Genomic DNA, 57,671 nt, shown 5'->3' with positions numbered 1-57,671 from the left:
GAGGATCTGAACCTGACACCCGAGGAGCGGGCGGAGCTGGAGGCCTGGGGCGAACAGATGGCAGCCAAGGCTGCTTCCGAGGAGTACACCGAGCGGTTGCAGCCAACGCCCCCGGCGTTACTGGGGCTACAGCGAGCCGCAGCCAGGCGGATCTACCTGACCGGCCAGGCCGAGAAGGCGGTTCGTGACGCGGTTGCCCAGGCTCGGGCCCAGGGACTGTCCTGGAACGTCGTAGGTCAGGCGCTGGGGACGACGGGTGAGGCCGCTCGCCAGCGCTATTCCGCAGCCTGACCGCGCGTCGCCGGCGTCATCGCGGCTGCGACGGCCGGATTTCGGTGTGAGTGTGACCATCAATTCGTCCTGCTGTCCATATGCGCAGCGGGAGGCGTGGAACGGTTACTGACGGGCGCCGGGCCACGCGGCCATCGCCACGGCGACGGCGCCCTCCAGGTCCTCGCGTCCGTACCCGTCTCTCGCGAGCTGTGCGAGCCCCTGCCAGACGGTGGCCGCGAACGCGGCGAGCGCACGGACGTCGGTGTCGGCAGGCAGCTCCCCTGACTCGATGTCTGCGCGGACCTTGCGATGGATCAGGGTTGCCGTGTCGGTGCGGCGCGCGCGCAGCCCTGCCGCGACGTTCTCCGAGGCGACGGTGTGGTTGGTGGCGCCGTTCAGGATGAGGCAGCCGCTCGGAAGTCCCGGCAGGGTCTGCTGGACGGCCGCCCCCGCCAGCAGGTTCCGTACGGCCCGGTACGCCGTCGGCTGGGTCTCGAACGCCTCTCGGATGTAGCCGCCGTACCGGTGGGCGTAGGCCTCGACCGCTTCCTCGAACAGGGTCTGCTTGTCGGTGAAGGCCGCGTACAGGCTCGGCGGCGTGATCTCCATCGCCTCGGTGAGGTCGCGGACCGACACCGTGTCGTAGCCGCGCTCCCAGAAGAGCAGCATCGCCCGTTCCAGAGCGGCGTCCCGGTCGAAGCCCCTCGGGCGTCCTGTCCTCGTACCCATGACCCAATTCTATAGCGATCGCTCCGAAACCTGCTAGCGTCCACTTCCGTAGCGACCACTACGGAACTAGAACTGGAACTGGAGCGGCACATGAACCTCAGCGGAAAGACGGCACTGGTGACCGGCGGCGGGCGTGGCATCGGCCACGAGATCTCCCGACGGCTCGGAGCGGCGGGCGCCCACGTGGTCGTCCACTACGGCGTCAACAAGGAGGCGGCGCGCGCGACCGCCACGGCGATCCAGGAGTCGGGCGGGCGTGCCGATGTGCTCGGGGCTGCGCTGGGCGGACCCGACGTCGAGCAGGACGCCGCCGCGCTCTGGGAGGGCTTCGACGCCATCACCGACCGGCTGGACATCCTCGTCAACAACGCGGGCATCGCCGACGGACGCGGCACGATCGACACGGTCGACGCCGACAGCCTGACGCGCCTGATCGCGGTCAACACCCTCGCCCCGTTCTTCGTCACCAAGCTCGCCCTCCCGCGCCTGCGCGACGGCGGCCGCATCATCAACGTCTCCACGCACCTCACCCGCGGCGCCGCGCAGCCGGACCTGATCGGCTACGCCATGACCAAGGGCGCCATCGACGTGTTCACAGCGGTCCTCGGCAAGCAGCTCGGGGAACGCGGCATCACGGTCAACGCCGTGGCGCCCGGAGTGGTCGACACCGACATGAATGCCGCATGGCTCGACCACGCGCGCGAGCTGGTTGCCGGGCTGTCCCCGCTGGGCCGCGTCGCAGAACCGTCGGACGTCGCCGACATCGTCGGCTTCCTGGCCTCCGACGACAGCCGCTGGATCACCGGGCAGCGCATCGACGCCTCCGGCGGGGCGCTGCTGTGACGGCGCCAGCCGCTCTCGCGCGACGAGCACGGTGGCCGAGCTGGGTGCCGTTCGGCGCGCTGGTCAGCATCGAGTTCCTCACCGTCATGGACGCCGCGGTCGTCAACATCGCGCTCCCCGGCATCAAGGACGACCTCGGCTACGGCCACACGGAGATCTCGTGGGTGGTGAACTGCTACCTCATCGCCTTCGCAGGGCTGCTCCTGGCGGCCGGGCGTCTTTCCGACGCCGTCGGACGCCGGCGCCTCTTCGTCGCGGGGACGATCGTGTTCACCGCTGCCTCGGCCGGGTGCGGGCTCGCCGCCGAGCCGTGGCAGCTCCTGACCGGCCGCGCCCTGCAGGGCGTCGGCGCTGCGCTGGTGGTTCCTGCTGCGCTCGCTCTGATCACCGACATCTATCCCGAGGGCCCGGGCCGGGTCCGCGCGCTGGGGATCTTCAGCAGCATGGGAGCCGTCGCAGCGCCCTTCGGGCTCGCCCTCGGCGGACTCCTCACCGAGATCGACTGGCATCTCATCTTCTGGATCAACGTCCCGCTCGGCGTCATCATCACCGCCGTGGCGCTGACGGCCTTGCCCACGTCGTCGAGGACGCAGGCCCCGGTCGACCTCATCGGTGCCGTCGCCGCCTCCGGCACCCTGAGCCTGCTCGCTCTGGCCGCGGTCTCGCTGGAAGCGAGCGGACCTGCCGCGAGCAGCACCATCGCTGCGGCCGTCGGAGCTGCCGTCTCCGGGCTGCTGCTCGTACTCCGGCAGCGGTACGCGGCCCACCCGCTCATCCCCCCGGCCCTGCTGCGGATCCGGTCCGTGGTCGTCGGCAACGGCATCTTCGCGCTCGTCGGGACCGTGATGCTGGGGACCTTCTTCTTCGTCACGCTATATCTCCAGGAGACACGCGGCCTCGCGCCCCTCCAGGCGACGCTCGCCTACCTGCCCATCCCGGTGGCGACGCTCGCCGGAACCCGGCTGGCCCCGTGGATCATCGGAAGGATCGGCCTGTACGACGCTCTCGGCGCGGGGCTGCTCGTCCAGGCCGCGGCGCTCGCGGCCTGGGCCGTCGTCGGCAGCGCCGGCGGACCTCTCGCCGTCACGCTGATCGCGCCGACAGTCCCCTGGGCTCTCGGGATGGGCGTCTCGATCGTCAGCTCCTTCGTGATCTGTACCAGCGGGGTCCCCGGTCAGATCGCCGGTGCTGCGTCGGGGCTGGCCACGACGGCACACCAGGGTGGTGGCGCGGTCGGGCTCGCGCTGGTGGCTGCCCTCGCCGCCGCGGCCGGCGGCCTCGGCGGCGGGCCTCCGGCCATGACCGCGGCCGCGGAGCTGACCGGCTATCACTGGGGTATCTGGGCTCTGGCCGGTACCGCGCTCCTCGGAGCGGCCCTCACCAGGGCGCTGCGTGACCCCGCCGAAACGAGTGATCCGGGAGGCCGCGTGGCCAGCATCACAACATCGTGACCAGTCACGCGGGGCGTGACGGAATACGGTGACGGAACCCCTGGGTTGGCACCACCAGTGGATCCCGTCCAGCACCCCGAGCGACCGCGCTCCGTTCCCTGCAAGGAAGCACATGACCATGCCATCGCGCCGGACTCCCCGTTCGCGTGCAGTCCTCGCAGCTGTCGCGGCTGCCGCCACCCTCTTCCTGGTCGCCGCCTGCTCCACCGGTGGCGGGTCGACCAGCGAGCCGACCGGCGAACCCGTCACCGGGGGAACGCTCACCTACGCGTCGGGTGACGCCGAACCCTCGTGCCTCGACCCGCACGTCGGCGGCAACTACCCGCAGGCGCTCATCGCGACCCAGTACCTCGAGTCGCTCGTCTCGCTGAACGAGGACGGCGAGGTCATCCCGTGGCTCGCCACCGAGTGGCAGGAGAGCGACGACGGGATGGCGTGGGAGTTCACCCTCCGCGAGGACGTGACGTTCACGGACGGCACGCCGTTCGACGCCGAGGCGGTCGCCGCCAACATCGCGCACGTGCAGGACCCCGCGACGGCGTCGTCCACCGGTTATCTCGCGCTGGCGAAGGTCGAGGACGTCGTGGTCGTCGACGACCACACGGTCCGCCTGGAGCTGAGCGCGCCGGACAGCGCGCTGCTGGAGTCGCTCTCGCAGGTCTGGGTGGCCATGGAGTCGCCGAAGGCCCTGGAGCGCAGCCAGGACGAGAACTGCGCGGCACCGGTCGGCACCGGCCCGTTCGTCGTCGACGAGTGGGAGCGCCAGGACTCGGTGACGCTCGTCCGGAACGAGGACTACAACTCTCCGCCCGCCGATGTGCCCGTGGACGCCGAGGGCACCGGCCTCCCGTACCTCGACTCGATCGTGTGGCGGTTCATCCCCGACTCCGCGAGCCGCTACGCCGCGCTCCAGTCCGGTGAGGTGCAGGTCATCGACAACGCGCAGCCCGACACCATCCAGTCGGCCGAGTCCGACGAGGCGATCGAGGAGCTGGACGCGCCCCGCCCCGGCGCCGCCAACCGGATCGAGCTCAACTCCAGCAAGGCGCCGTTCGACGACGAGCGCGTCCGCGAGGCGTTCATCCGTTCGGTGAACGTGGACGACGGCATCGAGGGCCTGTTCTTCGGGACCGCCGAGCGGTCGTACTCACCGCTGTCCAGCGTCGAGCCGCTGGGGCTGAGCCTGCCCGAGCTCTTCACCGTCGACACCGACGCCGCGGCGAGCCTGCTGGACGAGGCAGGCTGGGCCGAGCGCGACGCCGAGGGCTACCGCGTCAAGGACGGCGAGCGCCTCACCCTCGACTTCCCGGTGAGCACCAACCAGTCCATCCCGGCCGAGCAGTCCCTGTTCGAGCAGATCCAGGCGGACGCCAAGACGGCGGGCTTCGAGATCAAGCTCCACCCGCTCGACCTGTCGAGCTGGTACGGCGCGCTCGCCGAGAACGACTACGACCTCGTGAGCGCCCCGTACACGAAGGTCGGCCCGGACGTGCTGCGGATCCTGTACCACTCGGCCAGCATCGAGCCGGCGCCGAGCGGCTACTTCGCGAACCTCGCCCAGGTGGACGACCCAGCGGTCGACGACCTGCTCACCCGGGCCTCCACGACGAGCAACCCGGACGACCGCGAGAGCCTCTACGAGCAGGCCCAGCGGATCATCCTCGAGGGGTACTACATCCTGCCCCTGTACGACCAGCAGAACCACTTCCTCTACTCGTCGACCGTGCAGGGTCTGCGGGCGATGCCGACGGTGTCGACGCCGACGTTCGCCGAGGCCTGGCTGACGCCTTGACGCTTCCCGTCCCCACCACCGGGGCGCGCAGCAGGCCGGCGCCGGGCAACCGGCGCTGGCTGCTCCTGCGCGCGGGCGGCGTGGTGTTCGTGCTCTGGGCCGCCGCGACCATCACGTTCTTCGCGCTCCGGCTTATCCCCGGCGACCCGGCCCAGGCGATCCTCGGGGGCCCCGGCTCGCAGGCGGGTCCGGAGGCGCTGGAGCAGGTCCGCCGCGAGTACGGTCTCGACCAGCCGCTCGCGGTGCAGTACCTCACCTACCTCGGCCGGCTGCTGACCGGCGACCTCGGGCAGTCGTACTCGCTGCACAAGCCAGTGGCGACGGCGATCGGTGAGCAGTTCGGGGCCACGCTCACCCTCGCGCTGTGCTCCCTCGCGCTCGCCTGGGCGCTCGCGTGCGCGCTCGCTGCCTGGAGCGTGCGGGGCGGTCGGGTCGCCTGGGCCATCGGCTCAGGGCTCGAGCTGGTGGCGGCCGCCGTGCCGCACTTCTGGCTCGCGACCGTCCTGATCCTCTTCTTCAGCCTGACCCTCGGCGTCCTGCCGCCGGTCAGCGTGCCCGGACCGCTCGGCATCGTGCTGCCCGCGCTCACCCTGGCGATCCCGCTGGCCGGGTTCCTCGGCCAGGTCATGCGCGAGTCCCTGCTGACCGCCATGGAGTCGCCGTTCGTCACCACCGCCCGGGCTCGCGGCGAGAGCGAGGTCCGGATCTTCTGGCGGCACACCCTGCGGCACGCGGCGATCCCCGCCGTCGGGCTCTCCGGCTGGGCGTTCGGGTCGCTGATCAGCGGCGCCGTCGTCGTCGAGGCGGTCTTCGCCCGCCAGGGCCTCGGCCGCAGCCTCCTGTCGGCGGTCCAGCTGCGCGACGTCACGCTGGTCACCGGCATCGTGCTCGTGGTCGCGCTCGCCTACACGGTCATGACGCTCGTGACCGACCTCGCCGACCGGGCCATCGACCCGCGCACCCGGGCGGTGACGGCATGAGCGGACCGCGCTCCGCCGTCGTCGGCGCCCCCACCTTCCGGCCGACCGCCGGCGAGGTGCTCGCCGGCGTGGTCCTGGTCCTCCTCCTCGTCGCCGCGCTCTGGCCGAACCTGCTCGCCCCTGGTGACCCGCTCGCCACCGCGCCCGCCGACGCCTTCCAGGGCCCGTCGACCGCGCACCTGTTCGGGACCGACGAGTCCGGCCGCGACATCTACACCCGCGTGGTCCACGGCGCGTCCGAGTCGCTCCTGATCGGCGTCCTGGCGACGGCGATCGGCATCGGCCTCGCGATAGTCCTCGGCTTCGTCGCGGGCCTCGGCCCACGCTGGCTCGACTTCGGAACCACCCGGGTGGTCGAGGTGCTCTTCGCCTTCCCCGGACTGCTGCTCGCGCTGCTCTTCATCGTCGTCACGGGGCCGGGCGTGCTGAGCTCGACCATCGCCGTCGGCCTGGCCACCGCCCCCGGGTACGCGCGCATCATCCGGTCCCAGGTGCGCCGGACGGCGTCCGCCGAGTTCGTCGAGGCGGCGCGCGTGCTGGGGCGCGGCCGGCTGTGGATCGTGGCCCGCCACATCCTGCCGAACGTCACCGCCGCGCTGTTCGTGCTCGCGACCCTCGGGCTCGGGCAGGCGATCATCTGGGTGTCGTCCCTGAGCTACCTCGGCCTGGGCGCAGTACCGCCCGCCGCGGAGTGGGGCGCGATGCTCGCCGCCGGTCGCACCTACATCGCGAACTTCTGGTGGATGACGTTCTTCCCCGGCCTCGCGATCGTCGCCAGCGCGGCTGCCGCCACCGTCATCGGGCGCGGCATCCAGAAGCGGAACAGGAGTGCCGTATGACGGAGCCGGAACTGACGGAGCCGACGGCGCCGGTGCCGGCCGACCCCGTGCTGAACGTGCGGGACCTGGTCGTCGCCTTCCCGGACCGCCGCGGGGCGGGCCGCCGGGGTGAGCGGCGCGTCGTCGACGGCATCAGCTTCCACGTTGCGGCCGGCGAGTGCGTGGCGATCGTCGGCGAGTCCGGCTCGGGCAAGAGCGTCACGGCGCGCAGCATCGTCGGCCTTGCGGGGGAGAGCGCACGGGTCTCGGCCGCGGAGCTGACCGTCGCCGGGCAGGACGTGCTCACGCTGTCCGGACGAGCCCTGCGCCGCCTGCGCGGCGGCACCGTCGGCCTGATCGCGCAGGACGCGCTCGTCTCCCTTGACCCGCTGCGCCCCGTCGGCCGGGAGATCGGGGACACGCTCGCCCTGCACACGAACCTCGGCGCCGCCGCGCGCCACGCCCGCACCGTCGAGCTCCTGGACCGGGTGGGCCTGCCCGACGCCGCGCTGCGCGCCCGCCAGCGCCCCGGCCAGCTCTCCGGTGGGCAGCGCCAGCGGGCCCTCATCGCCTCCGGCATCGCGGGCGAACCAGAGCTCGTCATCGCCGACGAGCCGACCACAGCCCTCGACCAGCCGGTCCAGGCCGGGGTGCTCCGGCTGCTGGGTCAGCTGCGCGACGACGGCACCGCGGTGCTGCTCATCAGCCACGATCTGTCCGTCGTGCGGGGTATCGCCGACCGGGTGCTCGTCATGACCGACGGCGTCGTGGTCGAGGAGGGGACCCCGGCCGAGGTGTTCGAGCGGCCCCGGCACGCCTACACCCGCAAGCTCGTCGCCGCCGTCCCCGCGGGCCACCCCCGCGGCACGCCCCTCTCGGGAGACGTCCCGGCCGCCGTCGACCCCGCCGTCGGCCCCACAGCCGGTGCCGAACGTAGGGGTGGTCGCGGCATGACCGCTGATGAAGCGACCAGGCCTACGTTCGACGACGTGGGCACTCAGGGGGACGTGCTGCTTGAAGCCGCAGGGCTCGCGCGGACCTTTCACGTGGGCGGGCGGGAGATCGTCGCGGCCGACGACGTCTCCTTCACCCTCCGCGCCGGACGGACCCTCGGCCTGATCGGCGAGTCCGGCTCCGGCAAGTCCACCACCGCCCGGCTCCTCCTCGGGCTCGAACGGCCCGACGCCGGCGAGGTCACCCTGCTCGGCCAGCCGTGGAGCCAGCTCCCGGAGGCCCGCCGACGCCCCCGCCGGTCGCTCGTCAGCGCGGTGTTCCAGGACGCCCTCAGCTCGTTCGACCCGCGCTGGAGCGTCGGCGCCGTCCTCGCGGACGCGCTCACCCACGGCCGGACGGTCCGGCCGGCGCCGGTACGCGCCCAGATCGCGGAGCTGCTGGACACCGTCGGTCTCGACCCTGCCCTGGCCACCCGCCGGCCGCTGCACCTGTCCGGCGGGCAGCGTCAGCGCGTCTCGGTCGCGCGGGCGCTCGCGGCCGATCCCCGGGTCCTGATCCTCGACGAGCCCGTCTCGGCGCTCGACGTGTCGGTCCAGGCACAGGTGCTCGATCTGCTCGACCGGCTCCAGCGCGAGCGGAACCTCGCCTACCTCCTCATCACCCACGACCTCGGGGTGGCGCTGCACATGAGCGACGACCTCGCGGTGCTGCAGGAGGGCCGCATCGTCGCGTCGGGCCCGGCCGCGACCGTCTTCGACGACCCGCAGCACCCCTACGCGCGGCTGCTGCGGGACGCTGCCCCGGCCACCTTCCGGTGAGCAGCCCCGCCCCACGTCATCGCGCCGGCAGGCGTCACATCTCCGCCCTGGGCTCCGCGTCCAGCACGTCGAACGTGTTCAGCAGGCGCGGGTCGCGCGGCGTCCGCGAGGTTCAGGGAGCGGACGGCGGGGCGTGGTGCTCGGGGCGGAAGACGACCGGAAGCGCCTCCAGCAGGCGAAAACGGAAGTCCGGTACCCACCGGAGCTCGTCCGCGGGCATCGCGAGCGCGGGGCTGAGGCGGCGATGCAGAGTCTCGGCCGCGGTCCGGACGATCAGCCGGGCCAGGTGCGGCGCGGGGCACGCGTGGGCGCCCACCCCGAACGTGAGGTGGGCCCGGCGGCCGGAACCGTCCCACGGGTCGTCGCCGCGGATGCTCGGGTCCGAGCCGACCGCGCCGACAGCGAGCAGCATCGCGTCCCCGCGCTGTACGAGCTTGCCGTCGAGCAGGAAGTCCTCGGCGGCGATCCGCGGCGCCAGCGTGCTCACCGGCGACGCGGTCCACAGCACCTCGTCGAGCGCTTCGTCGGTCCCGAGCCGCCCGCCCGCGAGCCGCCTGGCGAACCGCTCGTCGGTCAGGGAGAGGTAGAGCGTCTGTGCCAGCCAGGCCCGCAGGCCGAGGGCCGCGGTCGCCGTGAGCGACAGGAGGCCGAGCGCCGCCTCCGCGGTGCTCTCGTACGAGGCATGCCGCGCGAGCCGGCCGGCGGGGGTGGGCGTGCCGTCGGGTCGGCGGGCCGCCGTCTGCCCGGAGAGCAGGAAGCTCACCTCCTGCACGGCGGATGCGGTATCCCGGTCCGCCGCTCGGCGTGCCGCGGCCTCGAACACCTGCTCGGCGGTCCCCGCGTCGAACCCGAGGACGGCACCGAGCGTCAGGTGCGGCATCGGCGCCACGTACTCGCGTACCAGGTCGGCCACACCGGTCGCGGCGAACCGGTCGATGAGCTCCTCGCACCTCTCGCGCGTGGTCCTGGCGACCTCCGCGTCGTCGATCACGCCGAGCACCTCGTCGAGCGGCGTGCGGAGCCTGCTGTGCAGGGTTCCGTCCGCCTGCTCCACCGTCTGCCGGTGGGCTGTCGCGAAGGGCCGTAGCAAGGGAGAGCCCGCGGAGGGCGCGTCGTGACCGCTCCAGGTCCCGGTCGCCGTCGTGAGGGGAAACTGGTCGCGGGCCATCGCGACGATGGTCCGGTACTCCGTCACGAGCCAGGCGCGGGCGCCGGGCTCCAGCTCGACGGGAGCGAGGTCGCCCCACTCCTCGCGAAGCCGCGCGTGGACGGCGCCCGCGTCCTGCGACGCGATCAGGTCGGCGACGGCGGTGACCGTCGCAGGGTCGTCGAGCTTCAAGGGGCGGTGGGCGGCAGCACCGCCGACGGCGTCGCCGGTGTCGGCGATGCCGTCGATCGTGGTTGAGCTCATCGTGTGCCCGTCTGGGTCGGGTACAGGTTGGTCTGCTCGAACAATGCCGGATATGTAACTATCTGTCGAGATATGTCTCGGATGAAATTCGGGTTCTGCTGCGCTCCCGCGCGGCGACGCGGTGCGCGCGAACCACCGCGACTCCGACCACGATGAGGAACACCACGAGCCCCGCCCACACCATGGCCTGGGTGACGTTGAGCCCGGCGCCGTCGACGCCGGGAGTCCGGCCGCCGTCCCGCCCCGACCCCGCTACGGCCAGCAGGACGACGACGGTGGTCGCCACGGCAGTGCGGGCGGCCCAGCGGCCCAGGGCGTCCAGGACGCCACTCCGCGGCCGGTATGCCGGCGCCAGGAGACGGATCAACAGCAACGCGGCGACGGGCAGCTGCAGCAGCCACATCGTGGTGCGGAACCAGCCGTCGAACCAGACGTTCGTGCCGTACAGGAGCGTGTGCCAGACGCTCAGCACGTAGACGACGATGATCGAGGAGTGCAGCACGCGCCAGGTCCGGGCGCCGATCCGCCGCCGGGCGTAGTAGGCCAGACCGAGCGGGACCGACAGGTACAGGGCCAGCAGGCCGATGAGGATCGCGATCACGCCGGTGCCGCTGGGGTAGACGCCGGGAACGAAGACGTTCAGGAAGGCGGACCAGACACGGCTGACGGGGCCGAGCCCCTCCGCGTTGCCCCGTACCTCCTCGGCGAAGAACCAGAACGCGTGCGCGAACATCAGCACGATCGTCGTCAGGCTGGTGGTGCGGTGCAGCTTCTCGACGGTCGCGGGCGTCAGCGGGAACCACGGCTGCGGGCGGCTGGAGCGCACCAGGCCGAGCAGCACGGTGATCCACGCCCACAGCAGCCCCGACCAGCCGAACGCCTGGCACATCCAGTACATCCAGTACGCACCGGCGCCGCCGGCAAAGGTCGGTATGACGTCGATCGTCGGCGACGTCCCCGCGTGGATGCGCCAGGTGAGCCAGGCGAAGATCGCCAGGGTGATGAGGAGCGCGATCGAGGCGTCGAGCCACGCCGCCCGGAGATCCTGTCGGAACGCCGCGCCGTCGAACCACCTGCGGGCCTGCCGGATGTCACTCATGCGTTCCCCTCGCTCGTCGTCGGGCGGATCGCCACCCCGGGCTGACCACAATCTAGGGATAAGTCAGATATCTGCCAACGACCGTCCAGCGGGCCGCAAAGTGACCATGTAGCTGCTGCCAGTTCTGGCCGGAAAATGGCAGCAGCTACATGGTCAGGCCGAGCCACCCGCCAGGGACCGCACCGCCTCGATCGTGTCCGCCTCCGTCGCGCTCTTGTCGTCGCGGTAGCGCAGCACCCGCGCGAAACGCAGGGCCAGCCCGCCCGGGTAGCGGGTGGAGCGCTGCAGCCCGTCGAACGCGATCTCCACGACCTGCTCGGGACGAACGGTCACGACCCAGCCGTCGTCGTCCGTCGCGAGGTCGGTGAACCGCGCCGTCTGCCACTCCAGCATCTCGTCCGTCATCCCCTTGAAGGTCTTGCCCAGCATCACGAACCCACCCTCCGGATCGCGCGCACCGAGGTGGATGTTCGACAGCCAGCCCTGCCGACGGCCCGAACCCCGCTCGACCGCCAGCACCACGAGATCGAGGGTCTGGCGCGGCTTGACCTTGACCCAGCCGGCCCCTCGCCGTCCGGCCGCATACGGCGCGTCGAGCGACTTCACCACCACACCTTCCTGGCCCTCACGCAGCGCGCCCACGAAGAACTCGGCGGCGGCAGCAGGGTCCGAGGTGAGCAGACGGCGCACCGTGTGCGACCCCGCCACCTCGTCGAGGACCGCGAGGCGCTCGCGGAGCGGGGCGTCGACCAGGTCACGCCCGTCGGCGTGCAGCACGTCGAAGAAGAACGGGGAGAGCTGGAGCTGGGCTGCCAGCTCCGCCTCCGGCGTCGCCTCCCGGGTCGCTGACCGTGCGGCGGTCTCCTGGAAGGGCCGCGGTACGCCGTCCGGGCCGACGGCGAGCGCCTCGCCGTCGAGCACGAGCCGGTCGGACGGGAGCGCGCGCACGGCCTCGACGATCTCGGGCACGCGCTCGGTGATGTCGTCCAGCGACCGCGTGACGACGCGGACCTCGTCGCCGAGCCGGTGTACCTGGACGCGGATGCCGTCGAGCTTGACGTCGACGCACAGCTCGGTGGGCTCGCCGGTGGAGCCGAGCTTCTCGAAGGCGGCGTCGATGTCCGGTGCGGACTGGGCGAGCATGGGCCGGACCGGCCGGCCGACCTCGAGGGTGAACGTCGCGAGCGTCGCTGCCGGGTCGTCGGCGAGGAGCACGGCGCTCGCGACCGGGCCGGTCGCGCCACGCATCATGACGGCGCGGCGGACGGCGTCCGCCGGCGTGCCCGCGGCCTCGGCGACGGCGTCGACGACCACCGAGTCCAGTGCGCCCTGCCGCAGCTCGCCCGCGACGAGGCCGCGCAGGAACGCCTGCTCGCGCTCGGTCGCCGTGCCGAAGAGTGCGGTGGCCGCGGACGTACGTGCCTGTGCGGACCCGGTGCCTTCGAGGGCCGCCATCTCGGCGAACGCCGCGTCGACGTCCTGCACCGTGAGCGTCGCCTCGGTCGCCGGTGGCGGGAGGTCGCGCAGCGCTGCCCAGCCGAGCCCGGTGCGACGTTGCCGCAGCGCGCCGGCGAGGTAGGCGACGACGATCTCGATGTCGGCGGCGATCTCGTCGTCCGTGGCGTCGGTGGTGCTCCGGGCTCCGGCGGCCGGGTCGCCTGTCGCCTGGTCACGCGTGGCCGTGCGGCGCAGCAGGGCGGCGATCGCCGCCCGTTTGGCGAGGCGCGAGCGCGTGGCGGCGACGGCATCGGACGTGGCGGCGACCTCAGCGAGCAGCATGTTCCATCTTGACGCGCTTTCGGGCGGAGCGCGTCGGACGCCGCCGGCGGTCAGCCCAGGTGCCAGGCCGTCACTGCCGCCTCGACGTCCGCCGTGGCAGGGGCGCCTACGCCCGGGACGAGCTCGAAGGGCGCCTCGTCCGACTTCGGCACACGGCGCCACGTCCCGATCAGGCGTCCGTCCAGGAGCACCGCCGGGCGGAAGATCCCGTTGGTGAACGGGACGACGGTCCGCATGGCCTCGGCGTCGGCGATCAGGCCGCGATCCTGGTAGCCCAGGACCATCTCGTCGAACCCGGGCACGAGCACGACGCCGGAGGGCTCCGTGAGCCACGAGCTGAGCCCAGCCGCGGCGCCGCCCCCGAGGCAGCGCGGATCGGGCTCCCGCCCGACGAGCATCGCGGTGCCATCCACGATCACCTCGACAAGGATGTCCGGTTCCGCCTCGCGCAGCGCGGACACCGCGGCCCGCACGGGCGTCTTGGGCAGGCCGAGCCACCAGGCGAGGTCGTCGACGGTCGCGGGCCCGCGGCTGGTGAAGTACGACCGTGCGATGCGGCGCAGGGCACGGCCGGGTTCCTCGATAGGGAGCCCGGAGTGCCCGGCGGCGGGCGTTGCGACCATCAGCTGCTGCGTTCCGGCGAACGGACCCCAGTGCAGTACCCCGCGGAGCGCCAGGGAGACGATCAGGTGGTAGCCGCGCTGGCCTTCGACGGCCACGCCGGCCTGCCGCCACAGGTCGAGCATCTCGGCACGCGTGATCCCGCCGACGTTGCCGGGCGCCGCGAGCGCCTCGCGGGTGACGGCCTCCGCTCGGGCCATGACGACGTCGTCCAGCCCCTCGGTCTCGCGGGTGCGCCGGCCCAGCTGGGTCACCCGCTCGCCCGTCAGCGAGACGAGGGCGGTGAGGTCGGCCGGTGTGGTCGCGAACAGGGTGCCGCGCTGGGTCCAGCCACGCACCAGGTCGCCGGCGTCGAACGCAGCCCGCACGTCCTCGACCGTGGTGCCCGTGCGGGACCGGATCGCGATCGCCCGGAGCACGGCGGGCAGGTCCTGGCCCTGGAGCGCGACCATCCGCCGGACGACGTCGACGGGTGACGGCTCCGGGGCGACCGCCCCGCCGTCGTGCCGCCACAGCCCTTGCGTGCGCAGGCGCAGCCGACGCGCGACGTCGGGGGCGATCTCTGTGGTTCCGGAGGGCATGCGGGAAGGCTACGTGGCGCGTCTGACACTCGTCCGGCTCGGCGATCGGTCCGGCGGCCGCGCCGACTCACTCCTCGATGGCCCCGCCGATGGCGCGGAGGTGCTGGCGGAAGGTCGTGCCGTCGCGGTCACGTGCGGCGAGGTAGGCGGTGAACCTGGTCTGCTCGCGGAGGCTGGTGCCGAGGTTCATGCGTATGGCCTGGCGGCGTTCGGTGTCGCGGATCGTGACCGCGAGCTCCGCGATGTCGGCCGCGCGGTCGAGGGGGAGGAACAGCACGCCGTCATCATCGCCGAGCACGAAGTCGTCGGCCGTGACCGTATGGTCGCCGAACCGCGCGGCGGTGAGCGCGTCGACCTGCTGGGGATCGAGGCGCTGCGGGCCGGCGGGGACGGTGCCCTGGCTGAACACAGGGAGGCGGATGGTGCGCAGCTCGCGCGAGTCGCGGTGCAGCCCCCAGATCACGATCCCGCCGAGCCCGGCACGCTGGATCTCGAGGGTGATGAGGTCTCCGACGCATGCCTCGTCGTCTCGGCCGTCGTTGTCCACCACGAGGACGTCTCCCGGCTCACCGCATTCGATGGCTTCGAGGAACACGTCGACGCTGCCGACATGTCGCGCCGGCCGGGCGCGGCCGACGATGTGCGTGTCGGCCCAGAGCGGACGGACGTCCGGGGGCGCCTGGCGGACGGCGATGCCCAGGCGCACCATCGCGTCGGCGACATGCGGTGTCGTGAGGTCCAGGTAAGCACGCTGGAGGTCGAGCGCGTCCATGCAGTCTCCTCAGATAGGTGCGCCGAGCAGGCTCGGCCGCTGAGCGACGCCGTTGCGTGCGGCGGCCGGTGCCGCACGCAACGGCCGCAGGCCTACTTCAGCGGCGTGAAGCGCACGCTGCGAAGGTAGTCGTAGGAGGCGTTGGCTGTCCGTACCGGGTGCGGCTGCTCGTCGCGCTCGATGATGTAGCTGTGTGCGCCCGGGTGCCGCAGGTGCGACAGGATCCCCGGGAAGTCGACCGTGCCGGCGCCGAGATCGGTCTCGATGCCCTCGGTGGGCGTCCCGTCCTTCAGGTGGAGAAGCGGGAACCGCCTCTCGTAGGCGTCAAGGTACGGCCCCGGGTCCACACCGGCCCGGAGGATCCAGTAGAGGTCCAGCTCGAACCAGACGAGCTGCGGGTCGGCACGTTCGAGCCAGACGTCGAACAGCCGCTCGCCGGTCACCGGGTCGTCGTGGAACTCGTTGTCATGAAGGTGCGCGTACCAGCGCAGCCCGTAGCTCTGCGCCGCCTCGCCCCACTGGTTCATCTCGTCGGCCATCCGGCGGTACCCGTCGGCGGTCTGCGCGCCGTCCATGTAGGACACCCCGACGTACTGCTGACCGAGCGTCACCGCCCGCTCGAAGGTCACCTCGGCCTGAGCACCGCGGAAGTCGCTCGGGTTGTGGTGGCTGCCGATGACGCGGAGACCGTTGTCGTCCGCGATCGCCCTGAACTGCTCAGGGGTGCGGTTGCCGTAGTCGTACGCGGGCTCGATCTCGCTGTAGCCCGCGTCGGCGAGCATCGCGAGGGTGCCCTCCGGGTCCTCGGCCAGCATCGTCCGCACCGAGTACAGGCCGAACCCGATCTTGCCCGGCGGTACCGGACGCGCGCCAGGGCTGGTCGGCACGGCGGCCGGCGTGGCGGCCGCCGTGGTGGCCGACGCGACGGTGGCGCCGGACGTCACGGCGAGCGCGGCCGCCCCGGCGGCCTGGAGCAGGTGGCGACGGCTCAACTTCTGAAGATCATTCGTCATCTTTGACCCCTCAATCGATGGAAGTCGGGAAACATGACCATATGCACGGGTGTCGGGAAGGGCAAGGGGCCTGGCTCGCAGCGACGCGCGCCGCTCCGCCGTCGTGCGGGTCTGTCTCTGTTTGGCATGGTCAAGACCTGCTTCACCTACGCTAAACTCGGCACCACTTGCCTCCGTAGCTCAGTTGGATAGAGCGGGTCCCTTCTAATGACTAGGTCGCGGGTTCGAATCCTGCCGGGGGCACCAAACTGCCGCTTGGGAGTGTGCGTAGCTCACTCCGGCGGGTCGACCGACACCTGTCTTTCTGCACACCAAACCGCGCGGCACGGTTGGCAGAACGATCTTGACCTATCAGGATGAAGCCGTGACTCCAGGAACACGCTCCGCAGTGCTCGGCCGTCGGGGTGGTGTGGACCCGAACGTTGCGGAGCAGCTCGGCTTCACGGTGCACGACGTCGTACGAGATCTGCGTCGCGACGTCGCCGCCGCGACCCTGCCCCTTCCCATCGACAGCGCCGAAGAAGCCGAAGCCTCCCGCGAACGACTCCTGGCGCAGCTCGACGAACACCTGCTGCCGCGCCTCGCCGAGCTGTCCAGCCCCGCCGTCGTCGTGCTGGCGGGCTCCACCGGAGCCGGCAAGTCCACCCTGTTCAACAGCCTGCTGCGCGAAGAGGTCTCGGAGGCCGGGGTGCTGCGGCCGACCACCCGCGAACCGGTGGTGGGCGTGCACCCGCGCGACGTCGACACGCTCACGCCCGGCCCGGTCACCGAGCTGGCCCGGCTCGTCAAGCACGAGGGCGTGCCGCGCGGGACCGCGCTGATGGACGCGCCCGACCTGGACTCGTTCCTCTCGGAGAACCGCTCCACCGCCCACCAGCTGCTCGAAGCCGCCGACCTCTGGCTGTTCGTCACCACAGCGGCCCGCTACGGCGACGCCCTGCCCTGGCAGGCACTGGACCGTGCCAGGGAGCGCGGCGCGAGCGTCGCGATGGTCCTCAACCGGGTGCCGAAGGAGAACCTGACGACGGTCCGCGCGGACCTCAACTCGCGGATGAAGGAGCGGGGCATGAAGGACGTCCCGCTGTTCATCGTGCCCGACGTCGGGCCGCACGAAGGCCTCCTCGCGCCCAAGCTGGTCGAACCCATCCAGCGCTGGCTCGGCCTGATGGCCGGGCCCGAACGTTCGCGCACGATCATCCTGCGCACGCTCAAGGGCGCGCTCGGCGCGCTCCCGGAATGGGTGATGGGCCTCGTCGCCGCGGTGGAGGAGCAGGGCACCACCGCCTTCGACCTGCGCAACGCCGTGAACTCGGTGGTCCCGGACGAGCAGCTTGCGGCGCGCACCGCCGTGCTGTCCGGCGCGGCCGGCGAGGGCACGGTCGCCGCGCGGTTCGCCGAGCTGGCCAGCACCAGGCACATCTCCCGGGTCACGGTCCGCGACGGTATCGCGCGGACGACCAAGCGCGCGGGCAAGAACCGGGAGGCGGTGCTCGTCGGGCTGCGCGAGGAGGTCGAGGCCACCGCCGTCCGTGCCCTCGTCGCGGCCGGCGTCCGCACCGAGGAGAGCCTGCGGGCCGTCCTCGCCGGACCTGGCGCACCACCGGCCGGAGAGACGCTCCTCGGCGCGGACGCCGCCGCCCGCGCCAAGGAGCGCCGCACCTGGGGGGAGTCGCACGCCACCGAGTGGTCCCGGCTGGCCGACGACCTTGTCGCGCGCATGGACGGTTCGGCCACCGAGAGCACCGAACCCGATGCACCGGCTCGAGCAGCGGGCGCCCGCAAGGCGTTCGGCGACACCGGCCTCGCCGCCCTGCTGCTGGCCACGGCGCTCGGGAACGACGACTCCGCACGGCTCGTCGACCGGGTCCTCGGCGAGACCGCGAGCGAGGCCATCGAGGAACTACAGGGCGAACTTGCCGACAAGGTAGCGCTAGCGGTTGCGGAAGAGGCCCGTTCTGTCCAGAGTGCCCTTGACGTCCCCGCCTTAGCCGACGACGCGGCCGCTCCGCTCCGCGTGCGGCTGGCCGAGCTCAGGAGGCTGACATGACGAGCCATGACGCGACACTGAGCGCACGCACCGAGGACCTCGGACGGGCGCTCCAGATCGCCGGATCACGCCTCGAGGACGCCGTCTTCGGCAAGGTCGCCAGCTCCGTCGCGGGTGTGCGGGAACGGCTCGCGCTCGGCGTCGACCACACGGTGGTGGCGCTCGCCGGGGGCACCGGGTCCGGCAAGTCGAGCACGTTCAACAAGATCTCCCGCCTCACGTTCGCCGACGTCGGGGTCAAGCGCCCCACCACCGCCAAGGTCACCGCCTGCTCGTGGAGCGACGACGCCGCGACGCTGCTGGACTGGCTCGGCGTGGAGCGCGAGCGCCGCATCACGCGTGCCAGCGAGCTCGACGCCACCGACGAGGCGAGCCTCTCCGGGCTGGTGCTGCTGGACCTGCCCGACCACGACTCCGTCGCCCCGGGGCACCGGGAGGTCGTGGACAAGGTGCTGCCGCTCGTCGACCTGCTCGTGTGGGTGGTTGACCCGCAGAAGTACGCCGACGACGCCCTGCACACGGGCTACCTGCGCGACTCGTCGGGCATGCAGGCGTCGACGGTCGTGGTGCTCAACCAGATCGACACCGTCCCCGTCGGGCAGCGGGACAACCTGGTCAACGACGTCAAGCGTCTGCTGCGCGACGACGGGCTGGAGAACGTCCCGGTGGTCGCGGCGTCGACCAAGACGGACATCGGCATCGCCGACCTGCGCGGGCTCCTGGAGCAGACGGTGGCGCGCCGGTCCGTCTCGGCGGGCCGGGCGGCGGGCGAGCTGGACGCCGCTGCGACGCTCCTGCTGAGCCAGACGCCGGCCGAGGTGCCGTGGCACATCGACACGGTGCTCGAGCGCGAGGTGGACGCGCTGGCGCGGGCGGCGGGGCTGGAGTCGGTCGCCGCGCAGGTCGGCGCAGCGGTGCGCAACGGATACGGCTCGCCCGAGTTCCGCAGCCCGGACCCGGACTCGATAGCCCTGTCCAGGTCCCGCTGGCTCACCGGCTCGGGGGAGTCGCTCAAGCACGGCTGGCAGCGGTCGCTCGCGTCGAGCGTGGCGAGCGCCCAGGAGGTCGCGACGGCGGTGGCGACGGCGCTGCAGGCCGTCACCCTCGACACCCGCGGCCCGACGACGCAGCGCCTCACCCGGCGGATCGCGCTCGGGGCGGTGCTGGTGGCCGTGCTGCTCGGGATAGCGACGGTGCTGGCGTCGATGGGGGTGCTGCCCGCAGGGGAGACGTGGACCACGGTGCTCGGCGTGCTCGCCGTCGCGGCGGCCGTGACCGCGCTCGTGGTGTTCCTCGTGGCGATGCAGATGCGGCGCGCGCTGGCCTCGCGGCGGGCGCAGGGCGTCATCGCGTCGGGCAGGGCAGCGCTCGAACGTGTGCTGCAGCAGACCCTCGGTGCGCCCACCCAGCGGCTGCTCGACGAGCACCGCGCGGTGCGTGAGCTCGCACAGAGTGCGCGGGACGACGGACCCGCCGCACCGCTCCGCCTGGAAGAGAACGCGACCACAGGCGGCTCGATCGGGGCTCCGTCCCCAGGTGGCGTCCGGCTCACCGACCTCGGCTCCGTTCGCGCCTGATGCTGGGTACGGACCGGCCGCTCGGGCCGGTCCGTGAACCCAGGAGGGCTCTATGAACGACGTCACGGTGACCGTGTCGGGCTTTGCCGGCAACACCCCCGCTCTGCACGTCTCGAAGGACGCGGCGAAGGACCTGGAGTGGACCACGTTCCGCGTGGCCAGCACCCGGCGCTACATGAACGAGAACGGCGACTGGACCGACGGCGCCACGCTGTGGTTCACCGTCAAGGCCTGGCGCACCGCTGCGCGGAACGTGCTCAGGTCGGTGCGCAAGGGCGTCCCGGTGGTGGTGACGGGACGTCTCGAGGTCGACGAGTGGACGGGTCCCGACGGCGCCCAGCGGACCGGCCTGATGATCAACGCGACGGCGGTCGGCGTCGACGCCACCCGCGGCCAGGTGGAGTTCTCGCGGCTGGTGCACCACGACACGGTGCCCGACGGCGCCCCGGGCGGTGGCGGTGGGCTCGGCGCCGCGCGGCCGGGCGACGGCGACCTGTACGAGATCGACGCTCCGCATGACGAGACCGACCACGGTGCGGAGGCAGGCGCCCGGACCCCCGAGCTGGTGAACGCGTAGGCTTGGGCCAGTCGTGCTCTGCGGTCCGCGGGTGCTGGGGAATCCCTGCGCGGACACCCTGGCACCCGCGCCGTGTGAGCGCCCCCATCCGAAGTACCTACTGTGAACGGTGGAACACAGGCAGTGGCTGAGTACATCTACTCCATGTATAAGGCGCGTAAGGCGCACGGCGACAAGGTCATCCTCGATGACGTGTCGCTGAACTTCCTGCCCGGCGCGAAGATCGGCGTCGTCGGGCCGAACGGCGCGGGCAAGTCCACGATCCTCAAGATCATGGCGGGACTGGACACGCCCAGCAACGGTGAGGCGCGCCTCTCGCCCGGCTACACGGTCGGCATCCTGCAGCAGGAGCCGCCGCTGAACGAGGAGAAGACGGTCCTGGGCAACGTCCAGGAGGCGGTCGGCGAGATCCTCGCCAAGAAGGCGCGGTTCGACGAGATCTCCGCCCTCATGGCCGAGCCCGACGCCGACTTCGACGCGCTGCTGGCCGAGATGGGCACGCTGCAGGAGGACATCGACGCCGCCGACGCGTGGGACCTCGACTCCCAGCTCGAGCAGGCGATGGACGCGCTCCGCTGCCCGCCGCCGGACGCCGACGTCACGGTCCTCTCCGGTGGTGAGCGCCGCCGCGTGGCGCTGTGCAAGCTGCTCCTGGAGAAGCCCGACCTGCTGCTCCTCGACGAGCCCACCAACCACCTCGACGCCGAGTCCGTGCTCTGGCTCGAGCAGCACCTCGCCGGGTACGCCGGCGCTGTGCTCGCCGTGACCCACGACCGGTACTTCCTCGACCACGTCGCGGAGTGGATCTGCGAGATCGACCGCGGGCGCCTCTACCCGTACGAGGGCAACTACTCGACGTACCTGGAGAAGAAGCAGGCCCGTCTGGAGGTCCAGGGCAAGAAGGACGCCAAGCTCTCCAAGCGCCTCAAGGAGGAGCTGGAGTGGGTGCGGTCCAACGCCAAGGGCCGCCAGGTCAAGTCCAAGGCACGTCTGGCCCGCTACGAGGAGATGGCCGCGGAGGCGGAGCGCACCAAGAAGCTCGACTTCGAGGAGATCCAGATCCCTGCCGGCCCCCGCATGGGTTCGCTGGTGCTGGAGGCGGAGAACCTGCAGAAGGGCTTCGACGACCGCGTGCTCATCGACGGGCTGTCGTTCACGCTGCCGCGTAACGGCATCGTCGGTGTCATCGGCCCGAACGGCGTCGGCAAGACCACGCTGTTCAAGACGATCGTGGGCCTGGAGCCGCTCGACGGCGGCGAGCTCAAGATCGGCGACACCGTCTCGATCTCCTACGTCGACCAGTCGCGCGGTGGCATCGACCCGAAGAAGACGCTGTGGGAGGTCGTGTCCGACGGGCTCGACTTCATCAAGGTCGGCAACGTCGAGATCCCGTCGCGCGCCTATGTCGCGTCGTTCGGGTTCAAGGGGCCGGACCAGCAGAAGCCGGCCGGCGTGCTGTCCGGTGGCGAGCGCAACCGCCTCAACCTCGCGCTGACGCTCAAGCAGGGCGGCAACCTGCTGCTGCTCGACGAGCCCACCAACGACCTCGACGTCGAGACCCTCGGCTCCCTGGAGAACGCCCTGCTGGAGTTCCCCGGCTGCGCCGTCGTGGTCTCGCACGACCGGTGGTTCCTCGACCGGGTGGTGACGCACATCCTGGCCTACGAGGGCACGGAGGAGAACCCGGCGAACTGGTACTGGTTCGAGGGCAACTTCGAGTCGTACGAGGCCAACAAGATCGAGCGCCTCGGTGCGGACGCCGCGCGCCCGCACCGGGTCACCTACCGCAAGCTGACGCGCGACTGAGCTGCATCGCGACGGAGCCCGCGCTCCGGCTGAACTCGCGCCGCAGCTGGGTCCGCCGCGACTGAGTCCGCCTTGAGAATGACTTGGGGTACCGAATCCGGCCGGAATCGGTACCCCAGGTCGTTCTCGAAGCGGACCGGGCACGGAGCGCCCCACGGACCAGTCCGCGGGCTGATTTTGGTATGTGAGCCTTGCCGGACTTGTCCTTCTCCGACACACTGCCGCAGTGAGCCCTGCCCTACGACCCGGGTGGCGTGACCTTCCGCCCCCGTTGCGCACCCGCATCACCCACCTGCTCGGAGCCCGCGTGCTCGCGGCCGGATATCCCGGCGACTCCGGGGTGCTCCCCGGCGCGCTGTTCCAGGTGCAGACGTCGAGGGGCAACGCGTTCATCAAGGCGCTCGGCACGGAGCAGCCCGGGCCGCTGAAGTCCCTGCGGCAGGAGATCACGCTCTCGCCGCTGCTGCCTGACGCCGTGCCCCACCCGGAGCTGCTGTGGTCGATCGACGAGGTCCTGCCGAGCCTCGGCACCTGGGTGGCGGTCGGCTACTCGATGCGTGACCAGGTGCGGCCGATCGACCTCGCCTGGCCCGAGGACGACGTCGCCACGCTGGTCCGGGTGGTGCGGTCGATCGGAGAGGTCGACGCGCCCGACGACCCGATGTTCGTCCCCGAGGTGAGCGAGTTCCCCTCGAACTCGTGGGAGGTCCTCGCCGAGACGCGGCCCGCAGGCCTCGCGCAGCACTCGCCGTGGCTGGCCGGCAGGCTGGAAGGTCTCGCTGAGATCGCGTCGCACGCCCCGGAGGCGATAGCCGGCAAGAGCCTGCAGCACGGCTCGCTGCGGGTGCAGAACGTCCTGCTGCCCGCGGTGCCGGGCGAGAAGCCGCTGGTCACCGACTGGATCCGGGGCAGCACGGGTGCTCCGTACCTCGACCTGGTCTCGATGCTGATCCACGTCCGGACCAACGACGGTCCGCCGCCCGAGGCCACGCTGCGCAGGTACGGTCTGCCGCCCGGGACGGAACCCGACGCCGTGACCTGCTGGATAGCGGTGCTCGCGGGCCACTACCTGAAAGCCTCGATGGACCCGCCGTCCTTCGAGCTGCCCGAGCTGCGCTCCTACCAGCACCGGCTGGCCCGGACCGCGGTGTCCTGGCTGCAGACCCGCCTCGGTTTCTGACCCGTCGCGGGCCGCCACCACTGATTGTGGTTTGCAGGGTGAACTTCAGTTGGGCAAACTCCGGCCATGAGTGCTGTCCGGCGACCGGCATGGTCCGATCTCCCCCCTTCTGTCCGTTCCCGTGTGAGCGAGACCATGGGCGGCCGCGTGATCGGATCCGCCCCGATGAGCGGGACCGAGTCGTCCGGCACCCTGGAGGTGCTCCAGACGGCGTCGGGCCGGTCGATCGTGCGTGCGGTGGGGCCGGAGGCCCCGCTGACGCAGGACCGGATGGCTGCCGAGGCGGTCTCCGTGGCCGCGCTGCCCGATGGCATCCCGACACTCCCGCGCGAGTGGTTCGTCGACGAGGTGCTTCCGGGGGCCGGCCGCTGGGTCGTCCTCGGGTACCGCAACGAGCCGATCCGCCCGCCCCACGACCCCTGGGACGAGGCGGACCTCGCCGCGGCGGTCGAGCTCGCCATCCAGATCGGCACCAGCGAGGCGCCGGCGGGCCTGCCCGACGCACTCGACCTGATCGACGCCAACGCCTGGTCCACCATCGCGGCCATGCGGCCGCCCGGCCTGTCGGTCTTCACGCCGTGGCTGTCCGACAAGGTCGAGCACCTTGCCGAGATCGCCACCTACGCGGGCGAGGCGATGTCCGGCACCAGCCTCGTGCACGGCGCGCTGCGGCGGGACTCGATACTCATCACCGACCACGGCTGGGACGCGACCAGCGCCCACGCGGTCGACTGGTTCATGCCGTCCCACGGCGCGCCGTACCTCGACGTCGTGCTGCTGCTGCCGTACCTGCGGGTCGACGGCGCCCCGCCCCCTGAGGTGGTCATGGACCGCCACCCCCTGCCCGACGTCGACCCCGAGGCGATCACCTGCGCCGTGACCGTCACCGCGGGGGCGCTCGTGCTCGAGTCGATGCGGCCGCCCCAGCCCGGCCTGCCCCACGGCCGGGCCGTCCAGCGCGAGGTGGCGCACGCGGCGCTCGAGTGGCTGCGCGCCCGCCTCGGCGGCTGACCTCTTCGCCGCACGACCGCGCCTGACCAGGGTGCCTGCGGCAGACTGTGCGGCATGACCGAACAGCCCGACGACTCCGCCGCACCTGGCGCACCGGACCCGGTGGCCGGCTCCGAGCCGACGGCCGAGCCCGGCGACGGGTCCGGCCTGACCGGTGCGCTGGAGGTGCTGCGCGCCCGGCTCGGTGCGCTGCGGCTGCCGCTGGAGACGTCGGGGGCAGTGGCGGCACGCACGGACCTGCGGCGGGCCACCGACCAGCTCGACGACTACCTGCTGCCCCGGTTGCGTGCGCAGAAGGCACCGCTGCTCGTGGTGGTCGGCGGGTCGACGGGCGCAGGCAAGTCGACGCTCGTCAACTCGGTGCTGGGGGAGCTGGTCACGCAACCGGGTGTGCTGCGGCCCACCACGAAGGCCCCCGTCCTGGTGCACCACCCGCTGGACGGGCGCTGGTTCTCCACCGACCGGGTGCTGCCGGGCCTGGCGCGAGTGACGGTGTCGGGCACGGTAGGCGCCGCCGCACAGAGCTCCGGAACGGGCGCCTCGCGGGCGGGCGCGCAGGACGGCGGAGCGCCGGCCGAGCCGAGCCGCACCCTGCGCCTCGTGCCCAGCGACGCGCTGCCGAAGGGCCTGGCACTTCTGGACGCGCCCGACATCGACTCGGTCGACACGGCCAACCGGGAGCTCGCGGCGCAGCTGCTCGGCGCGGCGGACCTGTGGCTCTTCGTCACGACGTCGGCCCGGTACGCCGACGCGGTGCCGTGGGACCTGCTGCTGCAGGCTGCCGGCCGCAAGGCGCAGGTGGCGATGGTGCTGGACCGCGTGGACCCGGGGGCGGAGGCCACCGCCGACGACCTGCGGGACATGATGGTCGAGCACGGCCTGGCCGACAGCCCGCTGTTCGTCATCCCCGAGGCCGAGCTGGTCGACGGGATGCTGCCGGAGGAGGGCGTGTCGGACGTGTCGCGCTGGCTCACCGGGCTGGGCGGCGACGCCGAGGCCCGCGGCCGCGTCATCGCCGCCACCCGGGACGGCGTGGTCGACTCGCTGGTGGTGCGGGCGGGCGCCCTGGCCGACGCCGCCGACGAGCAGCAGGCCGCCGACGTCCGGCTGCGCCACGTCGTCGACCGGGCGTACGGGGACGCGGTGGCGCAGGTGACGGCGGCGACGTCGGACGGCGCGCTGCTGCGGGGCGAGGTGCTCGCCCGCTGGCAGGACTTCGTGGGCACCGGCGAGTTCTTCCGCGCCGTCGAGGAGGGCATCGGCCGGTTCCGGGACGCGGTGGCGGGGTTCTTCCGCGGCAAGCCCAAGGCGGTGCCTCAGGTCGAGCAGGCGATCGCCCACGGCCTGGAGTCCGTGGTGCTGGACGCCGCAGAGGACGCCGCCGAGCGCTCCTACCAGGGGTGGCGGGGGGACGCCGCGGGTTCGGCCCTCCTGGAGGGCCTGGAGCTGTCGCGGACACCCGCGGCCCTGCGCGCCGAGGTGGCCGGTCAGATCCGCGGCTGGCAGGGCGACGTCCTGGAGCTCGTGCGTGAGCAGGGCTCGGCCAAGCGCGGCACCGCGCGGGCGCTGTCGCTGGGCGTGAACGGGCTCGGCGTCGCGCTGATGGTCTTCGTGTTCGCCTCGACGGGCGGGCTGACCGGTGTCGAGGTCGGCATCGCGGGCGGTTCGGCGGTGCTGGCGCAGCGGGTCCTGGAGGCGGTGTTCGGCGAGGACGCCGTGCGCCGGCTCGCCCTCCAGGCGCGTGACCGCCTGCGCGCGCGGATCCAGGCGGTCATGGACGGGCAGGCGGCGCGGTACACGGCGCAGCTGGACGCGCTCGGTTCCGCGGAGGCGGGCGGGGAGCGTCTGCGGGCCGCGGCCGACGCCGTCGCCTCGGCCGCCTCGGCCGAGCGCCGCGTCCGTGTGCGAGCCGCTGAGGCGGCCCCCGCCGCGGGAGCCGGCGCCGAGGACCTCGTCGCGAGCAGCGGGCTGCGCGGCGTCCGCGCCCGGCCGGCGAGCGAGAGCCTGGCGAAGGGACGTACCGACCTGGCGGAGGAACCGGCCAGGAAGGGCTTCTGGAAGCGGCTGTTCGGGGAGGCCGACCGATGAGCAGGCTCGACCTGGGCGACCGGACCACTGCCCTCTCCACCGCTGTCGAAGCCGCGGAGGGCCGGATCGAGCCGGCCCTCCTGGACGAGGCACGTGCCGTCGTGAACCGGGCGCGCGAGCGCGGCGGGCTGTCCGCCGAGCACACGGTGGTCGCACTGGCGGGTGCTACGGGATCGGGCAAGTCGTCGGTCCTGAACGCGGTGGCGGGCGTCGCGATCGCGCAGCCGGGTGTGCGGCGTCCGACGACGTCGCACCCGATGGCCGCCGTCTGGGGCGAGGGTGCCGACCCGCTCCTGGACTGGCTGGAGGTCAGCCGTCGGCACCAGGTCGGCTCTCCGCCGGAGGGGGACGAACCAGCCACGACGCCGGGGCCGTTCCGCCGTCGGACACCGGCCGGCGACACGACCGGGCTGGTGCTGCTGGACCTGCCCGACCACGACTCGATAGTGACCGAGCACCGCATGCGCGCGGAGCGGCTGGTGCAGCGTGCCGACCTGCTGGTCTGGGTGGTCGACCCGCAGAAGTACGCGGACGCCGCTCTCCACGAGGGGTTTCTGCGCCCGCTGGCGGGTCGTGCGGAGGTGGTGGTCGTCACGCTCAACCAGGCCGACCGTCTCACGCCGGACGAGACGTCGGCGATGCTCGCGGACCTCGGGCGGCTGGTGGCCGAGGACGGGCTGGCCGGGGCGCGGGTCCTCGCGGTGTCCGCCAGGACGGGCCAGGGCATGGACGATCTCCGCGGCCTGCTGGCGAAGGCGGCGGCCAAGCGGGAGGCCGCCACGGCCCGGCTCGCGGCGGACGAGCGGGCCGTGGCGCAGAGGATCGTGGACGAGTGCGGCACACCGCCGTCGTCCCGTCTGGGGGGCGAGGCCCGGGGGGACCTCGTCGCGGCCCTCGAAGCGGCGGCGGGAGTGCCCACGGTCGTCGACGCCGTGCGCGCCTCCGCCCGTCGCGACGCACGCGCGGCGACCGGCTGGCCGCTGACCCGCTGGGTCGGGCGCCTGCGCAAGGACCCGCTGCGCCGGCTGGGGCTGCGCTCGACGGACCGGGAGGACCGGGCGCCGTCGGGCCGGGAGGACCTGATGCGCACGTCGCTGCCCACGGCGCGGCCGGCGGTGCGGTCCGCCGCGGCCTCGGCCGTGCGGCGCTACGTCGAGGAGGTGACCCGAGGCGTCGCGGACCCGTGGGTCCTGGCCGCGCGCTCGCGCGGGCAGGCGGGCATCGACCAGCTGCCCGACGCGCTCGACCAGGCGGTCGCGACGACCCGCGTCGAGGCGTCCCGGCGGCCCGTGTGGTGGTCGCTCGTCAACGTCGTGCAGTGGGCCCTGGTCGCGACGGTGGTGGCGGGTCTGCTCTGGCTGCTGGTGCTGTTCGGCTTCGCCTACCTGCAGCTCCCGCCGCCGCCGACCCCCGCGCTGACCCTGCCGACCTGGTCGGGCGACGACGGCATCGTGTTCCCAGGGGCCCCGGAGTCCGGCTCAGGCGACGGCCTCGGCGTCGACCCGTTCCGGATACCGTGGCCCACCCTGATGGTGCTGGGCGGGCTCGCGCTCGGCCTGCTGCTCGCGCTGGTCTGCCGGGTGCTCGGTGCCCTGGGCGCCCGCCGCCGGGCACACGGCGCCCGGCGGCGGCTGCGGCAGTCGGTCGGCACGGTCGCCGACAGGCTGGTGCGCACCCCCGTGGGGGAGGAGCTGTCCCAGCTCGCGAGCTGCCGGGCGGCCGCGACGGTAGCCGCGAGCTGACGCCCCGCCAAGCCCGGCGGGGGATCAGCCGCGGTGACGGAAGGCGACCGGGTCCTCCTCGAACTCCTTCCATGCCAGTCGCTCGGCCTCGGTGAGGCGGCGCGGCTGGTTCGTGGCGGCGTCGACGAACACGAGGGTCGTGGTGGCGCGGGCGTAGGGCTGACCGCCCGAGGTCGGGCCGGTCTTGGCCATGCCCGCGGCGCCGTCGTGCACCTCGTAGCAGACCTCGGCGCTCGCACCGCCGATCCGGCCGAGCCACATCTCGACGCGCACCGGCGTCCTGGTGAACAGCAGCGGCCGCAGGTACTCGATGCGCTGACCGGCCACGAGGGTGTGCGAGTCGGCGTCGGGCCCGGTGGGCACCACCGCCGTCGGCCAGGCCTCGCCCTCCGGCGCCTCGGGGTGGAGCCAGAAGGCGGTGATCCGGGCGTCCTCCAAGAGGCGGAACATCGCGACGTTGTTGACGTGCGCGTACGCGTCGAGGTCGGACCAGCGCAGCGTGACGGGAACGTGGAGGCGAGTCATGGTGCCTATCTTCCTCCGCTTCAGGAGGCCCGGGCGTCGTGCGTCGCGCGGTGCGCGAGCACGTCGTCCATGTGCGCCTCGGCCCAGCCCTTGAGACTGCGCACCAGCTGGTGCAGCGAGCGGCCCAGGTCGGTGAGCTCGTAGGTGACCGTGACGGGCACCGTCGCCGTCGCGGTCCGGGTGACGAGACCGTCCCGCTCCAGGGCGCGCAGCGTCTGGGTGAGCATCTTCTGGCTGACCCCCGCCAGCTGGCGCGACAGCTCCGAGTAGCGCATCGGCCGTGGCCCGACGGCGTGGTCGGCACCCGGCTCGCGCGAGGGGTAGCCGCCCAGCGCGCTCACGGTCAGCGTGACCCACTTGTTCGAGATCTGGTCCAGCAGCATGCGGCTCGGACACGCCGCCAGGAAGGCGTCGTACTCGGCCTTGGCCTGGGCCCTCCGCTGGGCCGCCGTCGTCGTGGCCATCGTTCGCTCCTCTCACCCGTGGGTGGGTTACGCACTTCCAGGTGCCTACTTCCCCTCGGGAAGTTACCTCACGATGCTGGTGTGCGGAGCCGTTCGGCACCATCCTCCGCTCGACACAAGGGATCACATTGAGCACTCTGACCGCACCGCTTCCCGGTGGAACCTGGACCCTGGGCGACCTGACCGTCACCCGGTTCGGCTACGGCGCCATGCAGCTGGCAGGCCCCGGCGTCATGGGGCCGCCGGCCGACCGCGACGGTGCCCTCGCGGTCCTGCGCGAGGCCGTCGACCTCGGGATCACCCACATCGACACCAGCGACGCGTACGGGCCGCGGGTCACCAACGAGCTGATCCGTGCGGCGCTGCACCCGTACCCCGAGTCGCTGCACGTCATGACCAAGGTCGGCGCGCACCGCGACGAGCAGGGCGGCTGGCCTCCGGCGCGGCGGCCCGAAGACCTGCGCCGCGCCGTCCGCGAGAACCTGGACACCCTCGGTGTCGAGGCGCTCGACCTCGTGAACCTGCGGCTCGGCAACGCCGAGGGACCCCAGGCGGAGTCGCTCGCCGAGGCGTTCGAGACCCTCGTGGCGCTCCAGCAGGAGGGCCTGATCCGGCACCTCGGTGTGAGCAACGCGACGGTGGAGCAGGTCGCGGAGGCCCGGAGGATCGCCCCGATCGTGTGCGTGCAGAACATGTACAACCTCGCCCACCGGCACGACGACGAGCTGATCGACTCGCTCGCGGACGACGGCATCGCCTACGTGCCCTTCTTCCCCCTGGGTGGCTTCAGCCCGCTCCAGTCCTCCGCGCTCTCGGCCGTGGCCGCCCGGTCGGGCACGACGCCGATGTCCGTCGCCCTGGCCTGGCTGCTGCAGCGGTCGCCGAACATCCTGCTGATCCCCGGCACGTCGTCGGCCGCGCACCTGCGGGAGAACATCGCGGGGGCGGGGCTCCAGCTCTCCGGGGACGACCTCGTGGAGCTGGACAAGATCGGCAGCTGAGTGGTCCTCAGTGTGTCCGAATTGGTAGGTTCATCCCCCTTGGTTTCGGCCACGGAGGAAACAGGTGGATCTGCCCAGGCACTACTTCGACCCGGTCACCCTGCACGAGGTGCTCGACGACGTCCCGGCCGCCCGGGCGTATCTCGCCGACCTGGCGGGACGTCCTGAGCGCGACGCGCCGGACACCCTCGCGGTACGCGTGCCGCTCACCCGTGTGCTTGCCCTGGAGGCGGATGACCCGGACGTCGAGCTGGCCGAGGCCGAGCGCCTCGGCTGGCTCGCCGTCAGCCTGCACGGCGGGCCGGCCTGCGACACCGAGGCCGCGCACTCGCACGCCTCCGACGTGCCGCTCGGCGCCGTCGCGCCCCTCCTGCGACTGGCCCACGTGCTGCAGTGGCGGCACCGGTTCCCGGTCGCGGACCTGCTGTTCGGCCTGGCGCTGGAGGCGTCCCACCACTACGGCGAGCACGCCGCGAGCGTCGAGCACGCGCGCCGGCTCGAGTACCTCGCCCTGCAGCACTGGGGCAAGTGCCGGTACGACCAGGCGCTCGAGGTGCACGCCGACCAGGCCAGGCCGTACCTCGGCGAGGCCCTCGCCCTGTTCGAGCGAGCCCTGGAGCTGCGGGTCGAGGCAGGCGTGGGCAGGGAACAGGTCGAGGTCACCCGGCAGGCGATCCGGGCGGCCAGGGACCGGCTGGCCGAGCTGGGGGCCTAGCGGGCGCCGCGGGCGGCGGCCGCTCAGGCCGGCAGCCGGATCATGCCCTCCTGGCCCGCCGAGGCCACGAGCGCGCCGTCCTGCGTGTACACCTTCGCGGTACCCAGCGCGCGCCCGCCCTGCGCGGTCGGCGAGGTCTGCACGAACAACATCCACTCGTCCACCCGGACGTCGCGGTGCCACCACATGCCGTGGTCGAGGCTCGCCATGGGGACCGACGCGCCGACGTCCTGCCACGACTTCCCGGCCGCACGCATCGCGGGCTCGAGCATGAGCTGGTCGCACGCGAAGGCCAGCAGGGCGCGGTGCATGGCCTGCTCCTTGATCTCCAGCGGGCGGCGCGTGCGCATCCACACCAGCTGGGTGGCGGGCGGCGTGCCGCCGCCGGCCACCGCGGTGTCCGGGTGCAGGTACAGCGAGCCGCCCACGTGCCGCAGCTCGAACGCCGAGTCCGTCCAGAACTGCGCCCGGACGTCGGCGCCAGGGGGCAGGGTGGCGAGCTCGTCGAAGGCGGAGCCCACCTCGTCGGGCGCCGGCACGCCGTCGGGCATCGGCATCATGTGCTCGTAACCGGGCTGGTCCTCCTGGAAGGACGCGATCATCGACAGGATCGGCTTGCCGAACTGGATGGCGTGCGTGCGGCGTGCGCTGAACGAGCGCCCGTCGCGCAGCCGCTCCACCGCGAAGTCGATGGGCTCCTCGACCCGCCCCTCACGCAGGAAGTACCCGTGCAGCGAGTGGATCAGGCGGCCGTCGGGCACGGTGCGGTCGGCGGCCAGGATCGCCTGGGCGAGCACCTGCCCGCCGTAGGCGCGGTTGGCCGGGCCGGGCATGCTGTCCCCGCGCAGCACGTCCTCCTCGCCGCGCGGGCCCCAGCCCTCGAGGTGCCGCAGGTCGAGCACCTGCAGCAGGCGGTCGAGCGCGTCGGGCTGGCTGCCTGACGGCGTGCCGGAGGTCGGGTCAGGGGTGGTGGCGTCCACGAGCGGGCGTCTCCTCGTCGTTCCTGGTCAGTCTTCGAACGTGTTGATCATGCTGAAGGCGGCGCGCTCCAGGTAGTCCCACAGCTGCGACTCGTGGATCGGCGCGAGGCCGAGCGAGTCGACGGCGGTGCGCATGTGCGCGAGCCAGCGGTCACGTGCGTCGGGATTGACCTTGAACGGCACGTGCCGCATGCGCAGTCGCGGGTGGCCGCGCTGCGCCGAGTAGGTTCCGGGGCCGCCCCAGTACTGCTCGAGGAACATCGTCAGACGCTCCTTCGCCGGCCCCAGGTCCTCCTCTGGATACATGGGGCGCAGCACCGGGTCGTCGGCGACGCCGTCGTAGAAGACGTCGACGAGGCGGACGAACGTGTCGTGGCCACCGACGGCGTCGAAGAAGGATTCCTGTGTCACGCTCGTCATCCTGCCACTCGACGGTGACAGCACGATGTCGGTCGTGTGAAACGCAGTCTCATGTGATCGATTCGACAGCAGCGCGGGCGAAACGCTTGCCAGCACCGCTAGGCTGGTCATAGACCTGCAGCGCCGCACGGTGGGAGTTGAGACATGACCAAGGCTGACCAGATCCTTGCCGCACTCGGAGGGATCTCGAACGTCGTCGAGCTGGAGCCGTGCATCACTCGGCTCCGGGTCGAGGTGAGCGATCCGTCCCTCGTGGACGAGCCCGGGCTGAAGTCGTCCGGTGCGTTCGGCGTGGTCCGGTCCGGCCGGGTGGTCCAGGTGATCGTCGGGCCGGAGGCGGACCACCTCGCCGCGGAGCTCGAGACGCTCAGGGTGTGACGCAGGCTCCCGGGACGAGGTCTCGGGAGCAGGCCGACGCCGGGCTCGATGCTGAACCCGGCAGCATGGCCGCGCGGGCCTGGGGTAACAGGGCCCGTGACCGGCCTCACGATCCGGTTGCCGCACCTGACCACGAGGCGAACGCCGTGTGAAGGTCGCGCAGGAGTCCCTCGCACCTGCCCCGAGATGTCCGATCCGGCTCCCGGACCCGAGTAGATTTGCCATCGTGTTCGAGTCTCTTGCTGCCTCCGTCTTCGACAGTGCCGAGGGTTTCTGGTCCTGGTTCCTGGACATCCCCCTGAAGGTCATCCTGACCATCGTGATCGGGATGATCGCGATCTACATCCTGCGGCGCGTCATCACCTCTCTCACCGAGCGCATCGCCATCGGCCAGAAGCCACGGGATGTCGAGCGCACGGCCGACTCCGCCGCCACGGCCGACCCCGCGGCTGCCGCCACGGGTGCCGCAGCCGCCGCGACGGAGGCCCCCGGCACCACGACGGGTGCCGTGCCGAGCAGCGCACCCGTCGCGGACGCCAAGCGGCGCCGCAAGAACATGCTGATGTCGCCGCAGGCCTTCGCCGACGCCCTGAACGCGGCCAACCCGCGGGCCGCCGAACGGCGCGCCCAGCGCGCCCGCACCGTGGGCTCGGTGCTGAACTCGTCGGTCAACATCGTGGTCGGCACCCTCATGGCGCTCTACATCCTGCAGACACTCGGACAGCCCATCGGGCCGCTGCTCGCCGGTGCCGGTGTCGTGGGCGTCGCCATCGGCTTCGGCGCGCAGAGCCTGGTCAAGGACTTCCTCTCCGGCATCTTCCTGCTGATCGAGGACCAGTTCGGCGTGGGCGACATCGTCGACCTCGACGGCGGCGTGGTCGGCACCGTCGAGGCGATGGGCCTGCGCCTCACCCAGGTGCGCGCGTTCGACGGCACGCTCTGGTACGTCCGCAACGGCGAGATCCTGCGCGCGGGCAACAGCACGCAGGAGTGGAGCCGAGCTGTGGCGTCGGTGCAGGTCCCGCTCGGTACCGACGTCGACGTCGTCCGGGCCGCCCTGGGCCGCGCCGTGGACCGGGTGAAGAACGACCCCGAGGTCGCCGACAGCCTCCTGGAGACGCCGTCCGTGCGCGGCGTCGACGCGGTGGACCGCATGGGCCTGACGTTCACGCTGCACGCGCAGGTGCGTCCCGCCCAGCAGTGGCTCGTCGCCCGGTCGCTGCGCGTGGCGGCCCACGCCGCCTTGCTCGACGCCGGTGTGGTCCTGGCGACCTCTACGGTCCCGTACGAGGATGGCCCCGCCGGTGCCTGACCTGGCAGGGGCCAGAGCCGGTACGTGGTCGGCAGGACGTCGCATGATCGGCAGCTCGGAATGCCGATGATCTGACGTCTTGCCGACCACACGGGCTCCGCGGCCGAGCAGGGCGATGTCTGCGGTCAATTCGTCGGACACGCCCGCGTTGCGCCCGGTGAGCGCCGGTTGATGGCAGGATCTTTCCTTGTGACCGACGAACCGATGCCCGGACCCACCGGAGACGGCTCTACCGTGCCGCCGGAGCTGGCCGAGCTGGCGACCGCCCACGGCGTGCAGTGCGAGTACACCGACCACGACGGCCGCGTGCAGCAGGTCAGCCCCTCGACGATCGTCGCGGTGCTGGAGGCGCTCGACGTACCGGCGTCGACCCCTGCCGCCGTCACCGCGAGCCTGGACCGGACCCGCGACGACGACTGGCGCTCGATGCTGCCGCCGACCGTCGTGCTCCGGGAGGGTGCCGAGGTGCAGGTTCCCGTGCACGTCGCGGACGGTACGCCTGCGACCGCGTGGGTCGAGCTCGAGCAGTCCGACCAGCCCGTCGTGCCCGCGAGCGCCACCCCGTGGCGCGTGACGGCACCGCAGGCCACCGCGACGGGCTCGTTCGCGACGGTACGGGGCACACGGGTCCAGCTGCGCCAGGCGGACGTCCACACCGAGCCGCGCACCGTCGACAGCCGCAAGGTCGGCCGGGCGACGTTCACCGTCCCCGCCGACCTGCCGCTCGGCTGGCACACGCTGCACGCCGAGTCCGGCGGGACGACGGCGCAGGTCCCGCTGGTCGTCACGCCCGGGCGGCTGGAGCTGCGCAAGAAGATCGCCCGCAAGCAGGCCTGGGGCTTCATGGTCCAGCTCTACTCGGTGCGGTCGCGGGACTCGTGGGGGATGGGCGACCTCGCCGACCTGGGGGACCTCGCCTGGCAGACGGCGCACAACGGCGGCGCCGAGTTCGTGGGGATCAACCCGCTGCACGCCACCGAGCCCGTGACGCCGCTGACGCCGAGCCCGTACCTGCCGACGTCGCGCCGGTTCATGTCGCCGCTGTACATCCGCGTCGAGGACATCCGTGAGACGGCGTACCTCTCTGCCGCTGACCGGTCGCTCGTGGAGTGGGCCGCTGAGCCCGTCCGTGAGCTCTCCGAGGACTCCGGGCCGATCGACCGGGACGCCATCTGGGAGGCGAAGAAGGCGGCGCTCGAGGTCGTGTACACGGCGCCGCGGTCGGCGGCACGGCAGACGGCGTTCGACGAGTTCGTGCTGGCGCAGGGCAAAGGGCTGGTCGACTTCGCGACGTGGTGCGCCATCACGGAGCACCTGGACGGGCGGGACTGGCCGACGGAGCTCGCCGATCCGGGCTCGTCGGGCGTGACCACGCTCCGCAACGCCCTGTCGGAACGGGTCCAGTTCTACTGCTGGCTCCAGTGGGTGGCGGACGAGCAGCTGCGTGCGGCGCACCGCGCGGGGCTCGACGCCGGCATGCGGCTGGGTCTGCTCAAGGACCTCGCCGTCGGCTCGGCGCCCGACGGCGCGGACGCCTGGGCGGACGCCGGTGTGCTGGCGCAGGGCGTGTCCGTGGGCGCCCCGCCGGACATGTACAACCAGCAGGGCCAGAACTGGACCCAGCCGCCGTGGCACCCCCGTGCGCTCGCGAAGGCGGGCTACGCGCCCTACCGGGAGCTGCTGCGCACGGTGCTGCGGCACTGCGGCGCGCTGCGCATCGACCACGTGCTCGGCCTGTTCCGCCTGTGGTGGATCCCGGGCGGGGCGCGCGCGTCGGCCGGCGCGTACGTCACCTACGACCACGAGGCCCTGATCGGCATCCTGTGCCTGGAGGCGCAGCGTGCCGGGGTCGCGGTCATCGGCGAGGACCTGGGCACGTTCGAGCCCTGGATCCGCGACTACCTGGAGGAGCGCGGCATCCTGGGCACCGCGGTGCTGCTCTTCGAGCGGGACGCCGCGGGGGCGCCCGTCGAGCCGGAGGCGTACCGCCGGGCGGCGCTGGCCACCGTGACCACCCACGACCTGCCGCCGACGGCCGGCTATCTCGCGGGCGAGCACGTGGACCTGCGCGAGCGGCTCGGGCTGCTCACCGAGGAGGCGACGGTGCTGCGCGGGCGTGCGCGTGCGGAGCGTGAGTCGCTGGTGGAGGCGTTGTCCCGCCGTGGGCTGACCACGTTCGACCCGTCCGAGCGCGAGCTCGTCGAGGGTCTGCACCGCTACCTCAAGGACACGCCGTCCGCGCTGGTCGGCGTGTACCTGACCGACGCGGTGGGGGAGCGGCGCACGCAGAACCAGCCCGGTACCGACGCCGAGTACCCGAACTGGAAGGTGCCGCTGGCCGACTCCGCCGGCACCGTGGTGATGCTGGAGGACCTGTTCAGCAACGCGCGCCTGCGCTCGCTGGTGACTGTGATGAACGAGGAGGAGTAGTCGCTCGTTGAGTGCTGGCTATTTGTCGCCGCAGAGCCTGTGTGACGACAAATAGCCGGCACTCAACAAACCAGGAGTCGGGGGGTCAGGCCGCGCCGATGCCTGCCTTGGCGATCGAGAAGCCGGCACCGGTCGCGTCGGCGACGCACGTCATGCCGGTCCGCTCGCTGGAGCACGTGAAGCCGTGGGCCTTCTTCTGCGTCTCGTACTTCAGGACGGCCGTGTTCTTACCGGCAGGCTTGGGCTGGTCCTTCTTGCTGACGCAGGGCTGCGTCACGTTGCCGCTGGGGTCGACCTTCGCCACGTAGCCGGACGCACCGTCGCACGACGCGTCGGGCGCGGGCTTCTGGTCGAGCTTGGCGATGCCACACGTGGCGGCGTCCGCGGAGATGGTGCACGTGATGTTGTGCGACGGCGCGGCGAACGTCTCGACGCCGGGTCCGCCGGCGGTCTCCAGCCCCTCCTCGGGCTCCGGCTCGGCGGACTGCTCGACGGCGGGTGTCTCCCCGGCCGCCGGAGTCTCTTCGGACGAACCCAGAAGGTTCACCGCGAACACGATCGCCGCGACCACGAGCAGCACGTCCAGAGCGATGAAGAGGATCCAGCCAGGGCTCAGCTTCTTCTTGCGCTCGGGCTCGGGCGGGTACCCGCCGGGCGGCGTCGCGTAGACGGGCTGCCCGTACTGGTCATAGCCCTGCGGCGGGTACTGCTGGGGCGGGTACTGACCGCCGGGCTGCGGCTGCTGGGGCTGCTGCTGGCCGTAGCCCTGCTGGCCGTAGCCCTGCTGGCTGTAGCCCTGCTGGGCGTAGCCCTGCTGGGCGTAGCCCTGCTGGTACTGCTCGGGGTAGTACTGCTGCGTCCCCGGGTCCCCGCCACCGTTGTGGATGTGGACCGACTGCACGACGGGGGCGCCCGGCGCGGCGGGCGCGGGTGTCACGGCCTGCGCGAACTGGTTCGCGGGCGAGATGGCAGGTGGCCTGCGGCTCGTCGTGGACACGCGCTGCACCGGTGCCTGCTGGGCGGGCGTGGGCGCGGTGGGCGGGTCCTGATCCTGGGTCGGCATACCCGGGTCCTCGTCGGGCCATCCGCCTGGCGGCGGTGGCGGCGGCACTGTGCCGGACATCAGGCAACTCCCTCAGCTCAAATCGGTCGGTCGGGGCGACCGCGGTCGATCGTACACAAAGGCGTTACTCGCTGTTACTCCTGCGTGGCATGATCGACGAGTCGTCGCAGGTAGTTCACAGACCGGACGACAACCCAACCGAAGAGGCGCGCCCGTCGGGCGTGCGGGGCGTCTTTCGCCGCCCCCGAGAAGACAGACGTGGAGGGCCTGTGCCCGGAGAGAACCTGACCCGCGCCGAGGCGGTCGAACGAGCCGGCGTCGTATCGGTCGAGTCGTACGAGATCGCGCTGGACCTGACCACCGGTCCGGAGACTTTCGCGTCCGCCACGACTGTACGTTTCACCGCGACGGAGGGCGCCTCGACCTTTGTCGACCTGGTCGCGCCGTCGGTGAGGTCCGTGGTGCTGAACGGTCGCGAGCTGGACCCGGCGGCGGTGTTCGCCGACTCCCGCATCATCCTGGAGGGGCTGGCCGCCGACAACGAGCTCGTCGTCGTCGCCGACTGCGGCTACACGAACACCGGCGAGGGGCTGCACCGCTTCGTGGACCCGGTGGACGGCGAGGTGTACCTCTACACGCAGTTCGAGGTGCCCGACGCGCGCCGCGTGTTCGCCTGCTTCGAGCAGCCGGACCTCAAGGCCACCTTCCAGTTCACGGTGACCGCGCCCGCCGCCTGGCAGGTGGTGAGCAACGAGCCGACGCCGGAGCCGGTCGCCGCGAGCGAGGGCGACGTCGCCACCTGGACGTTCGAGCCCACCGGCCGCATCTCCACGTACATCACGGCGCTCGTCGCCGGCCCGTACGCGGTGGTCCGCTCGTCGCTGACGTCGTCGGACGGCCGGGAGATCCCGCTCGGCGCGTTCTGCCGCAAGTCGCTGTCGGCGCACTTCGACGCCGACTACATCTTCGAGAAGACCCGCCAGGGCTTCGAGTTCTACGAGTCCACGTTCGGCGTGCCGTACCCGTTCACCAAGTACGACCAGCTGTTCGTGCCCGAGTACAACATGGGCGCCATGGAGAACGCGGGCTGCGTGACCTTCACGGAATCGTACGTGTTCCGCTCCAAGGTGACCGAGGCGGTGCGCGAGCGCCGCGTGGTGACCATCCTGCACGAGCTGGCGCACATGTGGTTCGGCGACCTGGTCACCATGAAGTGGTGGAACGACCTGTGGCTCAACGAGTCGTTCGCGGAGTACGCCTCCACGCTCGCCACGGCCGAGGCCACCGAGTGGGACGCCGCCTGGACCACGTTCTCCGCGATGGAGAAGTCGTGGGCCTACAAGCAGGACCAGCTGCCGTCCACGCACCCGATCGTCGCCGAGATCAAGGACCTCGAGGACGTCCAGGTCAACTTCGACGGCATCACGTACGCCAAGGGCGCCTCGGTGCTCAAGCAGCTCGTGGCCTGGGTGGGGCGCGACGCGTTCATCGCGGGCGTCTCGGCGTACTTCCGCAAGCACGCGTGGGGCAACACCGAGCTGCCCGACCTGCTGGTCGAGCTGGAGGCCACCAGCGGCCGCGACCTCAAGGCTTGGTCGAAGCTCTGGCTGGAGACCGCCGGCGTGAACACCCTGCGCCCGGTCATCGAGACGGACAGCCACGGTCGCATCATGTCGTTCGTCGTCGAGCAGACGGCGCCCGCCGAGTGGCCCACGATCCGCCCGCACCGCCTCGGCATCGGCTGCTACAGCCTGTCGGACGCCGGCGAGCTCGTGCGTACGCACTTCGTCGAGGTCGACATCGACGGGCCGAGGACGGACGTGCAGGAGCTCGTCGAGCTCGACCGCCCTGCGCTCGTGCTGCTCAACGACGAGGACCTCGCGTACGCGAAGATCCGCCTCGACGCCGCGTCGCTGCGCGTCGCGCTGGACCACCTGGCCGACATCGCGGACCCGCTGGCCCGGTCCCTCGTGTGGGGCTCGGTCTGGGACTCGGTGCGCGACGGCGAGGTCCCGGCCTCGGAGTACGTGCGCCTCGTGCTCGGGAGCATCGCCCGTGAGACCGAGTCGACCACGCTGCGCACCACGCTCAACCAGATGGTGCTGGCGACCAAGCAGTACGTGGCGCCGTCGGCCCGGGCGGCGACGCTCGCCGAGGTGGGCGACACCCTCTGGACGCTCGTGGGCGACGCCGCCGCCGGCTCGGACACGCAGTTCCAGCTGGTGAAGTTCTTCGCGCACGTGGCCTCCACGCCGACGCACGTGGCGACGCTGTCCGGGCTGCTCGACGGCTCGATCGCGCTCGACGGGCTGGAGATCGACACCGACCTGCGGTGGGAGCTGCTGGAGGGTCTCGTCCTCAACGGCGCCGCCGGTGACCAGGAGATCGACGCGACGCTCGCCGCGGACGACACGGCCACGGGCCGCCAGTCCGCCGCCCGTGCCCGGGCCGCCAAGCCGACGGTCGAGGGCAAGCTGGCCGCCCTGTCGTCCGTGGTGGACGCCGACGTGCCGAACGCGATCATCCGGAACACGGGCCTCGGGTTCGTGCACGTGAACGACCCGGCCGCGCTGGCCGACGTCGTGCAGCCATACCTGGACGCTGTGCTCAAGGTGTGGAACGAGCGGACGTACCACATCGCCGAGGAGGTCATCGAGGGCTTCTACCCGGCGCCGCTGGCCTCCGCGGAGCTCCAGGACGCGACGAGCGCCTGGCTGGACCGGAACGCGGACGCCGCCCCGGCCCTGCGCCGGCTGATCGTGGAGGCCCTGGCGGGCACGCAGCGAGCGCTGAAGGCCCAGTCGGCAGACTCCTGACCGCTGGCCGGGCCGGCCGCCCGGCTCTCTCACCTTCGAGGCCTAAGTTACTTCGCTCTGAGCCGTCTCAAAGCGAAGTAACTTAGGCCTCGAAGGTGATTGGGCGATGCCCCGGGGATCGGGCTACCAGATGCGGACTCGGTCCTCTTCCGGGAGGTAGAGGGCGTCGCCCGGGTTGACGTCGTAGGTCGCGTAGAACTCGTCCACGTTGCGCACCACGCCGTTGCAGCGGAACTCGTTGGGGGAGTGCGGGTCCGTCGCGAGACGGCGCAGCACCTCCTCGTCCCGGCCCTTGGACTGCCAGACCTGCGCCCAGCCCAGGAAGATCCGCTCCAGCGCCGTCAGCCCGTCGACGACCGGCGCCTCGTCCAGCGGCTTGCCGAGCGCGATCCGGTACGCCTTGAGCGCGATCGACAGGCCACCGAGGTCGCCGATGTTCTCGCCGATGGTGAGACCGCCGTTGACGTGCACGTCCTCGACGGCACCGTCCTCACCCTCGGGGGTACCGGCGGCCGCGCCGTCGCTGCCGGCGGCTGCCGCCGCGAGCTGCGCCGGACGGAACTGGTCGTACTGCGCGACCAGTGCGCTCGTGCGCTTCTCGAACTCGGTGCGGTCTGCGTCGGTCCACCAGTCCTCGAGGCGGCCGTCGCCGTCGTACTTGGAGCCCTGGTCGTCGAACCCGTGCCCGATCTCGTGCCCGATGACGCCGCCGATCCCGCCGAAGTTCACGGCGTCGTCGGCCTCGGGGTCGAAGAACGGCGGCTGCAGGATCGCCGCGGGGAACACGATCTCGTTCATGCCCGGGTTGTAGTACGCGTTGACGGTCTGCGGCGTCATGAACCACTCGTCGCGGTCCAGGGGCTTGCCGATCTTCGCCAGCTCGTAGTCCTGGTCGAACGCGTTGGAGCGCCGGACGTTGCCCACCAGGTCGGCGGCGTCCACCTCGAACCCGGAGTAGTCCCGCCACCGCACGGGGTACCCGACCTTCGGCGTGAACTTCTCGAGCTTGGTCAGGGCCTTGGCCTTGGTCTCGTCGGTCATCCAGTCGAGCCCCTGGATGGACTCGCGGTAGGCGACCACGAGGGCGTCAACGAGGCGGTCCATCTTGGCCTTGTTCGCCGGCGGGAAGTGCCGCGCGACGTACTCGGAGCCGACTACCTCGCCGAGCGCCCCCTCCACGAGCGCGACGCCCCGCTTCCAGCGTTCGCGCACCTCCTGCGCGCCGGTGAGGGTCCGGCCGTAGAAGTCGAAGTTGGCCTCGACGATCGGGTCGGTCAGGTACGGTGCCCGCGCGCTGATCACGTGGTACGTCATCCAGAGCTGCCAGTCCAGCACCGACAGCTCGCGCCACAGGTCGGCGAAGCCGGTCGCGAAGCCGGGCTCGCGCACCACGAGGTGGTCGAACCCGCCGTCGGGCACGCCGAGCGCCTCGGCCCAGGCCACCCAGCCGAAGCCGGGCGCCGACGCGACGAGGTCGGCCAGCGTCATCGGGTTGTAGGTGAGGGTGGCGTCGCGGTCGCGCACCACGTCCCAGTGATGGGCGGCGAGCCGCTTCTCGAGGTCGAAGACACGGCTGGCGGCGTCGTCGGAGGAGATGCCCCAGGTCTCGTGGACCTTCGCGAAGCGCAGCATCCTCGCCACGTGCGGCAGGTACTTCTTGCGGATCGGGGCGTACTGGTCCTCGCGGTAGTACGCCTCGTCGGGCAGGCCGAGCCCGGACTGCCGCAGGTAGACGACGTACTTCTCCGGGTCGGTAGCGTCGTTGTCGACCCAGAAGCGCAGGCCGGCGGTGCCGCCCGTGCGCTGTAGGGTACCCAGCGCCCGGGTCAGGGCCGCCATGTCGCGGGCCCCCTGGATCAGCGCGAAGTCCTCGGCCAGCGGTGCGGTGTCGAGCTCGGCGATCCGGTCGGTGTCCATGAAGCTCGCGTACAGGTCACCGATCTTGGAACCGGTCGGCGCGTCCTGGATGATCTCGCGGACGTGCACCTCTGCCTTGTCGTAGAGGTCGCGGAAGGCGCCGTCCATGGCGCGGTCGGCGGGGATCTCGTGTGAGTCGATCCACCGCCCGTTCACGTGGCGGTACAGGTCGTCCTGCGGGCGGGTTGCGGGGTCGAGCGCGTCGAGGTCGATGCCCGACGTGAGACCCGTGGCGTCGGTGGTCATTGCGCCAGGGTACGCAACGAGTCCTCGGCCGGAACATCAACGATCCGCGCGGCTGCGGTAGTAGGTCTTGCTCGACGGCAGGAAGAGGCACACGGTGCTCGCGATGAGGAACGGAAGCCCCAGCAGCATGCTGGCCTGGAAGCACACGAGAGCGATCACGTACTGGAAGACGACCCGTCCCACCTGCCGGGTCCCCGGTCGGACCCAGAGCGACACCACGAGCGCTGCCAGGACGAGCGGCAGGACCACGCTGGTGAACGGGCGGTAGTACCAGAGGTCGCCAGGTATCGAGTCGATGAGATATGCGCCGGCGGACAGCAGGCCGAGCACGCCCGCGGCGATCACGGTCCCTGGCATCCTCTGCGTGGACCGGGGCTCCTGGCGCTCGCTCCCGGGTGGCGAGTCGTACATGGCGGATCCTCTCTCGTCGGACGATGTCGGCGGCGTGACGTCCCGGCCACGATGCCAGCGCTGCTCCGGGACCCCTCCCGGTCGGCGGTCGCACATCGTCGGATGAGGGAAGATGGTGCCATGCGCCTGCACATCGCCGCCGACCACGCCGGGTACGACCTCAAGCAGCACCTGGTGCAGCACCTCACCACCGCCGGCCACGAGGTGATCGACCACGGAGCCCATGAGCTCGACCCCCTGGACGACTATCCCGCCTTCTGCATCTCCGCCGGCGAAGCCGTCGTCGCCGAGCCGGGCTCGCTCGGCATCGTGATCGGCGGCTCGGGCAACGGTGAGCAGATCGCCGCGAACAAGGTCACCGGCGTCCGCGCCGTCCTCGCCTGGTCGCTCGACACCGCGAAGCTGGGCCGCCAGCACAACGATGCGAACGTGATCGCGGTGGGCGGCCGCATGCACTCGCCGGAGGAGGCGACGTCGTTCGTGGAGGCGTTCGTGGCCGAGCAGTTCAGCGGCGACGAGCGGCACCAGCGCCGCATCGACCAGCTCGCCGACTACGAGAGCAAGCGTGCCTGAAGGCCACACCGTCCACCGCATCGCGCGGACGTTCGCGTCGCTGTACGCCGGGCAGGTCCTGCGCGTGAGCAGCCCGCAGGGGCGGTTCGCCGACGGCGCCGCCGTGCTCTCGGGGCGTCGGCTGGTGGCGAGCGAGGCCTGGGGCAAGCAGCTCTTCCTGGGCTTTGAGCCCGCCGACGTGTCAGACGCTGAGGTCACCCGTGCGACGTCGGCTTCTGACCTGTTGTGGCTCCGCATCCATCTCGGGTTGTACGGAGCGTGGACGTTCGCGGGTGCCCCGGACGCGCCCGAGGTGGCCCACGCGATCGGCGCACCCCGCAAGCGCATCGGCGAACGGGAGACGACGGCGCCGACCGGCGGCGGCTCGACCAGCGGCGGTGCGTGGGTGGTGCCGGAGCCGCGAGGGCAGGTGCGGGTGCGGCTGCTCGGCGACCACGCCGTCGCCGATCTCACCGGCCCAACGGCCTGCGAGGTCATCACTCCGGAGGAGAAAGGCGCGGTCGAGGCGCGGCTCGGCCCCGACCCTATCCGGGACGACGGCGACGTCGAGGCCTTCGTGGCCCGGGTCGGCCGGTCGCGGGTCACGATCGCGCAGCAGCTCATGGACCAGTCGGTCATCTCGGGAGCGGGGAACATCTACCGCGCCGAGGTCCTCTTCCGGGCCGGCGTCGACCCGTTGCGGCCCGGCCGCGACGTGCCCGCCGCGGTGCTCCGCGCGATCTGGGACGACCTCGTGGTCCTCATGCGCGACGGCGCAGACCGGGGCGCGATCGTCACGACGCGTCCGGAGGACCGCGGGTCTCGACAGGCTCGACCTCCGCAACAGGAGCGACCGCCGGGAGCCGGAGGCAGGACGCGGCAGAACACCGACGGCACTCCGGGTGCGGTGCCTTCCGACGAGGCGTTCTACGTCTATCACCGGGACGGGCTCCCGTGCCGCCTGTGCGGGACACCCGTGCTGGTCAAGGAGCTGGCCGGCCGCAACCTGTTCTGGTGCGAGACCTGCCAGACCTGACTCCTCGGCATGTCAGAACACCCAGGATGCTCCCGGGGCGATCGGCCAGCCGAACGCGGTGCTCGCGCTCGCCAGCGGGCTCCGGCGCTGTCCCGGGCGACGATGCACGGTGACGAGGCCCGCGGCCGCCAGCACCGCGAGCGACTTGCCGCCGAGGTAGACGGCGCCCAGCTCGCGCACGTCGAGCGACAGCTCCGGGGCGTCGAACTCCGGGTCGACGCGCTCCACCGACGCCGGCCCGAACGCCTCCGCCTGCAGCCGGTAGACGCCGCCGTTGGCGGGCAGCCGGGCGTCGGTCACGGCGAGCGTGACGTCGACGTCGGCCGCGTACTGGCGTCCGGCGAGCGCGGCGCCCACATCGACCAGCCGGACCCAGAGGTTGTCCGGGGTCCGCGGCGCCGCGGCCCGCAGATTCACCAAGAGCTGCGTGACGACGTCGTCGACGGGGAGGATGAACGGGCTGACCTCGTTCGTCAGGTCGAGATCGAGCAACGCACCCCACAGGGCGCGGGCTGCGGCGCCGTCGGCCGCGACCACCTCGCCGGCGCTGACGTGCCCCCGAGCGCCGGTGGGCTCCCACGTGAGGGAGCGTCGGAACGTCACGTAGCCCCGCGGCTCGCCGTCGAGCTCGGCGATCAGGATGCGCCGGGACTCGCGTCCGCCGCGCTGGCCGGGAGTGTCGTCCCAGTGCACGGCCTGCAGGGCCGCGGTCTCGCGCGTGACCCAGCCCGGACGGTTGATTCCGGGAACGCCTGACGGGGCGACGCCGGCGGCGCGGTGCAGGCGGTCGACCAGGTCGCCGTGGCGCTCGCGGGTGGCCACCTCGACCCGGACGGTGTGCAGCTCGGCGCCCGGCACGTCGCGCAGGGCGGCGCCGCGCGGTACGTCCAGGCGCAGGTCGTCGGCGGCATGGCCGTAGCCGAACCGGCCGTAGATCGCGGCCTCGGCGGCGAACAGGGCGCTGAGCGGCTCGCCCCGCTCGGCGGAACGCGCCAGGTGCAGGTCGATCATCGCCGTCAGCAGGCCGCGACGGCGGTGCTGGGGGTGCACGCCCACCCAGGTCAGCCCGGCCGTCGGCAGCTCGGCACCTGGCACCGGGAAGTGCTCGAACGGGTACGACGCGTGCAATGCGACGAGCCCCTCGGATCCGTCCGCCTCGATCCCGATCGTGCGGTCCCAGGCCAGGGGCGACGGAGCGGCGTCGAGGTCGTCGTGGGACGTTCCTGACGGGAACGCCCAGGTGTCCAGCTCGGTCACGAGGCGGCGGTCGTCCGGCGTCAGGGTGCGCCAGCGATATCCGGCGGGCAGGGCCGTCTGGGGAAGTGCCATGGTGCGATCGTCGCACTCACGGCAAGGGATTTCCGCCGGGCCGACGCGTCTACCATCGCATCGTGACCGACTCGCCGCCCGGACCCCAGCTCACCGACGTCGACGAGTACGCCGCCGCCGTGCTCGACATCGTGCGGCGCATCCCGTCCGGCCGAGCCATGACGTACGGGCTGATCGCGGAAATCGTGGGCGAGCGGCTCGGCCGCGGCGGACCGCGCCAGGTCGGGAGTGTCATGGCCGGGTCCGGGGACCGGTACGCACACCTCGTACCGGACGACGCCGATGCCGACGCCGACGACGCACCACCGCCGGACGGCGAACGTGTCGCGTGGTGGCGCGTCGTCAACGCCGCGGGCTCACCGCCCCAGCACCACCTGACCGAGGCCCTGGACACGTTGCGTGCCGAGGGCTGTCCGCTCTCCCGGGACGGGCGCCGCGTGAACCTGCGGCGTGCGGTCTGGTTTCCCGACGACGAGCCGTCGGGCGACGAGCCGCCCGACGGTGAGGTGCGCCCCTGACGAGGGTGCCAGCGGGGCTGAAGAACGTTCACCTCACGTAGGTGTAGTTCACCCTCGCCGAACTGTTCAGTTCAACTGGCGAACCTGGTACTCAGGTGAACGCTATTCACGCCTCCTAGCACCCACTGAACGAGCACTACGTGACCCATGGAGCGCGCGGGAGCCACCACGGCCGCACGGCCCTCGTTGAGTGCTGGATATTTGTCCTCTCAGCGCCCGAAACAGGGCGAATATCCAGCACTCAACGGTCAGACCTTGGTCGGGGCGAGCTTCGCGAGGAGGGCGGACGCCGTCCGGCGGGTGCGGCCCGCCGGCGTGCTGTCCTGCGACGCCGACAGCAGCGCCAGCATCGAGGCCGGGTCACCCTGCACGAGCATCGTCGTGATCGCCGTGCTCTCCCAGGTCGGCAGCTCGCGGCGGATCTTGTCGACCGGCCCGACCAGCGCGATCTCCTCCACGAGCTGGGTCGGTACGGCCGCGGCCGCCTCGTCCTTGCGCCCGGCGAGGAACAGCTCCTGCACCTTGTCGAGCGGCTCCTTGTAGCCGAGCCGGTCGAGCGACTGCTTGTGGAAGTTCGCCTCCTTGGCGCCCATCCCGCCCGCGTACAGGGCGATGTGGGGGCGGATGACGTCGGCGGCGGCCTCGACGTCGTCCCGCACGACGACGGGGACGGTCGCCGCGACCTCGAACCCGCCGGCCGGTGAACGCTCCTCGGACCGCACGTCGAAGCCCTCGGCGAGGAGCGCCCGGAACTCGTCGTCCATCCGGGGGGCGTAGAAGCCGGCCATCCAGCCGTCGGCGATCTCGGCGGCGAGTGCCACGTTCTTGGGGCCCTGCGCTGCCAGCACGATCGGGATCTCGGGGCGGAACGGGTGCACCGTCGGCTTGAGGGCCTTGCCGAGGCCCATCGCCCCGGGTGCCTCGGCGGACAGCGGCAGCTGGTAGAAGGAGCCGTCGTGGGTCACGGGAGCCTCGCGGCGCATCACCTGCCGCACGATGTCGACGTACTCGCGCGTGCGGGCCAGCGGCCGCTTGTACGGCTGGCCGTACCAGCCCTCGACGACCTGCGGCCCGGAGGCACCGAGCCCGAGCACGAACCGGCCCTTGGACAGGTGGTCCATCGTGAGGGCCTGCATGGCGGTCGCCGTCGGCGTGCGGGCCGAGAGCTGGGCGATGCCGGTGCCCAACCGCACGTTCTTGGTGCGGGAGCCCCACCAGGCCAAGGGGGAGAAGGCGTCGGAGCCGTAGGCCTCCGCGGTCCAGACCGAGTCGAGGCCGAGCCGGTCGGCGGCCTGGATGAACTGCTGGATGCCCTTGGGGGGCTTGCGGGACCAGTAACCGGTCTGAAATCCGATGCGCATGGGGGTCACCTCGTCGTGGGAACGTCATACCTGAGACGACGCGTCCCAGGTACTGCCACACCCTACCGGTCTCTTCGGGCGCCTTGAGTACCGTGGGGGAGTGGCCACCTACGACGACGTCGCCCGGCTCGCCCTCGCGCTGCCCGAGAGCACCGAGGGCACGAGCTACCGACACCGCGCCTGGTCCGTGGCGGGCAAGAGCTTCGCGTGGGAGCGGCCGTTCAGCAAGGCCGACCTCAAACGCTTCGGCGACGAGCCCGTCCCGACGGGCCCGATCCTCGGCGTCATGGTCGAGGACCTCGAGGAGAAGGAAGCCGTCCTGGCCGAGGCGCGGCCGGGGTTCTTCACGATCTCGCACTTCGCCGGTTTTCCGGCCGTGCTGGTGCAGCTCGACGTCGTGGGCGAGGACGTGCTGCGGGAGGCCCTGGTCGATGCCTGGCTCGCCAGGGCGCCCCACGCACTGGCTGAGGAGCACGCGGACCGCTTGCGCTGAGCGGAGCAGAGTGGTCGGCAAAACGTCAGGAGATCGGCAGCCCGAGCTGCCGATCTCCTGACGTTCTACCGACCACACGGGCCGTCGGCTCAGATCACGTACTCGATGAGCTCCGACGGGTCCTCGTTGCGAGGGCGGTCCGCCACCGGCGCGTTCGGGACCCGGATCCGCGCGGGAATCCCCACCGCGACGGCTCCGGCGGGTACGTCCTTCACGACGACGGCGTTGGCGCCGATCTGCACGTCGTCACCGACCCACACGGGGCCCAGGATCTTCGCGCCGGCGCCGACGGTCACCCGGTCGCCGAGGGTCGGGTGCCGCTTGCCCCGGTTGAGCGACCGGCCGCCCAGCGTGACGCCGTGGTAGAGCATGACGTCGTCGCCCACCACCGTGGTCTCGCCGATCACCACACCCATCCCGTGGTCGATGAACAGCCGGTGCCCCAGCCGGGCGCCCGGGTGGATCTCGATCCCGGTCGCCGCCCGCGCGAGCTGCGAGAGCAGCCGCGCGGGCAGGCGCATGGTCGGTACCCGCCACAGCCGGTGCGCCGCGCGGTAGGCCCAGAGAGCGTGCACGCCCGGGTAGGCGAGGGCGACCTCCAGTCGGGACCGCGCGGCGGGGTCGTGGGCGCGCGCGGCGTCAAGGTCCTCGGCGAGGACCTGGAACAGCCCGCGCACCCCCGTCATCAGTCGACCAGGCCCTCGAACAGCGGGGTGGACAGGTAACGCTCGCCGAAGTCGGGGATGACCACGACGATCGTCTTGCCCGCGTTCTCCGGCCGCTTCGCGACCTCCAGGGCGGCGGACAGCGCGGCGCCCGACGAGATGCCGACGAGCAGGCCCTCCTCCTGGGCGGCGCGGCGCGCGAACTCGATGGCCGAACCGACGTTCACGTCGAGGACCTCGTCGTACACCTTGGTGTCGAGGATCTCCGGCACGAAGTTGGCGCCGAGGCCCTGGATCTTGTGCGGGCCGGGGGCGCCGCCGTTCAGGATGGGCGACTCCTCCGGCTCGACCGCGACGATCTTGACGTCGGGCTTGCGCTCCTTGAGCACCTGGCCCACGCCGGAGATGGTGCCGCCCGTGCCGATGCCGGCCACGACGATGTCGACGGCGCCGTCCGTGTCGGCCCAGATCTCCTCGGCGGTGGTCTCGCGGTGGATCCGCACGTTGGCCTCGTTGGCGAACTGCCGGGCCAGGACGGCGCCCGGGCGGTCCGCGGCGATCTTCTCGGCCGCGGCCACCGCGCCCTTCATCCCCTCGGGTCCCGGCGTCAGGATGAGCTCGGCGCCGTAGGCACGCAGCAGGGCGCGACGCTCCTTCGACGCCGTCTCCGGCATCGCCAGGACGACCTTGTAACCGCGGGCAGCGCCTACCCAGGCCAGGGCGATGCCCGTGTTGCCTGAGGTGCCCTCGACGATCGTGCCACCCTCCTTCAGCTCACCCGAGGCCACGGCGGCGTCGATGATGGAGACGCCGATGCGGTCCTTCACTGAGTTGGCCGGGTTGTAGAACTCGAGCTTGGCCAGGACGGTGGCCTCAAGGCCTTCGGTCAGCTTGTTGAGCTTGACGAGCGGCGTGTTGCCGATCAGCTTGGTCGCGTCGTCGTAGATGCGGGCCATTGTTCTTCCTTCGCTGTGTGGCGGGTATGGCGGGTGTGGCTGGCAGGGATCGTGCTTGTCCGACGTCGTCCCGGGGCCGTGCGAACGTGTGCCTCGGTGCTGGCGTGGAGCGTCTGTGGCTGTGTCGGGGCCGGAGCATCGCGCTGGCGCCTGGCCACGCTCGGCGGTGCCGGCGTGGTCGGACGCGAAGACGGACGCTCTACAGACAGCCTCGGGGGCAGCAGTCGGTTACGCACATCCAGTGCGTGGCGACCCGGAAGGACGAGGTGGGGAGTGCGGAGCGCACGGTGCTCAAGACGTCCTCCCTGCGTGGGGCGGCCGAGTGGCCGCGCGGCTGCTGTTCCAGGCGAGCGAACCGCCCGCCTGGTGCAGATTACGTGGGGAACGACTCTGAGACAAGATCTGTCTCAGGTATCGATCATGTCGATACTTCGGGCGGTCGCCGAGCGGCCCGCAACGGGTGCTGATCCCGCCGGACGCCGCGTCGGCCCCGGCCCACTGAAGGGTCGAGGCCGACGGGTGGCTCAACGGTGCTCAGGGCCGTGTTCCGATCAGGCGGCGACCTGGCCGAGGCGACCGACCGGGGCCGCCGTCGTCCCGACCGTGGCGCCGGTCGTGTCGGACTCGGCTGCCGCGCCGCCGATGTTGATGTCCGAGCACAGGTAGTACGGCTGGTCGAGGTGGGAGGCCTGCCAGATCGTGTACAGGACGGCCCGCCCGCTGCGCCCGGACAGGTTGACGTCGGTCTCGTACGTGCCCTGCGCCGGGTACGCGCCGGTCTCCTTGACCAGCTGGACGTCGTCCCAGCCGAGTGCCTCCGTCGTCGGGTCGAAGCCTGGCTCCGACACATAGATGCGCAGGTAGTCGGCGCCGTGCTGCGCCTGGTCGGTCAGGGTGAGGTGGAACTGCTGCGGAACGTCCTTGGCGATCCACGCGCCGGGGGTGTCCATGTAGTCGTACCGCGGCAACTGGGTGCGTCCGCCCGAGCAGAGCTGGCCGTTCGGGATGACCGCCTCGTGGTTGCCGCCCACGTTCTCCCGGTACAGGCCGTTCCAGTTCCACATGGCGTTGGGGTCGTGCTGCCAGGCTCCCCAGCACATCGGGTCGAGGTCGGCCATCTCCGGGTTGAGGTGGTCGTCTCCCCAGCGCTCGAGGCATCCGTAGTTGCGGGTGGGCGGGTCGGTCACCGACCCGTGGGCGGCTGCCGGGGGCGCGGTGACGGTGTCCGCGGCGACCGCCGCGACCATGGCGAACGGAGCGACCAGCGCCGCGGTGACGGCCAGCGTGAGACTGCGCTTGTGCGCACGGATGGACATGGGTTCCTCCAGGTGCTCGGCGGGTGCGCCTGGCGGAGCCCGCCACGGCGCGTGCAGGAACACTGTGCGGAGGCCGTCCGGGCGAAAACTACCTGGTGAAACGATTAGAGTTCGGCCACGGTCAGGACGCGGTCAGGGGAGGAACGGGCATGGTGAACGGGCTGCGGATCCGCGAGGCGTCCGCCCAGGACGACGCCGTCGTGCTCGAGCTCATGACGGAGTACATGACGTGGGCGCTCGCGACGTTCGAGCGCACGTACGGCTTCGCGATGTCCGGCGACGCACAGCACACGGCCGAGGCGCTGGACCGCTTCCGCCGGCCGGGCGGGGTGATCGCGCTCGCCGAGGTGGGCGGTTCTGAGGTGGGCGGTTCTGGGTTGGGTAGGGCCGAGGTCGGCGGTTCGGCGGTCGGGGTAGCGGCCCTGCGGATACAGGACGACGGCGCCGTCGAGATCAAGCGGATGTTCGTGCGCCCGGACCATCGCGGTACGCACGCGGGTTCCGCGATGCTGGACTGGCTGCTGGAGCTGTCCCGCGACGGCCTGCGGGCGCCGACGGTCCGGCTCGACAGCAACCGCTTCATGCGCGAGGCCCACCGGCTCTACGAGTCGCGCGGGTTCACGGAGCGCCCGCCCTACGAGGGCTCCGAGATCCCCGCGGAGCTGCAGCACCTCTGGCGGTTCTACGAACTCCGGCTCCTCGGCGCGTCGTAGGTCTACGCCCGGCGTCGGGCACGCGGCACGCTCACCAGGGGAGGATCGCCGAGCCCTGGTTGGCGGGGCGAACTGTGCTTAAGGTCGAGGAGACCGAACGCCTTGGAGGCTTGTATGGCTGTCAACGACCCGCCCGCCGTCGTCCCACCCGTCATCCAGGATTTCATCGACGCCACGAACGCGGCCGACACCGAACGATTCGTGGCCACCTTCACGGACGACGCCTACCTGAACGACTGGGGGCGTGAGTTCCACGGCCCCGACGGCGTCCGGAGCTGGAACGAGACCGACAACATCGGGATGCAGAGCCAGTTCGAGCTGATCTCCGTGCTGCCCGGGTCCGCGCACGGCGAGTACACGGCGAACATCAAGGTGACGAGCAACCGGTTCAACGGGACCGGGCCGTTCAGGTTCGAGTTGCGGGACGGGAAGATCTCGAGCCTGGTCCTCAGCTGACGCCCGCCTCGGTGGGATCCGGTCGAGGTGGTCCGCAGGGCGAGTCCGGGGTGAGTCCGGGGTGAGTCCGGGTGAGTCCGGGTGAGTCCGGGTGAGTCCGCTTCCAGAATGCGCTTGGGCATGGGAACGCTGCGGAATCCGTGCCTGAGTGCATCCTGGAAGCGGACCTTCAGAGCGGAACGGGTACGTGTTCGGACCGACGCTCGCTCACCACATCGCCACCTCGGCTCCCAGCTCCAGCCCCTCAGCGGTCGCCTGCGCCGACGAGATCTCGACCGGGCTCTCGCCCTCGGGGAACTCCACGCCCTCGGCGAGCTGGTCGAGCTCGGCGACGTCGAGCTGTTCCGCCAGCGTGTCCACCGGGAGCGTGAGCCCGCCGAGCTGGACGCTGTCCGCCCGCAGCACGGCTCGGCCATCCTCGGCCGCCACGGACAACAGCACGTCGACGGTCTGCTCGGTCCCCGCGACGGTCAGCGGCAACCGGGCGACCAGGCCGTCCGACGCCGGCGTGACCTCCACGTCGGTTAGGTCGGTGGCCTCGCGCGCGGCGTCGCTGAGGGCCTGGGCCGGCACCTCGACCCGCAGCGTGGCTCGTCCGGTAGCCACCTGCCAGAGGGCCGGGGTGTCGTCCCGGGCGACCGACATCCCGGGTGGCAGCTCCGCCGCCGCGCTCTCGATCCGGTCGTCGATGATGTAGCGCAGGACGACCTCACCGAGCACGCCGAGAACGACAAGCCCACCGACCACCGAGGTGACAGCGACGATCCAGCGACGGCGGGGGCGGCGAGGTGCGCTCTCAATCATGGCCCCATTCGACAGCACCGACATGACGATTCGCTGAAAATCACGTGATAGCCCTGGTCAGCTCGGTGCAGATCACCGGACGGCCATGCGGTACGCCCCCACCCAGGCCCCGGCGTCCAGGTCACGAGGCAGCGCGTTCGGCCCGACGCCGTGCTCGCGCGCCCACCGCCGGACGTCGCCCCGTGCGAGCCCGTGCCGCACCAAGATCTCCTGGAGGCCACGGCCGCGTCCGTTGAACACGGCCGCCGCGAAGCGCTGATAGGCGCGCTGCTCGCGCGGGGGCAGCAGCGGGTCCGCCCGGCGGTCGATCACGAGCAGGCCGGCGTCCACGCTCGGCCGCGGCCGGAACGCCCCGGCGGGGATGCGGCGGTCCAGGCGGGGCGAGAACCACGGCCACCACTGGGCGGTCAGGAGCGTCGCGCCCCCGACGGCGGCGCGCTTGCGCGCGACCTCCCACTGCGTGATGAGCACGGCGCGCTGCCAACCGGTCAGCGTGAACAGGCGTCGCAGCACCGGGGTGGTCAGGTGGAACGGCACGTTGCACACGAGATCGTAGGGGGCCGACGGCGGCGCGTGGCGCAGGATGTCGCCCCTCGTCACGGTGACGTTGCCGGGGGCGACGCGGCCCAGCCGGCCGACCGAGCGCGGGTCGATCTCGACCGCCTCGAGCGGGCGGCCCAGCCGGGCGAGGGGCAGGGTCATGGCTCCGCGGCCGGCGGCCCATTCGACCAGGGGGCGGTCGCCGTCGGCGACGAGCCTGACCACCCGGTCGACGACCTGCCGGTCGACCAGGAGGTTCTGGCCCAGCTCATGGGCTCCGCCCGGCAGGTCGTGGAGGCGCGCCGCACCCTCGGCCGAGGCGGTGCGTGCGGAGTTTCGGGCAGGGGTACGTGAGGAATGGTCGCGCGACATGGTGTGCTCCGGAGGTCGTCGGTACTCGAGTTCCGGGCAGCACAAGAGCGCCGCCCGGCGGGAGCCGGCGGCGCGGGGCACGCGCTGGGTGTGAGTGTGCGTTCCGCGCCGCTAGCGGGCGGAACGCTCTCTGATCATCACGTTCATGGTCACGTTCATGGTCATGGCACTCATCGCGGCCGACCCTACGAACGAGCCCCGGAGCGCGCCAGGTTTTTCCGCCCGGAGGCCGCCGCGGATCTTCTGGGAGGGCTTGACAGGGTGATCCGCCGATGGTCGTATAACGCCACTGTTAACGTTCACATTCTCGCGAGGTCACCGTGCAAAGAAGCACCAGTCCGTCCCGGCTGCCCCTCCGTACGGTCGCCGTCGGCGCCGTCGTGGCACTGCTCGGGAGTCTCTTCCCGCTCCTTCCAGCAAGCGCCGCGACGTCCCAGGAGACGTCCGCCGCCCCGGAGATCACGATGTCCGAGACCACCACCGCCGCCGCCGGCTCGGACGCGCAGTCCGAGGCCGACGCCGCGGCAGCCGCGCTCAGCGTCGTCCACGCCGACGACGTCCGCGGCCACCTGACCCTGCCGTCGTCCGGCCTGGACGGCGCGGCGGTGAGCTGGGCGTCGTCCGACCCCGCCGTCGTCGCGACCGACGGCATCGTCCGACGTCCCGCGCACGGCGCGGGGGACGCGCGGGTCACCCTGACCGCTACCGCCGACGTCGGCGGTGCGACCGCGACCCGCGAGATCCCCCTCACCGTGCGGGAGCAGCCGGCCGCCGCGCCGTACGAGGGCTATGCCTTCAGCTACTTCACCGGGAACTCGGTCGCCGGCGAGAAGATCTACTTCGCGGCGAGCCGCGGCAACGACGCCCTGACATGGGACGAGCTCAACGATGGGCAGCCCACGCTCGAGTCGACCGAGGGCACGCTCGGCCTGCGCGACCCGTTCCTGATCCGCTCGCCCGAGGGCGACCGCTTCTTCCTGATCGCCACGGACCTGTCCATCGGCCGTGACGGCGACTGGGACGCCGCGCAGCGGCAGGGCAGCAAGTACCTGGAGATCTGGGAGTCCACGGACCTGATCAGCTGGTCCGAGCAGCGGCACGTCAAGGTCTCGCCCGACAACGCCGGCAACACCTGGGCGCCCGAGGCGTACTGGGACGAGTCGCTCCAGCAGTACGTCGTCTTCTGGGCGTCGAAGCTGTACGCGGAGGACGACCCCGACCACACCGGCAGCGCCTACAACCGGATGCTCTACGCGACCACTCGCGACTTCGTGACGTTCAGCGAGGCGAAGATCTGGCAGGACCGCGGCGAGTCCCGGATCGACTCCACGGTCATCAAGGAGAACGACACCTACTACCGCTTCACCAAGGACGAAGGGGGCGGCGGGACCGGCTGCTCCGACATCATCCAGGAGAAGTCGGCGACGCTGACCGCCGTCGACCGGCCGGGTGACCCGGCGTGGGAGTTCATGGACGCCTGCATCGGCCGCGACGCCGGCACCTCCGCCGTCGAGGGTCCGACCGTCTTCGAGGCCAACCCTGGCGACACCTCCGGATCGCCGTACTACCTGTTCGTCGACGAGTACGGCGGCCGCGGCTACATCCCGCTCGGCACGGACGACCTCGAGAACCCGGACTGGCAGGTCGCCCCCGACTACGACCTGCCGGCCAGCCCGCGCCACGGCACCGTCATCCCGGTCACGGCGACCGAGCTCGCCGCGCTGCGCGAGGGCATAGTGGTCCCGGAGGAGCCCACGCCCGTCGTCGCCGACGAGAACGGCCTGGTCGCGCAGTACGACCTCGACGAGTCCTCCGGCACCGTCGCCACGGACAGCACCGGCCACGGGTACGACGGCGTCGTCAGCGGGGACGCCACCTGGGCCGACGGCGCGCTGGACCTCGGCGGCACCGACGGCCACGTGCAACTGCCGAACGACATGATGGCGGGGCTCGACGCGATCACCGTCTCGACGGAGGTCTGGCTGGACCCGGCCCAGGCGACGCCGTACTTCATCTGGGGCCTCGGCAACACGGACGGCGCCGGCGTCGGCAACGGCTACCTGTTCACGACCGGCAACAGCTACCGGACCTCGATCGCTACCGGGAACTGGAGCACCGAACAGACAGTGACCTCCGGGTCGGCGCTGCCCCGCGGGGCCTGGAAGACGCTGACGTACACGCTCCAGGACGGCACCGCCACGCTCTACCTCGACGGCGTCGAGGTAGGCAAGAAGACCGGCGTCACGATCGAGCCCGGCGACATCGGTGACGGCCGGACCACCGCCAACTACATCGGCCGGTCCAGCTACACCGCCGACAAGTACCTCCAGGGCAAGGTGCGCGACTTCCGCATCTACAACCGGGCCCTGCCGGCCGACGAGGTCCGGGAGCTCGGGGCGGACCCGACCGCCATCACCGGTGTGGAGCTCGACAGCCTCAAGGTCCCGGCCGTGATCGACGCCGCGACGTCGACCGTGACCCTGCCGGTCACGCCCGGCACCGACCGGACGGCGCTGGAGCCGGCCTTCGAGGTCGTGTCGACGTCGACGGTCTCGCCGGAGCCGACGGGCCCGATCGACCTGTCGGCACCGAGGACGTTCACGGTCACGGCCCAGGACGGCGCGACGCGGGCCTGGACGGTGCGTGCGGTCGAGATGCGGTCGCCGGTCCTGCCCGGCCTGTACGCCGACCCGAACATCGCGAAGTTCGGCGACTACTACTACCTCTACGTGACCACCGACGGCGTCGCGGGCTGGGGTGGCAAGGACTTCTACGTCTGGAAGTCGAAGGACCTGGCCGACTGGGAGCGCTCGGACGAGCCGTTCCTGACCCTCGACGGCGAGAACGGCAACGTGCCGTGGGCCAGCGGCAACGCCTGGGCGCCCACCATCATCGAGCGCGACGGCAAGTACTACTTCTACTTCTCGGGCCACAACCCGAGGTACGACCGCAAGACCATCGGCGTCGCCGTGGCCGACAGCCCCGAGGGGCCGTTCACCGCGCAGCCGGAGGCGATGATCCTCAACAACGAGGCGGTGACGTCCGGCCAGGCCATCGACCCGGCCGCGTTCGAGGACCCGGAGACCGGGAAGTTCTACCTGTTCTGGGGCAACGGCGGACCGTCGAACGGACCGGTCTACGCCGAGCTGAGCGACGACATGCTCTCGATCAAGCAGGACACGCTCCAGCGGATCAGCGGCCTCCCCGACTTCCGCGAGGGCCTCTTCCTCAACTACCGCGACGGGCTCTACCACCTGACCTACTCGATCGATGACACCGGGTCCGCGAACTACCGGGTCGGCTACGCCACGGCCACCAGCGTGCACGGACCGTGGACCTACCGCGGCGTCATCCTGGAGAAGGACCCGAGCCAGGGCATCCTCGGGACCGGGCACAGCTCGATCATCCAGGTGCCAGGCACCGACGAGTGGTACATCGCCTACCACCGGTTCGGGATGCCGGGCGGCGACGGGACCCACCGGGAGACCACCATCGACCGGCTGACCTTCAACGACGACGGCACGATGAACGACGTGGTGCCGACGCTCACGAGCGTCGACCCGCTCACCTACGACGGCGAGCAGCCGGATTCGGTGCGCCCGCCGAAGGTGCGGGGCAAGGCGGCTGTCGGCGGCACCCTGGCCGGGACCCCCGGCACATGGGACAAGGACGGGCTGACGTTCAGCTACCAGTGGCTGCGGGACGGTGAGCCGGTGGCCGGCGCGACCCGCCAGACGCGACGGCTGACGAGCGCCGACGTCGGGCACCGGATGTCGGTCGAGGTGACGGCGTCGCGTCCGGGTGCGTTCCCGGGCGTCGCGGTCTCCGCGGAGAGTGCCACCGTGAGGGCGAAGCGGTAGCGAAGGCCTGCGGCCCTGACTCGGCGTACACCGGTCCGTTCGACGGTCCGCCGTTGCCCC

49 protein-coding genes and 1 tRNA gene (1 of these 50 running past the window's edge) are annotated in these 57,671 nt (G+C 71.8%); 29 read left to right on the top strand and 21 right to left on the bottom strand.

What is annotated here, in order from left to right; translation table 11 throughout:
- Positions 1–291 carry the 3' portion of a hypothetical protein gene (locus tag AB0F40_RS11355; RefSeq protein WP_357466757.1) on the top strand. 9 nt of this gene lie to the left of the window's left edge, so 291 of the gene's 300 nt are visible here — the last part of the coding sequence; the start codon falls outside the window, past its left edge; it ends in the stop codon at positions 289–291.
- 105 nt (positions 292–396) lie between these two features.
- Here AB0F40_RS11355 and AB0F40_RS11350 read toward each other — a convergent pair whose 3' ends face one another.
- Positions 397–1,002, bottom strand: coding sequence for a TetR/AcrR family transcriptional regulator (locus tag AB0F40_RS11350; protein WP_357466755.1), 606 nt, complete (start codon positions 1,000–1,002; stop codon positions 397–399).
- Positions 1,003–1,092: 90 nt separating this feature from the next.
- On the opposite strand from AB0F40_RS11350, the gene AB0F40_RS11345 reads away from it, so the two are divergent.
- The 6 genes from AB0F40_RS11345 (at position 1,093) to AB0F40_RS11320 (ending at position 8,658) form a co-directional block, all read left to right on the top strand.
- Positions 1,093–1,845, top strand: a complete 753-nt coding sequence (locus AB0F40_RS11345) for an SDR family oxidoreductase (RefSeq protein ID WP_357466752.1) — start codon at positions 1,093–1,095, stop codon at positions 1,843–1,845.
- Entirely contained in the window at positions 1,842–3,296 is a 1,455-nt protein-coding gene (locus AB0F40_RS11340) for an MFS transporter (protein WP_357466750.1), read from the top strand. The genes AB0F40_RS11345 and AB0F40_RS11340 overlap by 4 nt, the downstream gene beginning before the upstream one ends.
- A 118-nt stretch (positions 3,297–3,414) precedes the next feature.
- A complete protein-coding gene (locus AB0F40_RS11335; protein ID WP_357466822.1) occupies positions 3,415–5,088 on the top strand; it encodes an ABC transporter substrate-binding protein in 1,674 nt (557 codons plus the stop codon).
- Positions 5,085–6,068 (top strand): ABC transporter permease, encoded by a 984-nt coding sequence (locus tag AB0F40_RS11330; protein WP_357466748.1) that lies wholly within the window; start codon positions 5,085–5,087, stop codon positions 6,066–6,068. The genes AB0F40_RS11335 and AB0F40_RS11330 overlap by 4 nt, the downstream gene beginning before the upstream one ends.
- Positions 6,065–6,907, top strand: coding sequence for an ABC transporter permease (locus tag AB0F40_RS11325; protein WP_357466746.1), 843 nt, complete (start codon positions 6,065–6,067; stop codon positions 6,905–6,907). The genes AB0F40_RS11330 and AB0F40_RS11325 overlap by 4 nt, the downstream gene beginning before the upstream one ends.
- Positions 6,904–8,658 carry an ABC transporter ATP-binding protein gene (locus tag AB0F40_RS11320; RefSeq protein ID WP_357466744.1) on the top strand — a complete coding sequence of 585 codons (1,755 nt, stop codon included), beginning with the start codon at positions 6,904–6,906 and terminating at the stop codon, positions 8,656–8,658. Before AB0F40_RS11325 ends, AB0F40_RS11320 begins: the two co-directional genes overlap by 4 nt.
- 112 nt (positions 8,659–8,770) lie before the next feature.
- On the opposite strand, the gene AB0F40_RS11315 is transcribed toward AB0F40_RS11320, so the two are convergent.
- The 6 genes from AB0F40_RS11315 to AB0F40_RS11290 form a co-directional block, all read right to left on the bottom strand.
- On the bottom strand, positions 8,771–10,069 hold the full coding sequence (locus AB0F40_RS11315; protein WP_357466742.1) for a hypothetical protein: 1,299 nt from the start codon (positions 10,067–10,069) through the stop codon (positions 8,771–8,773).
- A gap of 58 nt (positions 10,070–10,127) precedes the next feature.
- Positions 10,128–11,168: a ferric reductase-like transmembrane domain-containing protein gene (locus AB0F40_RS11310; RefSeq protein WP_357466740.1), complete on the bottom strand. Its 1,041-nt coding sequence runs from the start codon at positions 11,166–11,168 to the stop codon at positions 10,128–10,130.
- A 153-nt stretch (positions 11,169–11,321) separates the two neighbouring features.
- Entirely contained in the window at positions 11,322–12,947 is a 1,626-nt protein-coding gene (locus tag AB0F40_RS11305; protein WP_357466738.1) for an ATP-dependent DNA ligase, read from the bottom strand.
- Positions 12,948–12,997: 50 nt separating this feature from the next.
- Positions 12,998–14,149: a winged helix DNA-binding domain-containing protein gene (locus AB0F40_RS11300; protein WP_357466736.1), complete on the bottom strand. Its 1,152-nt coding sequence runs from the start codon at positions 14,147–14,149 to the stop codon at positions 12,998–13,000.
- A 67-nt stretch (positions 14,150–14,216) separates the two neighbouring features.
- Positions 14,217–14,921 carry an RraA family protein gene (locus AB0F40_RS11295; RefSeq protein WP_357466734.1) on the bottom strand — a complete coding sequence of 235 codons (705 nt, stop codon included), beginning with the start codon at positions 14,919–14,921 and terminating at the stop codon, positions 14,217–14,219.
- 92 nt (positions 14,922–15,013) lie between these two features.
- Complete coding sequence (locus tag AB0F40_RS11290) at positions 15,014–15,934, bottom strand: TIM barrel protein (RefSeq protein ID WP_357466732.1); 921 nt, start codon at positions 15,932–15,934, stop codon at positions 15,014–15,016.
- Between the two features lie 169 nt (positions 15,935–16,103).
- Here AB0F40_RS11290 and AB0F40_RS11285 point away from each other — a divergent pair.
- The 9 genes from AB0F40_RS11285 (at position 16,104) to AB0F40_RS11245 (ending at position 27,962) form a co-directional block, all read left to right on the top strand.
- Positions 16,104–16,180 (top strand) — tRNA-Arg (locus AB0F40_RS11285).
- 118 nt (positions 16,181–16,298) lie between these two features.
- Positions 16,299–17,981: a GTPase gene (locus AB0F40_RS11280; protein ID WP_357466730.1), complete on the top strand. Its 1,683-nt coding sequence runs from the start codon at positions 16,299–16,301 to the stop codon at positions 17,979–17,981.
- Complete coding sequence (locus AB0F40_RS11275) at positions 17,978–19,558, top strand: GTP-binding protein (RefSeq protein WP_357466728.1); 1,581 nt, start codon at positions 17,978–17,980, stop codon at positions 19,556–19,558. The genes AB0F40_RS11280 and AB0F40_RS11275 overlap by 4 nt, the downstream gene beginning before the upstream one ends.
- Positions 19,559–19,610: 52 nt before the next feature.
- On the top strand, positions 19,611–20,135 hold the full coding sequence (locus tag AB0F40_RS11270; protein WP_357466726.1) for a single-stranded DNA-binding protein: 525 nt from the start codon (positions 19,611–19,613) through the stop codon (positions 20,133–20,135).
- Positions 20,136–20,258: 123 nt separating this feature from the next.
- Positions 20,259–21,941, top strand: a complete 1,683-nt coding sequence (gene ettA, locus AB0F40_RS11265) for an energy-dependent translational throttle protein EttA (RefSeq protein WP_357466724.1) — start codon at positions 20,259–20,261, stop codon at positions 21,939–21,941.
- 226 nt (positions 21,942–22,167) lie between these two features.
- Positions 22,168–23,121, top strand: a complete 954-nt coding sequence (locus tag AB0F40_RS11260) for a phosphotransferase (RefSeq protein ID WP_357466722.1) — start codon at positions 22,168–22,170, stop codon at positions 23,119–23,121.
- 123 nt (positions 23,122–23,244) lie between these two features.
- Complete coding sequence (locus tag AB0F40_RS11255; protein WP_357466720.1) at positions 23,245–24,132, top strand: hypothetical protein; 888 nt, start codon at positions 23,245–23,247, stop codon at positions 24,130–24,132.
- A gap of 54 nt (positions 24,133–24,186) precedes the next feature.
- A complete protein-coding gene (locus tag AB0F40_RS11250; RefSeq protein ID WP_357466717.1) occupies positions 24,187–26,220 on the top strand; it encodes a dynamin family protein in 2,034 nt (677 codons plus the stop codon).
- Positions 26,217–27,962, top strand: coding sequence for a GTPase (locus tag AB0F40_RS11245; protein ID WP_357466715.1), 1,746 nt, complete (start codon positions 26,217–26,219; stop codon positions 27,960–27,962). The genes AB0F40_RS11250 and AB0F40_RS11245 overlap by 4 nt, the downstream gene beginning before the upstream one ends.
- A gap of 24 nt (positions 27,963–27,986) precedes the next feature.
- Here the strand turns inward: AB0F40_RS11245 and AB0F40_RS11240 are convergent, their stop codons facing one another.
- Both AB0F40_RS11240 and AB0F40_RS11235 read right to left on the bottom strand, forming a co-directional pair.
- The gene (locus AB0F40_RS11240; protein WP_357466713.1) at positions 27,987–28,487 is read right to left on the bottom strand and encodes a thioesterase family protein; all 501 of its coding nucleotides are present in this window, start codon (positions 28,485–28,487) and stop codon (positions 27,987–27,989) included.
- 20 nt (positions 28,488–28,507) lie between these two features.
- A complete protein-coding gene (locus AB0F40_RS11235; protein ID WP_357466711.1) occupies positions 28,508–28,951 on the bottom strand; it encodes a helix-turn-helix domain-containing protein in 444 nt (147 codons plus the stop codon).
- 137 nt (positions 28,952–29,088) lie between these two features.
- On the opposite strand from AB0F40_RS11235, the gene AB0F40_RS11230 reads away from it, so the two are divergent.
- Complete coding sequence (locus AB0F40_RS11230) at positions 29,089–29,952, top strand: aldo/keto reductase family oxidoreductase (protein ID WP_357466818.1); 864 nt, start codon at positions 29,089–29,091, stop codon at positions 29,950–29,952.
- Positions 29,953–30,016: 64 nt separating this feature from the next.
- Positions 30,017–30,667, top strand: coding sequence for a hypothetical protein (locus AB0F40_RS11225; RefSeq protein WP_357466709.1), 651 nt, complete (start codon positions 30,017–30,019; stop codon positions 30,665–30,667).
- A gap of 23 nt (positions 30,668–30,690) precedes the next feature.
- On the opposite strand, the gene AB0F40_RS11220 is transcribed toward AB0F40_RS11225, so the two are convergent.
- Both AB0F40_RS11220 and AB0F40_RS11215 read right to left on the bottom strand, forming a co-directional pair.
- Positions 30,691–31,647, bottom strand: coding sequence for an acyl-CoA thioesterase domain-containing protein (locus AB0F40_RS11220; RefSeq protein WP_357466707.1), 957 nt, complete (start codon positions 31,645–31,647; stop codon positions 30,691–30,693).
- Between the two features lie 27 nt (positions 31,648–31,674).
- Entirely contained in the window at positions 31,675–32,058 is a 384-nt protein-coding gene (locus tag AB0F40_RS11215; RefSeq protein WP_357466705.1) for a globin, read from the bottom strand.
- Positions 32,059–32,211: 153 nt separating this feature from the next.
- On the opposite strand from AB0F40_RS11215, the gene AB0F40_RS11210 reads away from it, so the two are divergent.
- The 3 genes from AB0F40_RS11210 (at position 32,212) to malQ (ending at position 36,187) form a co-directional block, all read left to right on the top strand.
- A complete protein-coding gene (locus tag AB0F40_RS11210; RefSeq protein WP_357466703.1) occupies positions 32,212–32,445 on the top strand; it encodes a PTS glucose/sucrose transporter subunit IIB in 234 nt (77 codons plus the stop codon).
- 226 nt (positions 32,446–32,671) lie between these two features.
- Entirely contained in the window at positions 32,672–33,757 is a 1,086-nt protein-coding gene (locus AB0F40_RS11205; RefSeq protein ID WP_357466701.1) for a mechanosensitive ion channel family protein, read from the top strand.
- A gap of 204 nt (positions 33,758–33,961) precedes the next feature.
- A complete protein-coding gene (gene malQ / locus AB0F40_RS11200; protein WP_357466815.1) occupies positions 33,962–36,187 on the top strand; it encodes a 4-alpha-glucanotransferase in 2,226 nt (741 codons plus the stop codon).
- Positions 36,188–36,272: 85 nt separating this feature from the next.
- Here the strand turns inward: malQ and AB0F40_RS11195 are convergent, their stop codons facing one another.
- On the bottom strand, positions 36,273–37,250 hold the full coding sequence (locus AB0F40_RS11195; RefSeq protein WP_357466700.1) for a hypothetical protein: 978 nt from the start codon (positions 37,248–37,250) through the stop codon (positions 36,273–36,275).
- A 269-nt stretch (positions 37,251–37,519) separates the two neighbouring features.
- Between AB0F40_RS11195 and pepN the strand changes: the two genes are divergently transcribed.
- A complete protein-coding gene (gene pepN / locus AB0F40_RS11190) occupies positions 37,520–40,066 on the top strand; it encodes an aminopeptidase N (RefSeq protein WP_357466698.1) in 2,547 nt (848 codons plus the stop codon).
- 123 nt (positions 40,067–40,189) lie between these two features.
- Here the strand turns inward: pepN and AB0F40_RS11185 are convergent, their stop codons facing one another.
- Together AB0F40_RS11185 and AB0F40_RS11180 are read right to left on the bottom strand one after the other, a co-directional pair.
- On the bottom strand, positions 40,190–42,229 hold the full coding sequence (locus AB0F40_RS11185) for a M13-type metalloendopeptidase (RefSeq protein ID WP_357466695.1): 2,040 nt from the start codon (positions 42,227–42,229) through the stop codon (positions 40,190–40,192).
- 36 nt (positions 42,230–42,265) lie between these two features.
- A complete protein-coding gene (locus AB0F40_RS11180) occupies positions 42,266–42,640 on the bottom strand; it encodes a hypothetical protein (RefSeq protein WP_357466693.1) in 375 nt (124 codons plus the stop codon).
- 120 nt (positions 42,641–42,760) lie between these two features.
- Here AB0F40_RS11180 and AB0F40_RS11175 point away from each other — a divergent pair, with 120 nt between their 5' ends.
- Positions 42,761–43,213 (top strand): ribose-5-phosphate isomerase, encoded by a 453-nt coding sequence (locus AB0F40_RS11175; protein ID WP_357466691.1) that lies wholly within the window; start codon positions 42,761–42,763, stop codon positions 43,211–43,213.
- Positions 43,206–44,228 carry a DNA-formamidopyrimidine glycosylase family protein gene (locus AB0F40_RS11170; protein WP_357466690.1) on the top strand — a complete coding sequence of 341 codons (1,023 nt, stop codon included), beginning with the start codon at positions 43,206–43,208 and terminating at the stop codon, positions 44,226–44,228. The genes AB0F40_RS11175 and AB0F40_RS11170 overlap by 8 nt, the downstream gene beginning before the upstream one ends.
- Before the next feature lie 12 nt (positions 44,229–44,240).
- Here AB0F40_RS11170 and AB0F40_RS11165 read toward each other — a convergent pair whose 3' ends face one another.
- Positions 44,241–45,557: a GNAT family N-acetyltransferase gene (locus AB0F40_RS11165; RefSeq protein ID WP_357466688.1), complete on the bottom strand. Its 1,317-nt coding sequence runs from the start codon at positions 45,555–45,557 to the stop codon at positions 44,241–44,243.
- 62 nt (positions 45,558–45,619) lie between these two features.
- On the opposite strand from AB0F40_RS11165, the gene AB0F40_RS11160 reads away from it, so the two are divergent.
- Positions 45,620–46,075 carry an MGMT family protein gene (locus AB0F40_RS11160; RefSeq protein WP_357466686.1) on the top strand — a complete coding sequence of 152 codons (456 nt, stop codon included), beginning with the start codon at positions 45,620–45,622 and terminating at the stop codon, positions 46,073–46,075.
- Between the two features lie 248 nt (positions 46,076–46,323).
- On the opposite strand, the gene AB0F40_RS11155 is transcribed toward AB0F40_RS11160, so the two are convergent.
- Positions 46,324–47,436, bottom strand: a complete 1,113-nt coding sequence (locus AB0F40_RS11155) for an LLM class F420-dependent oxidoreductase (protein WP_357466684.1) — start codon at positions 47,434–47,436, stop codon at positions 46,324–46,326.
- A gap of 100 nt (positions 47,437–47,536) precedes the next feature.
- On the opposite strand from AB0F40_RS11155, the gene AB0F40_RS11150 reads away from it, so the two are divergent.
- The gene (locus AB0F40_RS11150; protein ID WP_357466682.1) at positions 47,537–47,929 is read left to right on the top strand and encodes a hypothetical protein; all 393 of its coding nucleotides are present in this window, start codon (positions 47,537–47,539) and stop codon (positions 47,927–47,929) included.
- 89 nt (positions 47,930–48,018) lie between these two features.
- Here AB0F40_RS11150 and epsC read toward each other — a convergent pair whose 3' ends face one another.
- The 3 genes from epsC to AB0F40_RS11135 all read right to left on the bottom strand — a co-directional run bounded on the left by epsC (position 48,019) and on the right by AB0F40_RS11135 (position 50,866).
- Positions 48,019–48,615, bottom strand: coding sequence for a serine O-acetyltransferase EpsC (epsC, locus tag AB0F40_RS11145; protein ID WP_357466680.1), 597 nt, complete (start codon positions 48,613–48,615; stop codon positions 48,019–48,021).
- Positions 48,615–49,550 carry a cysteine synthase A gene (gene cysK / locus AB0F40_RS11140; RefSeq protein ID WP_357466678.1) on the bottom strand — a complete coding sequence of 312 codons (936 nt, stop codon included), beginning with the start codon at positions 49,548–49,550 and terminating at the stop codon, positions 48,615–48,617. Before cysK ends, epsC begins: the two co-directional genes overlap by 1 nt.
- Positions 49,551–50,101: 551 nt before the next feature.
- On the bottom strand, positions 50,102–50,866 hold the full coding sequence (locus AB0F40_RS11135; protein WP_357466676.1) for a lytic polysaccharide monooxygenase auxiliary activity family 9 protein: 765 nt from the start codon (positions 50,864–50,866) through the stop codon (positions 50,102–50,104).
- Positions 50,867–51,015: 149 nt separating this feature from the next.
- On the opposite strand from AB0F40_RS11135, the gene AB0F40_RS11130 reads away from it, so the two are divergent.
- Positions 51,016–51,579, top strand: a complete 564-nt coding sequence (locus AB0F40_RS11130; RefSeq protein WP_357466674.1) for a GNAT family N-acetyltransferase — start codon at positions 51,016–51,018, stop codon at positions 51,577–51,579.
- A 114-nt stretch (positions 51,580–51,693) separates the two neighbouring features.
- Entirely contained in the window at positions 51,694–52,035 is a 342-nt protein-coding gene (locus tag AB0F40_RS11125; protein ID WP_357466673.1) for a nuclear transport factor 2 family protein, read from the top strand.
- Between the two features lie 207 nt (positions 52,036–52,242).
- On the opposite strand, the gene AB0F40_RS11120 is transcribed toward AB0F40_RS11125, so the two are convergent.
- Together AB0F40_RS11120 and erm are read right to left on the bottom strand one after the other, a co-directional pair.
- Positions 52,243–52,839: a hypothetical protein gene (locus AB0F40_RS11120; RefSeq protein WP_357466671.1), complete on the bottom strand. Its 597-nt coding sequence runs from the start codon at positions 52,837–52,839 to the stop codon at positions 52,243–52,245.
- A gap of 72 nt (positions 52,840–52,911) precedes the next feature.
- The gene (erm, locus tag AB0F40_RS11115) at positions 52,912–53,751 is read right to left on the bottom strand and encodes a 23S ribosomal RNA methyltransferase Erm (RefSeq protein WP_357466669.1); all 840 of its coding nucleotides are present in this window, start codon (positions 53,749–53,751) and stop codon (positions 52,912–52,914) included.
- 320 nt (positions 53,752–54,071) lie between these two features.
- On the opposite strand from erm, the gene AB0F40_RS11110 reads away from it, so the two are divergent.
- Positions 54,072–57,611 carry a family 43 glycosylhydrolase gene (locus AB0F40_RS11110; RefSeq protein ID WP_357466668.1) on the top strand — a complete coding sequence of 1,180 codons (3,540 nt, stop codon included), beginning with the start codon at positions 54,072–54,074 and terminating at the stop codon, positions 57,609–57,611.
- The last annotated feature ends 60 nt before the right edge of the window (positions 57,612–57,671 follow it).

Source organism: Promicromonospora sp. NPDC023987 (assembly GCF_040639055.1).
Taxonomy (GTDB): Bacteria; Actinomycetota; Actinomycetes; order Actinomycetales; family Cellulomonadaceae; genus Promicromonospora.
The sequence above is the reverse complement of the archived record's forward strand: the minus strand, read 5'-3'. Positions and strand labels throughout refer to the sequence as shown.

Coding starts and splice junctions, on each gene's coding strand:
- AB0F40_RS11350 (WP_357466755.1), bottom strand. CDS start 1,002: ATGGGTACGAGGACAGGACGCCCGAGGGGCTTCGACCGGGACGCCGCT.
- AB0F40_RS11345 (WP_357466752.1), top strand. CDS start 1,093: ATGAACCTCAGCGGAAAGACGGCACTGGTGACCGGCGGCGGGCGTGGC.
- AB0F40_RS11335 (WP_357466822.1), top strand. CDS start 3,415: ATGCCATCGCGCCGGACTCCCCGTTCGCGTGCAGTCCTCGCAGCTGTC.
- AB0F40_RS11325 (WP_357466746.1), top strand. CDS start 6,065: ATGAGCGGACCGCGCTCCGCCGTCGTCGGCGCCCCCACCTTCCGGCCG.
- AB0F40_RS11320 (WP_357466744.1), top strand. CDS start 6,904: ATGACGGAGCCGGAACTGACGGAGCCGACGGCGCCGGTGCCGGCCGAC.
- AB0F40_RS11315 (WP_357466742.1), bottom strand. CDS start 10,069: ATGAGCTCAACCACGATCGACGGCATCGCCGACACCGGCGACGCCGTC.
- AB0F40_RS11310 (WP_357466740.1), bottom strand. CDS start 11,168: ATGAGTGACATCCGGCAGGCCCGCAGGTGGTTCGACGGCGCGGCGTTC.
- AB0F40_RS11305 (WP_357466738.1), bottom strand. CDS start 12,947: ATGCTGCTCGCTGAGGTCGCCGCCACGTCCGATGCCGTCGCCGCCACG.
- AB0F40_RS11300 (WP_357466736.1), bottom strand. CDS start 14,149: ATGCCCTCCGGAACCACAGAGATCGCCCCCGACGTCGCGCGTCGGCTG.
- AB0F40_RS11295 (WP_357466734.1), bottom strand. CDS start 14,921: ATGGACGCGCTCGACCTCCAGCGTGCTTACCTGGACCTCACGACACCG.
- AB0F40_RS11290 (WP_357466732.1), bottom strand. CDS start 15,934: ATGACGAATGATCTTCAGAAGTTGAGCCGTCGCCACCTGCTCCAGGCC.
- AB0F40_RS11275 (WP_357466728.1), top strand. CDS start 17,978: ATGACGAGCCATGACGCGACACTGAGCGCACGCACCGAGGACCTCGGA.
- AB0F40_RS11270 (WP_357466726.1), top strand. CDS start 19,611: ATGAACGACGTCACGGTGACCGTGTCGGGCTTTGCCGGCAACACCCCC.
- AB0F40_RS11250 (WP_357466717.1), top strand. CDS start 24,187: ATGACCGAACAGCCCGACGACTCCGCCGCACCTGGCGCACCGGACCCG.
- AB0F40_RS11245 (WP_357466715.1), top strand. CDS start 26,217: ATGAGCAGGCTCGACCTGGGCGACCGGACCACTGCCCTCTCCACCGCT.
- AB0F40_RS11240 (WP_357466713.1), bottom strand. CDS start 28,487: ATGACTCGCCTCCACGTTCCCGTCACGCTGCGCTGGTCCGACCTCGAC.
- AB0F40_RS11235 (WP_357466711.1), bottom strand. CDS start 28,951: ATGGCCACGACGACGGCGGCCCAGCGGAGGGCCCAGGCCAAGGCCGAG.
- AB0F40_RS11210 (WP_357466703.1), top strand. CDS start 32,212: ATGACCAAGGCTGACCAGATCCTTGCCGCACTCGGAGGGATCTCGAAC.
- malQ (WP_357466815.1), top strand. CDS start 33,962: ATGCCCGGACCCACCGGAGACGGCTCTACCGTGCCGCCGGAGCTGGCC.
- AB0F40_RS11195 (WP_357466700.1), bottom strand. CDS start 37,250: ATGCCGACCCAGGATCAGGACCCGCCCACCGCGCCCACGCCCGCCCAG.
- AB0F40_RS11185 (WP_357466695.1), bottom strand. CDS start 42,229: ATGACCACCGACGCCACGGGTCTCACGTCGGGCATCGACCTCGACGCG.
- AB0F40_RS11180 (WP_357466693.1), bottom strand. CDS start 42,640: ATGTACGACTCGCCACCCGGGAGCGAGCGCCAGGAGCCCCGGTCCACG.
- AB0F40_RS11175 (WP_357466691.1), top strand. CDS start 42,761: ATGCGCCTGCACATCGCCGCCGACCACGCCGGGTACGACCTCAAGCAG.
- AB0F40_RS11165 (WP_357466688.1), bottom strand. CDS start 45,557: ATGGCACTTCCCCAGACGGCCCTGCCCGCCGGATATCGCTGGCGCACC.
- AB0F40_RS11155 (WP_357466684.1), bottom strand. CDS start 47,436: ATGCGCATCGGATTTCAGACCGGTTACTGGTCCCGCAAGCCCCCCAAG.
- epsC (WP_357466680.1), bottom strand. CDS start 48,615: ATGACGGGGGTGCGCGGGCTGTTCCAGGTCCTCGCCGAGGACCTTGAC.
- cysK (WP_357466678.1), bottom strand. CDS start 49,550: ATGGCCCGCATCTACGACGACGCGACCAAGCTGATCGGCAACACGCCG.
- AB0F40_RS11135 (WP_357466676.1), bottom strand. CDS start 50,866: ATGTCCATCCGTGCGCACAAGCGCAGTCTCACGCTGGCCGTCACCGCG.
- AB0F40_RS11130 (WP_357466674.1), top strand. CDS start 51,016: ATGGTGAACGGGCTGCGGATCCGCGAGGCGTCCGCCCAGGACGACGCC.
- AB0F40_RS11125 (WP_357466673.1), top strand. CDS start 51,694: ATGGCTGTCAACGACCCGCCCGCCGTCGTCCCACCCGTCATCCAGGAT.
- AB0F40_RS11120 (WP_357466671.1), bottom strand. CDS start 52,839: ATGATTGAGAGCGCACCTCGCCGCCCCCGCCGTCGCTGGATCGTCGCT.
- erm (WP_357466669.1), bottom strand. CDS start 53,751: ATGTCGCGCGACCATTCCTCACGTACCCCTGCCCGAAACTCCGCACGC.